Source organism: Nonomuraea guangzhouensis, assembly GCF_019396345.1.
GTDB lineage: Bacteria > Actinomycetota > Actinomycetes > Streptosporangiales > Streptosporangiaceae > Nonomuraea > Nonomuraea guangzhouensis.
In genome coordinates, this window is record NZ_JAHKRM010000042.1 from 1 (window position 1) to 56,879 (window position 56,879).

Annotated in this window: 52 protein-coding genes and 1 pseudogene; 30 read left to right on the forward strand and 23 right to left on the reverse strand. The window is 69.2% G+C overall.

Annotated elements, in window-relative coordinates; all coding sequences use genetic code 11:
• Positions 1–80: 80 nt before the first annotated feature.
• From KME78_RS54280 to KME78_RS54290, 3 genes are all read right to left on the reverse strand, one after another.
• Entirely contained in the window at positions 81–1,523 is a 1,443-nt protein-coding gene (locus tag KME78_RS54280; RefSeq protein ID WP_219537904.1) for an RICIN domain-containing protein, read from the reverse strand.
• Between the two features lie 16 nt (positions 1,524–1,539).
• Positions 1,540–2,949 (reverse strand): pectinesterase family protein, encoded by a 1,410-nt coding sequence (locus KME78_RS54285; protein WP_219537905.1) that lies wholly within the window; start codon positions 2,947–2,949, stop codon positions 1,540–1,542.
• A 118-nt stretch (positions 2,950–3,067) separates the two neighbouring features.
• The gene (locus KME78_RS54290) at positions 3,068–3,718 is read right to left on the reverse strand and encodes a TetR/AcrR family transcriptional regulator (RefSeq protein WP_219537906.1); all 651 of its coding nucleotides are present in this window, start codon (positions 3,716–3,718) and stop codon (positions 3,068–3,070) included.
• A 170-nt stretch (positions 3,719–3,888) separates the two neighbouring features.
• On the opposite strand from KME78_RS54290, the gene KME78_RS54295 reads away from it, so the two are divergent.
• Positions 3,889–4,419: a cysteine hydrolase family protein gene (locus tag KME78_RS54295; RefSeq protein ID WP_219537907.1), complete on the forward strand. Its 531-nt coding sequence runs from the start codon at positions 3,889–3,891 to the stop codon at positions 4,417–4,419.
• On the opposite strand, the gene KME78_RS54300 is transcribed toward KME78_RS54295, so the two are convergent.
• Positions 4,416–5,744 (reverse strand): M1 family metallopeptidase, encoded by a 1,329-nt coding sequence (locus tag KME78_RS54300; RefSeq protein WP_219537908.1) that lies wholly within the window; start codon positions 5,742–5,744, stop codon positions 4,416–4,418. The two genes, KME78_RS54295 and KME78_RS54300, sit on opposite strands and share 4 nt — an antisense overlap.
• Before the next feature lie 289 nt (positions 5,745–6,033).
• Here KME78_RS54300 and KME78_RS54305 point away from each other — a divergent pair.
• The 5 genes and pseudogenes from KME78_RS54305 to KME78_RS54325 form a co-directional block, all read left to right on the forward strand.
• Positions 6,034–6,645, forward strand: a pseudogene (locus KME78_RS54305) (neutral zinc metallopeptidase); the annotation flags it as partial.
• A 96-nt stretch (positions 6,646–6,741) separates the two neighbouring features.
• A complete protein-coding gene (locus KME78_RS54310; protein WP_246654523.1) occupies positions 6,742–7,845 on the forward strand; it encodes a hypothetical protein in 1,104 nt (367 codons plus the stop codon).
• A gap of 36 nt (positions 7,846–7,881) precedes the next feature.
• Positions 7,882–9,024, forward strand: coding sequence for a toxic anion resistance protein (locus tag KME78_RS54315; protein ID WP_219537909.1), 1,143 nt, complete (start codon positions 7,882–7,884; stop codon positions 9,022–9,024).
• Positions 9,021–10,577 (forward strand): VWA domain-containing protein, encoded by a 1,557-nt coding sequence (locus KME78_RS54320; RefSeq protein ID WP_219537910.1) that lies wholly within the window; start codon positions 9,021–9,023, stop codon positions 10,575–10,577. Before KME78_RS54315 ends, KME78_RS54320 begins: the two co-directional genes overlap by 4 nt.
• Positions 10,564–11,184, forward strand: coding sequence for a hypothetical protein (locus tag KME78_RS54325; RefSeq protein WP_219537911.1), 621 nt, complete (start codon positions 10,564–10,566; stop codon positions 11,182–11,184). The genes KME78_RS54320 and KME78_RS54325 overlap by 14 nt, the downstream gene beginning before the upstream one ends.
• 2 nt (positions 11,185–11,186) lie before the next feature.
• Here KME78_RS54325 and KME78_RS54330 read toward each other — a convergent pair whose 3' ends face one another.
• A complete protein-coding gene (locus KME78_RS54330; RefSeq protein ID WP_219537912.1) occupies positions 11,187–12,467 on the reverse strand; it encodes a glycosyltransferase in 1,281 nt (426 codons plus the stop codon).
• Between the two features lie 9 nt (positions 12,468–12,476).
• Positions 12,477–14,705, reverse strand: coding sequence for a glycoside hydrolase domain-containing protein (locus KME78_RS67695; RefSeq protein WP_308127498.1), 2,229 nt, complete (start codon positions 14,703–14,705; stop codon positions 12,477–12,479).
• A 110-nt stretch (positions 14,706–14,815) separates the two neighbouring features.
• Here KME78_RS67695 and KME78_RS54340 point away from each other — a divergent pair, with 110 nt between their 5' ends.
• Positions 14,816–15,337: a S26 family signal peptidase gene (locus KME78_RS54340; RefSeq protein WP_219537914.1), complete on the forward strand. Its 522-nt coding sequence runs from the start codon at positions 14,816–14,818 to the stop codon at positions 15,335–15,337.
• Here KME78_RS54340 and KME78_RS54345 read toward each other — a convergent pair.
• The 3 genes from KME78_RS54345 to KME78_RS54355 form a co-directional block, all read right to left on the reverse strand.
• Entirely contained in the window at positions 15,220–17,118 is a 1,899-nt protein-coding gene (locus KME78_RS54345; protein WP_219537915.1) for an ABC transporter ATP-binding protein, read from the reverse strand. The two genes, KME78_RS54340 and KME78_RS54345, sit on opposite strands and share 118 nt — an antisense overlap.
• Positions 17,119–17,355: 237 nt before the next feature.
• On the reverse strand, positions 17,356–17,502 hold the full coding sequence (locus KME78_RS54350; RefSeq protein WP_219537916.1) for a hypothetical protein: 147 nt from the start codon (positions 17,500–17,502) through the stop codon (positions 17,356–17,358).
• Positions 17,503–17,536: 34 nt separating this feature from the next.
• The gene (locus tag KME78_RS54355) at positions 17,537–17,680 is read right to left on the reverse strand and encodes a hypothetical protein (RefSeq protein WP_219537917.1); all 144 of its coding nucleotides are present in this window, start codon (positions 17,678–17,680) and stop codon (positions 17,537–17,539) included.
• Between the two features lie 217 nt (positions 17,681–17,897).
• Between KME78_RS54355 and KME78_RS54360 the strand changes: the two genes are divergently transcribed.
• The 3 genes from KME78_RS54360 (at position 17,898) to lexA (ending at position 19,924) form a co-directional block, all read left to right on the forward strand.
• A complete protein-coding gene (locus KME78_RS54360) occupies positions 17,898–18,830 on the forward strand; it encodes a helix-turn-helix transcriptional regulator (protein WP_219537918.1) in 933 nt (310 codons plus the stop codon).
• A 68-nt stretch (positions 18,831–18,898) separates the two neighbouring features.
• The gene (locus tag KME78_RS54365; RefSeq protein WP_219537919.1) at positions 18,899–19,222 is read left to right on the forward strand and encodes a hypothetical protein; all 324 of its coding nucleotides are present in this window, start codon (positions 18,899–18,901) and stop codon (positions 19,220–19,222) included.
• Between the two features lie 42 nt (positions 19,223–19,264).
• Complete coding sequence (lexA, locus tag KME78_RS54370) at positions 19,265–19,924, forward strand: transcriptional repressor LexA (protein ID WP_308127492.1); 660 nt, start codon at positions 19,265–19,267, stop codon at positions 19,922–19,924.
• A gap of 46 nt (positions 19,925–19,970) precedes the next feature.
• On the opposite strand, the gene KME78_RS54375 is transcribed toward lexA, so the two are convergent.
• From KME78_RS54375 to KME78_RS54415, 9 genes are all read right to left on the reverse strand, one after another.
• A complete protein-coding gene (locus tag KME78_RS54375; RefSeq protein WP_219537920.1) occupies positions 19,971–20,273 on the reverse strand; it encodes a hypothetical protein in 303 nt (100 codons plus the stop codon).
• An 85-nt stretch (positions 20,274–20,358) separates the two neighbouring features.
• Positions 20,359–21,450, reverse strand: coding sequence for an ABC transporter ATP-binding protein (locus tag KME78_RS54380; RefSeq protein ID WP_219537921.1), 1,092 nt, complete (start codon positions 21,448–21,450; stop codon positions 20,359–20,361).
• Positions 21,447–23,135 (reverse strand): ABC transporter permease, encoded by a 1,689-nt coding sequence (locus KME78_RS54385; protein WP_219537922.1) that lies wholly within the window; start codon positions 23,133–23,135, stop codon positions 21,447–21,449. Before KME78_RS54385 ends, KME78_RS54380 begins: the two co-directional genes overlap by 4 nt.
• Positions 23,132–24,178: an ABC transporter substrate-binding protein gene (locus KME78_RS54390; RefSeq protein WP_219537923.1), complete on the reverse strand. Its 1,047-nt coding sequence runs from the start codon at positions 24,176–24,178 to the stop codon at positions 23,132–23,134. Before KME78_RS54390 ends, KME78_RS54385 begins: the two co-directional genes overlap by 4 nt.
• A 105-nt stretch (positions 24,179–24,283) precedes the next feature.
• Positions 24,284–24,958 (reverse strand): response regulator transcription factor, encoded by a 675-nt coding sequence (locus KME78_RS54395; RefSeq protein WP_219537924.1) that lies wholly within the window; start codon positions 24,956–24,958, stop codon positions 24,284–24,286.
• Entirely contained in the window at positions 24,955–25,854 is a 900-nt protein-coding gene (locus KME78_RS54400; protein ID WP_219537925.1) for a sensor histidine kinase, read from the reverse strand. Before KME78_RS54400 ends, KME78_RS54395 begins: the two co-directional genes overlap by 4 nt.
• Before the next feature lie 24 nt (positions 25,855–25,878).
• Positions 25,879–26,493 (reverse strand): MSMEG_1061 family FMN-dependent PPOX-type flavoprotein, encoded by a 615-nt coding sequence (locus tag KME78_RS54405; RefSeq protein WP_219537926.1) that lies wholly within the window; start codon positions 26,491–26,493, stop codon positions 25,879–25,881.
• Positions 26,490–27,125 carry a TetR/AcrR family transcriptional regulator C-terminal domain-containing protein gene (locus KME78_RS54410; protein WP_219537927.1) on the reverse strand — a complete coding sequence of 212 codons (636 nt, stop codon included), beginning with the start codon at positions 27,123–27,125 and terminating at the stop codon, positions 26,490–26,492. Before KME78_RS54410 ends, KME78_RS54405 begins: the two co-directional genes overlap by 4 nt.
• 77 nt (positions 27,126–27,202) lie before the next feature.
• Positions 27,203–27,904, reverse strand: a complete 702-nt coding sequence (locus tag KME78_RS54415; RefSeq protein ID WP_219537928.1) for a GntR family transcriptional regulator — start codon at positions 27,902–27,904, stop codon at positions 27,203–27,205.
• Positions 27,905–27,959: 55 nt separating this feature from the next.
• Here KME78_RS54415 and glyA point away from each other — a divergent pair, with 55 nt between their 5' ends.
• The 5 genes from glyA to KME78_RS54440 are packed head-to-tail and all read left to right on the forward strand — an operon-like array spanning position 27,960 to position 34,166.
• On the forward strand, positions 27,960–29,264 hold the full coding sequence (glyA, locus tag KME78_RS54420; protein ID WP_219537929.1) for a serine hydroxymethyltransferase: 1,305 nt from the start codon (positions 27,960–27,962) through the stop codon (positions 29,262–29,264).
• Position 29,265: 1 nt separating this feature from the next.
• Positions 29,266–30,483 (forward strand): sarcosine oxidase subunit beta family protein, encoded by a 1,218-nt coding sequence (locus KME78_RS54425; RefSeq protein WP_219537930.1) that lies wholly within the window; start codon positions 29,266–29,268, stop codon positions 30,481–30,483.
• Between the two features lie 29 nt (positions 30,484–30,512).
• Entirely contained in the window at positions 30,513–30,776 is a 264-nt protein-coding gene (locus tag KME78_RS54430) for a sarcosine oxidase subunit delta (protein WP_219537931.1), read from the forward strand.
• The gene (locus tag KME78_RS54435) at positions 30,773–33,568 is read left to right on the forward strand and encodes a 2Fe-2S iron-sulfur cluster-binding protein (protein ID WP_219537932.1); all 2,796 of its coding nucleotides are present in this window, start codon (positions 30,773–30,775) and stop codon (positions 33,566–33,568) included. Before KME78_RS54430 ends, KME78_RS54435 begins: the two co-directional genes overlap by 4 nt.
• Complete coding sequence (locus KME78_RS54440) at positions 33,561–34,166, forward strand: sarcosine oxidase subunit gamma (RefSeq protein ID WP_219537933.1); 606 nt, start codon at positions 33,561–33,563, stop codon at positions 34,164–34,166. The genes KME78_RS54435 and KME78_RS54440 overlap by 8 nt, the downstream gene beginning before the upstream one ends.
• 2 nt (positions 34,167–34,168) lie before the next feature.
• On the opposite strand, the gene KME78_RS54445 is transcribed toward KME78_RS54440, so the two are convergent.
• The gene (locus KME78_RS54445; RefSeq protein ID WP_219537934.1) at positions 34,169–34,909 is read right to left on the reverse strand and encodes a GntR family transcriptional regulator; all 741 of its coding nucleotides are present in this window, start codon (positions 34,907–34,909) and stop codon (positions 34,169–34,171) included.
• Positions 34,910–35,263: 354 nt separating this feature from the next.
• On the opposite strand from KME78_RS54445, the gene KME78_RS54450 reads away from it, so the two are divergent.
• The 7 genes from KME78_RS54450 to KME78_RS54480 are packed head-to-tail and all read left to right on the forward strand — an operon-like array spanning position 35,264 to position 42,383.
• Positions 35,264–36,676, forward strand: a complete 1,413-nt coding sequence (locus KME78_RS54450) for a protoporphyrinogen/coproporphyrinogen oxidase (RefSeq protein ID WP_219537935.1) — start codon at positions 35,264–35,266, stop codon at positions 36,674–36,676.
• A gap of 38 nt (positions 36,677–36,714) precedes the next feature.
• Positions 36,715–37,626 (forward strand): dihydrodipicolinate synthase family protein, encoded by a 912-nt coding sequence (locus KME78_RS54455; protein WP_219537936.1) that lies wholly within the window; start codon positions 36,715–36,717, stop codon positions 37,624–37,626.
• Positions 37,623–39,158, forward strand: a complete 1,536-nt coding sequence (locus tag KME78_RS54460; RefSeq protein ID WP_219537937.1) for an aldehyde dehydrogenase family protein — start codon at positions 37,623–37,625, stop codon at positions 39,156–39,158. The genes KME78_RS54455 and KME78_RS54460 overlap by 4 nt, the downstream gene beginning before the upstream one ends.
• Positions 39,155–40,078 (forward strand): transporter substrate-binding domain-containing protein, encoded by a 924-nt coding sequence (locus KME78_RS54465; RefSeq protein ID WP_219537938.1) that lies wholly within the window; start codon positions 39,155–39,157, stop codon positions 40,076–40,078. Before KME78_RS54460 ends, KME78_RS54465 begins: the two co-directional genes overlap by 4 nt.
• A 30-nt stretch (positions 40,079–40,108) precedes the next feature.
• Positions 40,109–41,119 (forward strand): amino acid ABC transporter permease, encoded by a 1,011-nt coding sequence (locus KME78_RS54470; RefSeq protein ID WP_219537939.1) that lies wholly within the window; start codon positions 40,109–40,111, stop codon positions 41,117–41,119.
• Positions 41,116–41,916 (forward strand): amino acid ABC transporter ATP-binding protein, encoded by an 801-nt coding sequence (locus tag KME78_RS54475; protein ID WP_219537940.1) that lies wholly within the window; start codon positions 41,116–41,118, stop codon positions 41,914–41,916. The genes KME78_RS54470 and KME78_RS54475 overlap by 4 nt, the downstream gene beginning before the upstream one ends.
• A gap of 26 nt (positions 41,917–41,942) precedes the next feature.
• Entirely contained in the window at positions 41,943–42,383 is a 441-nt protein-coding gene (locus tag KME78_RS54480) for a DUF6924 domain-containing protein (protein ID WP_219537941.1), read from the forward strand.
• 25 nt (positions 42,384–42,408) lie between these two features.
• On the opposite strand, the gene KME78_RS54485 is transcribed toward KME78_RS54480, so the two are convergent.
• The gene (locus KME78_RS54485; protein ID WP_219537942.1) at positions 42,409–42,675 is read right to left on the reverse strand and encodes a hypothetical protein; all 267 of its coding nucleotides are present in this window, start codon (positions 42,673–42,675) and stop codon (positions 42,409–42,411) included.
• Positions 42,676–43,034: 359 nt separating this feature from the next.
• On the opposite strand from KME78_RS54485, the gene KME78_RS54490 reads away from it, so the two are divergent.
• The 3 genes from KME78_RS54490 to KME78_RS54500 all read left to right on the forward strand — a co-directional run bounded on the left by KME78_RS54490 (position 43,035) and on the right by KME78_RS54500 (position 46,723).
• Positions 43,035–43,424, forward strand: a complete 390-nt coding sequence (locus tag KME78_RS54490) for a peptidase inhibitor family I36 protein (protein ID WP_219537943.1) — start codon at positions 43,035–43,037, stop codon at positions 43,422–43,424.
• 65 nt (positions 43,425–43,489) lie between these two features.
• A complete protein-coding gene (locus tag KME78_RS54495; RefSeq protein WP_219537944.1) occupies positions 43,490–43,693 on the forward strand; it encodes a hypothetical protein in 204 nt (67 codons plus the stop codon).
• A 108-nt stretch (positions 43,694–43,801) separates the two neighbouring features.
• The gene (locus KME78_RS54500) at positions 43,802–46,723 is read left to right on the forward strand and encodes a glycoside hydrolase domain-containing protein (RefSeq protein WP_219537945.1); all 2,922 of its coding nucleotides are present in this window, start codon (positions 43,802–43,804) and stop codon (positions 46,721–46,723) included.
• Between the two features lie 60 nt (positions 46,724–46,783).
• On the opposite strand, the gene KME78_RS54505 is transcribed toward KME78_RS54500, so the two are convergent.
• A complete protein-coding gene (locus KME78_RS54505; RefSeq protein WP_219537946.1) occupies positions 46,784–47,935 on the reverse strand; it encodes an ROK family transcriptional regulator in 1,152 nt (383 codons plus the stop codon).
• Between the two features lie 79 nt (positions 47,936–48,014).
• Here KME78_RS54505 and KME78_RS54510 point away from each other — a divergent pair, with 79 nt between their 5' ends.
• The 5 genes from KME78_RS54510 to KME78_RS54530 are packed head-to-tail and all read left to right on the forward strand — an operon-like array spanning position 48,015 to position 54,012.
• Entirely contained in the window at positions 48,015–49,277 is a 1,263-nt protein-coding gene (locus tag KME78_RS54510) for a Gfo/Idh/MocA family protein (protein ID WP_308127493.1), read from the forward strand.
• Between the two features lies 1 nt (position 49,278).
• Positions 49,279–50,523, forward strand: coding sequence for an ABC transporter substrate-binding protein (locus KME78_RS54515; RefSeq protein ID WP_219537948.1), 1,245 nt, complete (start codon positions 49,279–49,281; stop codon positions 50,521–50,523).
• Positions 50,520–51,401 (forward strand): carbohydrate ABC transporter permease, encoded by an 882-nt coding sequence (locus KME78_RS54520; protein WP_219537949.1) that lies wholly within the window; start codon positions 50,520–50,522, stop codon positions 51,399–51,401. The genes KME78_RS54515 and KME78_RS54520 overlap by 4 nt, the downstream gene beginning before the upstream one ends.
• Entirely contained in the window at positions 51,398–52,264 is an 867-nt protein-coding gene (locus KME78_RS54525; RefSeq protein ID WP_219537950.1) for a carbohydrate ABC transporter permease, read from the forward strand. The genes KME78_RS54520 and KME78_RS54525 overlap by 4 nt, the downstream gene beginning before the upstream one ends.
• The gene (locus KME78_RS54530; RefSeq protein WP_219537951.1) at positions 52,261–54,012 is read left to right on the forward strand and encodes a glycoside hydrolase family 35 protein; all 1,752 of its coding nucleotides are present in this window, start codon (positions 52,261–52,263) and stop codon (positions 54,010–54,012) included. The genes KME78_RS54525 and KME78_RS54530 overlap by 4 nt, the downstream gene beginning before the upstream one ends.
• A 19-nt stretch (positions 54,013–54,031) precedes the next feature.
• On the opposite strand, the gene KME78_RS54535 is transcribed toward KME78_RS54530, so the two are convergent.
• Positions 54,032–55,918: a hypothetical protein gene (locus KME78_RS54535; protein ID WP_219537952.1), complete on the reverse strand. Its 1,887-nt coding sequence runs from the start codon at positions 55,916–55,918 to the stop codon at positions 54,032–54,034.
• Complete coding sequence (locus KME78_RS54540) at positions 55,915–56,838, reverse strand: TIGR02996 domain-containing protein (RefSeq protein WP_219537953.1); 924 nt, start codon at positions 56,836–56,838, stop codon at positions 55,915–55,917. The genes KME78_RS54535 and KME78_RS54540 overlap by 4 nt, the downstream gene beginning before the upstream one ends.
• Positions 56,839–56,879: the final 41 nt, after the last annotated feature.

A 56,879-nucleotide genomic window follows, 5' to 3' on the forward strand; every position in this document is an offset into this window, starting at 1 on the left:
CGATCAGGCAAGGGCCGGCCCGGAAATCGGCAACGAGCGCCCGCGCCCGTCGGCTCGACGGACGCGGGCGGTCGCCGGGGTCAGGTGCCGATGTTCGCCTGGGGCCCCGCGTACGTCCTGAGCAGGGACGGCACGTCGGCCGCCGGGTCGAGGACGTAGGAGTAGAACGAGCTCGGGGTGAAGGCGGAGCCGCTGGTGGTCTGCTTGCCGGTGCAGTTGACCAGGATGCTGCCGCTCTGCCGGAGCTGGGCGGTGGAGTCGGGGTAGTAGGGGTCCTTGACCTTGTCGTAGTAGCTGTTCTCGATCACCATCTTGGTGGCGCCACGCGAGTAGTTGCCGTACGAGGTGATGTTCTGCAGGTAGTTGTTGTAGAGGTGGGCGTAGGCGACGTTGTCGGTGCTGGGGTTGCGCTGGTTGGTGTCGTGGATCCAGTTGTGGTGGATCGTCATCCGGGCCGTGACGTTGTCGGTCCAGCCGATGCCGAAGGACTTGTTGTTCTCGGACAGGACGTTCCAGCTCACGGTGAGGTAGCTGGTGTCCTTGCGGCTGTCGATCAGGCCGTCGTTCATGCGGGTGATCGTGTTGTGGTCGATCCAGATGTGGTGGGCGGTGTCGAGCTGGATGCCGTCGTAGTCGTAGACCTTGTCGTCGGGGTCGTCGTCGGCCATGCGGGTGTCGCGGATGGTCAGGTTGCGGATGATGACGTTGCTGACGCCGGTGCCGAGGAAGAAGCCGCCGTTGACGATCTGGCCCCTGGTGCCGACGCCGACGATGGTCTTGTTGGCGGCGACCTTGATCTCGGTGCCGTACGGCGTGACGGTGATCGCGCCGTTGACCTTGATGACGTAGGGGGCGCTGGCGGTGGCGTACGTGACCAGGTCGGCGTAGGTGGAGACGGTGACCGTGGCGCCGGCCGCGCCGCCGGTGGTGGTCGTCAGGCCGTCGCCGCTGGTGGCGGCGAACCCGTCGGCGGTGTTCGGCCAGGTCCGGCCGGCGGAGACCGGGGCGAACAGCCATTGCTTGTTGCTGTTGGCGGTGCAGGCCTCCTGGATGATCGCGGCGCCGGAGGTGGTGGAGGCGCCCTGGTCGCTCACGCACAGGCCGCTGGCCACATTGACGATCTGGTACGTGCCGGTGCCGGACGCGGTCAGCCGCCACTGCTGGTTGGGCTTGGTGCCGTCGCCGCACCCCCACTGCTGCAGCCGCAGCCCGCTGGTCGCCTCCCCGTTCGGCACGTCGAGGCACCGGCCGCTGTTCACGTTGCGGATCGTGTAGACCTCGGACCCGGCGGAGGTGAGGGCGAACTGCTGCCAGGCGTCAGCCGTGCAGCCCCACTGCTGCAACAGCGCGCCGTTGTCCTTCGAGCCACCCACCACGTCCAGGCACATGCCGCTCTTGGTCACCTTGAGCTGGTAGACGCCGCCCGCCACGGGCGTGGCCGCCAGGGCGGGAGCGGGCGCGACTCCGAGCGAGGCCAGGACGGCGAGGATGGCGAAGGCGGCCGCGCGAGCGCGGATGTTCATGGTTCTCCTCCGGAGGTCAGCCAATGGGGTTCCAGCCGTCGGACCCGGCGAGGTACTTCTGCGGGGTGTAGTTCGGCGCTTGGGCGTCGGCGAGTTGCGGGCGGTTGGAGTTCGTCCCGGCTCCCGATCCGGTGTTCCGGTACTCGAGGAAGCGGGCGTTCTTCCAGGAATTGGAGGACATGTCGGTCCATGGTTGGCCGGTGTTGATCACCGAGCTGAGCGTGGACTCCCGGTAGAGGACCTGGGCGTCGGGGCGCCAGGGGCGGCCCAGGGTGGTGGTCCCGGCCGAGGCCGCTCCGGCGATCCTGGACTTGTAGAACAGGAAGCCGTAGGTCTTCCCGGCGTCGGTGCTCGCGGCGGTGACCGGGCCGCCGGTGCTCCGCTTCTCGTAGATGTCGCAGTTGTCGAAGACGATGGTGCCGCCGCCGAAGATGAAGTCGACGGTGCCCTCCACGTACGAGCCGGCGACGTAGGCGCGGGCCGAGTTGTTCACCAGGAACGTGTCCTGGTCGCCGAGCAGTCGCACGTTCGTCAGGCGGGCCCGGTCGGCGGTCAGGTTGAGCGCCACCGCCTGGTGACCGCTGACGTTCGGGTTCTCGTCGAAGTCGTTGGAGATCGTCAGGTTGGTGGCGACGAAGTCGTGGCCGTCGATGAACGCGGTCGCGCTGCCGGATGTCCCGTACTGGCCCGCGTAGTGGTTGTTAACGATAACAACACCGGCCGCCGAAGAACCGAGGCCCTGAAGCGTGATGTACGGCTTGGTCGAGGGGATCCGGACGATCTCCCGGTACGACCCGGGCGCGATGGTGATCGTGACCCGGCTCGCGTTCCCGGCAGGCACGGCGTCGATGGCCGCCTGCACGGTCCGGTAGGTGCCGGAGCCGTCAGCCGCCACCGTGGGTCTCGCCGCGGCGGTGAAGGCCCACTGCTTGTTGGTGTTGGCCGTGCAGGTCTCCTGGATGATCGCGGCGCCGGAGGTGGTGGAGGCGCCCTGGTCGCTCACGCACAGGGCGGTGGCGACGCTGACGATCTGGTACGTGCCGGTGCCGGACGCGGTCAGCCGCCAGTGCTGGTTGGGCTTGGTGCCGTCGCCGCAGCCCCACTGCTGCAGCCGCAGCCCGCTGGTCGTCGCTCCGTTCGGCACGTCGAGGCACCGGCCGCTGTTCACGTTGCGGATCGTGTAGACCTCCGACCCGGCGGAGGTGAGGGCGAACTGCTGCCAGGCATCAGAGGTGCAGCCCCACTGCTGCAACAGCGCGCCGTTGTCCTTCGAGCCACCCACCACGTCCAGGCACATGGCACTCTTGGTCACCTTGAGCTGGTAGACGCCGCCCGCCACAGGCACGTCCGCGGCCCGCGCCGGTGCTCCCCAGGCGATCGCGGTCGCCGTGAGCAGGGCGAGGCCCGCGAGTAACCGTACGAACATTCGCGTTCTCCTTCCTCGTCGCCACCGAGAAAGGAGCACCGCAATAGGTATGTCAAGTCAACAAACTAAATAAGCCCGGAAAGCGGAGGTCGGGGGTGAAACTTTCAGGTGGGAGCGGTCACACGGCGTCGCCCGGCCGAGGGGGCGCGAGCAGGCCGTCGACGACGTCGCGGAGCGGGCCGATCAGCTCGTCGGCGGTCGCGTCGGCCAAGGGCCGCAGGCCGACGGCGGATCGTACGACGGCGATGCCGACGCCCAGCGCGACCAGGAGTTCGGCCCTCAGCAGGCGTTCGTCGTCGTCCCCCGCCGCGCCCGAGGCTTCGAGCACCCGCCGGCTGAAGTCCCGCAGGGCCTGCCTGCGCAGGCTGTCCACCCGCTCGTCGCCGGAGACGCGCAGCAACAGCAGCACCGGGTGCTCGCCGAACTCCGGCCAGGCGCCGGCCGCCAACTGGCGGCTGAGGGCCTCGGCGAGGGCGGCGCGGTCTTGCGGGAACTCGCCCGCACCCCCCAGGAAGCGGGGCGTGCCGGCCAGCGCCGCCTTGAACAGGCCCTCCTTCGAGTCGAAGTACCGCTTGATGAGGGCGAGGTTGACCCCGACGTCGGCGGCGACGTCCCGCAGTGTCGTGCGGTCGTACCCCAGGCGGATGAACCGGTCGCGCGCGGCCTGGAGGAGCGCCTCACGGGTCGCGGCCGCGTCCCGCCGCCGGCGCCCTCCGGCGGGCTGTCCGGCGGCGACGTCCGCGGACCCGTCGGTCTTTCTCGCCGCCACCGGCGACCTCCCTCGCGACGTCATCGAGCCGGGAACTCCGGCATGTCACCGCAGCATAGCTCTGCGACGCCGGCAAGTAATCACCGGTTGACATGATGCTATGCTGCCAAGTAATCAGCCGATGACTTATTTCCGGAAGGGCAACAGTGGCCAAGCAGGCTCTCCTCGTCATGGATGTCCAACGCGCCGTCGTCGACCGTTACCCCGATCCCGCCTACCTGCCGCGCCTGGGCGAGGCGATCGGCGCCGCCCGCGCGGGCGGCGTGCCGGTGATCTATGTGGTCGTCGGGTTCCGCCCCGGGTGCCCGGAGATCAGCGTCCGCAACAAGATGTTCGGCAGGCTCGCGGGCGGCACGTCACCGGCCGGCGACGACGACCAGGCCACCCAGATCCATCCGGACGTGGCACCCGAACCGGGCGACATCCTGGTCACCAAGCGACGCGTCAGCGCCTTCGCCGGCAGCGACCTCGACATGGTGCTGCGGGCCGGCGGCATCGATCATCTCGTTCTCACCGGCATCGCCACCAGCGGCGTCGTGCTGTCCACCGTGCGCCAGGCGGCCGACCTGGACTTCGGCCTCACCGTCCTGGCCGACGGCTGCCTCGACGCCGACCCGGAGGTGCATCGCGTACTGACGGAGAAGGTGTTTCCCCATCAGGCGGATGTCACCACCGTGGCCGGCTGGGCGCTGACGGGTTAGATGCGGTGCGTGGTCCAGAACGAGGTCAGGTCGACCGTCGTGGCGGCCTGGGCGGCGGCCTTGAAGTCGGCCACGGTGGAGATGCCGTACCAGTGGGAGGCGGCGTAGTCGTGCAGGAGCGTCTGCATGGCCGACGTGCCGATCAGGCGGCGCAGGTCGTGCAGGGCGCACTTGCCGTAGGTGTAGACGACGGTGCCGTACCTGCTGGAATGGGCGTCCCAGTAGGCCATCGAGTTGCTGATCCGCTCGGCCGATGACTGCCAGGAGACGCTGTTCCAGCAGTTGGTGCCGGTGACGCCCCGGTACAGGTCGGTGGCGTAGTCGGCGAAGGACTCGTCCAGCCACGGGGTGTTGTACTCGTCGTCGCCGACGATGCCGTACCACCACTGGTGGGCCAGCTCGTGGGCGAGCGCGGTGGAGCTGACCAGGTCGAGCACGAACCCCGGATACTCCATGCCGCCGAACCAGAAGTTGTTGTCCAGGACGATGTCGACCTCGCCGTAGGGGTAGGCGCCGAAGCGGCCGGCGTGGGCGACCAGCGAGCCCGTGGCGGTGGTCATCATCGAGGCGGCGCTGGCCGCGCTGATGCCGCTGACGCGGTAGACGTTCACGGTGACGCCCGTGCTGGTCGTGCCGGTGGTCTTGGCGAACGCGCCCGCTCCCCAGGCGAACTCACGGACGTGCGTGGCCGTCGCGGTCGTGATCGTCCGGCCGGCGCTGCCGGGCGTGTCCACGGAGGTGCCGGTCGCGGGCACCAGCAGCGAGCTTGGGTGGTCCAGGGTGACGCGGTAGTCGCTGGCGAGCTGGTAGAAGGACTCGCCGTTGTTGGTGTAGGGGTCCAGGTGCCAGCCGGCGCCGTCTCGTACGGCCAGCACGGGCAGGGCGTTGCCGATGAAGTTGTACGCGCCGTCGTGGCCGAACCGGTCTGCGCCGCTGGGTACGACGATGCTCAGGTCGAAGCCGACCGAGCCGTTCTGTCCTTTGGCGAGCGGCGTCGGGAGGGTGATCTTCAGTGCCGTGCAGGCGACGGTCAGCGGGCTCGCCGTGCCACCGCTGACGTTCGTGACCGTGATCGGGGTGGACGGGCAGCTTCCGTGGTAGTTGTCCCACAGACGCAGGTAGACCTCGTTGAGGGGGTCGGCGGACAGGTTCGTGAAGCTGACGCTCTCGTGGCCGGTCCACGTGGTGCCCGAGGAGTTGCTGGTCAGAGTCACGGTGTAGGTGGGCGACCCTGGGGTGCGGGTGGCGTCGGCCGCCTGGGCGGCGGTGGGGAGTCCGATGAGTAACGCGGCGATCGCACAGAACGTCAGCGTTTTTCGGATCATGGGTTGGCTCCTTGTGTGACGCTAGGGCCCCCGATCTGCCGACGAAACGTAACTTCCTTCGCCACACCCGTCAATATCTGTGACAGGAAGGGTTACGCGCTGACATGACCGTAACTGCATGATCCACTAGGGTGCGTTCTCATGCGCATTCTCGCCGCCGCCCTGGTCACTTTCTTATCGCTGACCGGCACCGCCCACGCGGCCCCCACCCCCCTCCCCCTTCACGAAGAACCCGCTCTATCAGACGGGCAAACTCCCCGCCCAGACGTGCGAAGAGCCTGAGGTCAACCAGGATCACGACGCGATCCGCCTGTACGTCGAAGCCATTACCGCATGCCAGGAAAAGGCCTGGTCGACGCAGGTGAAGAAGGCCGGGTTCCGGTATCAGAAGGCCAAGGTGGTCGTGAAGTTCGGCGATCGGATCAAGACCGCCTGCGGCGTCTACCACCCGGATGACGTCTACAGCCTCTACTGCATCCCCAACAAGACCATCTACCTGATGCTCACCGATTACGGCCTGGCCGACGAGCTCGACAGCCCGGGAATTCTGGAAAGCCTCTCCATCGGCTACGGATATCACGCGCAGAACATGGTCGGCATCGTCGACCAGGAAGATCGAGCCGTCAAGAAACTGCCCAAGGCCAAAGCCCTCGCGCTCACCACCAAGGGCTCGCTCCAGAGCATCTGTTTGGCCGGCGCGTTCATCGGCAGTGTCTGGGATTCGCTGGGGCACTCCCGTGCGCACGGCTCCGAGTACTTCATCAACCGGCACGCGGTGGAGGGAAACTACAAGGGGTTCGGAACGGCGAAGAACCGCGTCTACTGGCAGCGACGCGGCTTCGACGCGGCCTCGCCGTCGGCGTGCAACACCTACACCGCTCCCGCCGCCAAGGTCAGCTGAACCAGCGGCGACGCTCCGTGAACGGCGGGTGAATTCTGCCGTAAGCTCGCCCTTCCACCGCGCACCGCCGACAATCGCCCTCCCATAATTCCAGTCATGGGGGGCCATTTCACGAAATGGGATGCGATGAAGCGGTGGATCGGCGTGGCTCTGGCCGCCGTTCTCGCCGGGGTGGTGGCGGTCGCGATCATCATCGGGAACCAGGGGCCCGGGGTCACCGTGGTGCGGGGGGTCATCGGCTCGGAGAAGCGGCCGTTCTTCGACGATCCCCGGGTCAAGGCGGCCTTCGCCAAGCACGGGTTACAGGTCGAGGTGGACACCGCGGGGTCGCGGCAGATCGTCACCGACGTGGATCTGAGCCGCTACGCCTTCGCCTTCCCCTCCAGCGTCCCGGCGGCGGAGAAGATCAAGCGCGATCGCCGGGCCACCACGACGTTCTCGCCGTTCTACTCGCCGATGGCGGTGGCCACCTTCGAGCCGATCGCCGGACTCCTGGCCAAGGTGGGGGTGCTCACTGATTCCGGCAAGGGCTACCAAACCCTAGATATAAAGAAATATCTGGAGTTAGTAGCCAAAGGCACTCGGTGGGATCAGATTCCCGGCAATTCACTTTATAAGGCGCGAAAGCGCGTACTGCTTACCACCACTGACATCCGTACCTCGAACAGCGCCGCGATGTACCTGTCGGCGCTCGGCTACGTCGCCAACGGCGAGGACGTGATCAGCTCCGACGCCCAGATCGCCAAGATCGCGCCCATCGTCGCGCCGGTCGTGCTCGACCAGGGCTTCTCCGAGACCACGAGCGAGGCCTCGTTCGACGACTACCTGGCGCTCGGCGCGGGCAAGACGCCGATGCTGGTCGTCTACGAGGCGCAGTACCTGTCACACGTCTTCGCCGCGGACGGGGCGATCAAGCCGGACATGCGGCTGGTCTATCCCTCGCCGACCGTGCTCAGCAAGCACACCCTGGTCCCGCTGGCCGAGCCGGGGACGCGGGTGGGCCGGCTGCTCACCGAAGACCCCGAACTGCTCGCGCTGGCCGCCGCGCACGGCTTCCGCACGACGAACCCCCGCGCCTTCGCCGACCAGGTCGCCAAGACCGGGGCGCGGGCGGCCGAGCTGGTGGACGTCGTCGAGCCGCCCACCTACGAGCGCCTGGACAAGCTGATCACCACGGTCGACGCCGCGTCCCGCCCGTAGCCAGACCTTCCGACCTTGAGCAAGGAGATCCCCCACGTGTCCGATCTGGTGCTCACGCCACCCGCGCCGGTCACGCCGGTACCGGTCGAGACGGCGGCCACCATGCTGCCGCTGTCCGGCGAGCGCGCGACCGAGTTGGCCGCCAAGGCCCAGGACTTCGCCGGTGAGCTGGACGGGCTCGACCCGCGCTCGCCGGAGTTCGCCCGCAAGGTGCACGACATCTCCTCGATGGGCGACACCGAGATCAGGTCCGCATCCCAGGTGGCCAACCGCATGCTCAAGCGGCCGGTCGCGGCGCTGAGCGCGTCGCGGGGCGAGGGCGCCGACGCCCAGGCCAGGGTGGCCGACCGGCTCGTCGCGCTGCGCCGCACCATCGTGGATCTGGACCCCAAGCAGGCCGCGAGCGGGACGCGCAGGTTACTCGGGCTGATCCCGTTCGGTGACCGGCTGCGCGACTACTTCGCCAAATACCACTCGGCGCAGAAGCACATCGACGACATCATCCGCGCGCTCAAGTCCGGCCAGGACGAGCTGCTGCGCGACAACGCCGCCATCGAGGGCGAGAAGGCGAACCTGTGGGAGGCGATGACGCGCCTGCAGGAGTACGCGGTCATGGCCAAGGCGATCGACACCGCCCTGGAGGAACGCATCGCGCTGGCCGACGAGCAGCGGGCCACGGCGCTGCGCTCCGACGCGCTGTTCGCCGTACGGCAGAAGCACCAGGACCTCCTCACCCAGCTGGCCGTCTCGGCCCAGGGCTACCTGGCGCTCGACCTGGTACGCAAGAACAACCTGGAGCTCAGCAAGGGCGTCGACCGGGCGACCACGACGACGGTCGCCGCACTGCGGACGGCGGTGACGGTGGCGCAGGCGCTGGCCAACCAGAAGCTGGTGCTCGACCAGATCACCGCGCTGAACGCGACCACCAGCGACCTGATCCTGGCCACCAGCGAGATGCTGCGCACCCAGGCCGGAGAGATCCAGAACCAGGCCGCCTCGACGACCGTCGACCTGGACACGCTGCGCAAGGCGTTCGACAACGTGTACGCGACCATGGACCAGATCGACACGTTCCGGGCCCAGGCCGTGGACAGCATGGCGGCCACCGTCGACAGCCTGGGCGCCGAGCTGGCGCACGCCAGGACATACCTGGAGCGGGCCCAGGAGTCCGCCCAATGAGAAGGACGCTCACGGCCGTCGCGCTGGCGGCGGCCCTGCTGGCCGGCGGCTGCTCGGCGGGAGATGACGACTCCGGCGACGGGCCCGACGTGCTGCGGGTGCTGGCGGGCAGCGAGATCAAGGACCTCGAACCGCTGCTCGGCCGGGCCGCCGACGAGATCGGGGTGCGGGTGCGGCTGACGTACACCGGCACGCTCGACGGCGCCGAGCAGGTCGCGAGCGGCCGCGCCGACAGCCGGTTCGACGCGATCTGGTTCTCCGCCAACCGCTACCTGTCGCTGATCGACGGCGCCCCGGCCAAGCTGTCCACCCAGACCAAGATCATGGCCTCCCCCGTCGTGCTGGGGCTCAAGCCGGCCAAGGCCAAGGAGCTGGGCTGGGACCGGGGGCCGGTCTCGTGGACGGACATCGCGACGGCGGCCAAGGGCGGGCGGTTCAGCTTCGGCATGACGAACCCGGCCTCCTCCAACTCCGGATTCTCCGCGCTGGTGGGGGTGGCGGCCGCCCTGTCCGACGCCGACGGGGCGCTCAGCGCCGAGCAGGTCAGCACGGTGACGCCCAAGCTGAAGGAGTTCTTCTCGGCGCAGCGGCTGACGGCGGGCTCGTCGGGCTGGCTGGCCGACGCCTACGCCCGCGACCCCCGCGTCGACGGCATGGTGAACTACGAGTCGGTCCTGCTCGGCCTGCGCGACCCGCTCACCCTCGTCTATCCCGATGACGGCGTGGTCAGCGCGGACTATCCGCTCACGCTGCTCGCCTCCGCTCTTGAGAAGAAGAAGGAGCTGTACGGCAAGCTGGCCGCCTGGCTGCGTACGCCGGCCGTGCAGAAGGAGATCATGACGGGCACGCACCGGCGGCCCATCGTGCCCGGCGTCGCGCTGGATCCGCGGTTCGGCTCGGCGCAGCTCATCGAGCTGCCGTTCCCGAACCAGCGCCGCACCGCGGACGAGCTGATCGCCACCTACCTCGACCAGGCGCGCGTACCCGCGGAGGCGCTGTTCGTGCTGGACACCTCCGGCTCGATGGACGGCGACCGCATCCAGGCACTGCGGCAGGCGCTGATCGCGCTGACCGGCGCGGACACCTCCGCCTCCGGAACGTTCTCCCGCTTCCGCAACCGGGAGACGGTGACGATGATCCCGTTCAACAGCCGAGCGGGCACACCGGTGCCGTTCACCGTCCCCGAACGCGACCCGGCGCCGGTGCTGGCGCGGATCAAGCAGTTCGCCGAGGGGCTGAACGCGTCCGGCGGCACCGCGATCTACGACAGCCTCACGGCCGCCTACGACCGGCCCGCCCTGCCCGGCCACTACTCCTCGATCGTGCTGATGACCGACGGCGAGAACTCCAACGGCTCCGGCTACGACGACTTCGCGACGCGCTACCGGCTGCTGCCCGAGGCCCGGCGGCACACGCCGACGTTCGTGGTGCTGTTCGGGGAGAGTGACGTCGAGGAGATGCGCAAGATCGCGACGCTGACCGGCGGGGCCGTGTTCGACGCGCGGTCCAGCTCGCTGAGCGGCGCCTTCAAGGAGATCCGTGGGTATCAGTGACCGGGTGCTGCGGTACCTGGGCTCGACCAGGAACATCGTCGGCTCCGTGCTGGCGCTGCTCGGCCTCGCCGCGCACTTCCTGGGGCTGGCGGGGGCGTTCTGGCCGGTGGTCGTGGCGGCGTTGTACGGGGTGGGCGCCCTGCTCGCGCCGCCGGACCGGGTGCGGCTGACGATCTCGCACGCGGAGGTGGAGACGGCGGGGTTGCGGGCCGACCTCGACGCGCTGCTGCGCCGGATCGACCGTCGCTTCCCCGCCGACGTGCACACGGCCGTGGACGCGCTGGCCGAGGTCATCAGGGGCGTGCTGGGGCGGGCCGAGCAACTGGCCTCCTCGCCGGACCAGCTGCACGTCGTGTCGCAGACGATCCGCAGCTACCTGCCCGCCAGCCTGGAGGCGTACGCGAACCTGCCCCGGGGGTACGCGCTGACGCGGCGGGCGGACCGCGAGCGGAGCGCGCACGAGGAGTTGCTGGCCCAGCTCGCCCTCCTCGACACGCAGCTACGCAGGGTCTCCGACGCCATTCACCGCGGGGACGAGCAGGCGCTGCGTGACCAGGGCCGCTTCCTGCGGGACCGGTTCGGCGGCTCGGACCTGGACCTGGACTAGCGTCAGGCGGTGTGACGGTAGATGGTGGGCGCCGTCTCCGGGAACAGGCCGTCGAACACCGCGGCCCGGTCGAAGGCCATCGCGCGGGTGCGGGCGCGCAGCTCCAGGTCCTGCCGCTCGGCGGCGGACATGTCCAGCACCACCCGGTCCACGGCCGCGGCCAGACCGGTGATGTCCCCGGGCTCGACGATGACGGCGGTGTCGCCGACCGCCTCAAGGGTGCCGCCCGTGTCGGTGGTGATGATCGGTCCGCCGCCGGCCAGCATCTTCTCGGCCAGCGCGATGCCGAACGTCTCGACGAAGTCGGGCTCGGGCTTGGTGGGCAGGGTGTAGGCCGCGCAGCCGCGCATGAGCAGCGACTTCTCGTCATCGTCGACATCGGTGAGGAAGACCACCCGGTCGTCCTCCTTGGCCATCGCCCGCACCTCCTCCAGCGAAGGCCCGGTGCCGGCGACCACCAGTTTCACCCGCGACCGGCAGCGCGTCCGGCCGAAGGCGGTCACCAGGTCGTGGATCCCCTTGGCCCGCGTCACCCGGGACAGGAACAGGATGTACCCGTCACGCTCCAGGCCGCGTCGCGTGAGTGCGGCGTCCACGCGCGCCGGATCCCGGTCGAGGAAGGCGGCGGAGTCGATCGGCGGGTAGCTGACGGTCACCCGGCGCCGGCATTCTTCGGCGAACCTGGTGCCGCAGTAGGCGTCCACCTGCTCGGCCGAGGCGATGATCTCGTCCCGGGTGTACTCGGAGACCGCGACGACCTCGTCGTTGGCCAGGAACGTGGTGAACAGCACGGTCGCCGCGCCGAACCGGCCGTCCCGCAGGCACGACCGGATCACGTTGGTCACGTCGGAGCCGACCGCTTTCGCCACGGTACGCACGTCGGGCGCGAACCCGGCCGCGCGCGCCGCCGCGACCGCGTCGATGACCACCGCGGTGTGCGGCACGAGGTACATGGACAGGCAGGTCGTGGCCACCGGCTCGGCGAGCAGCTCGACGAGGCGGCCGGTGAGGCCGGCCAGGTGCCGGCCGTCCGGCACCCGGTAGTCCCCCACCGGCTCCGGCCGCTCCACGGTGATCCCGGCGCTGTACGGCAGCAGCCGGTCCAGCGGCTTGAGCGGCAGCCCGGCCGCCCGCAGCGCCGGAATGGGCCAGGTCAGCAGCCGTACCTCGTCGAACCCACGGGTCAGCGCCACCTCGGCGAGGTTACGGGCCTCGCCGGAGTGACCGCAGATGACCGGGTCGGCCCGGACCACGATGACGAGACGGCGACGGGGGTGGATCATCGTGCTTCCTCAGGTGTCGCGGGAGGGATTTGACAGGGACGGCGGGCGGATCCCCCGTCCCCAGGCCGACGGCTCCGGGCCCAGCCGCAGGTGCAGCAGGCCGCCGCGGTGCACGGTGACGGCACTCAGGTGTGTCGCGTGCAGTGGCTTGCCGTTGAGGGTCGCGGACTGGACGTACTGGGCCGGTGGGTCACGATCGATGCCGTCGACCCCGATCGGCGTCTCACGGTGCCCACTGGTCTCGATGACGAACTCGTTGCCGCCGGCCCGGAGCACGGCCCGGGGGAAGGCGGGCGCGTTGACCAGGAACAGGTTCTGGCCGGCGATCGGGAACAGCCCCAGCGACGCCCAGACGTACCACGAGCTCAGTCCGCCGGAGTCGTCGTTACCGGGCAGCCCGCCGGGTCCGGTGCCGAACTGCCAGGTCAGCGCCGCGTGCACCACCTGGGCGGTGCGGTCGGGGCGGCCCGCGTAGTGGTAGGCCCACGGCGTCTCCATGTCGGGCTCGTTGTTCAACCCCTCGAACCGGTTCAGGGCGTATCCGGCCCTGATCTCCGCCGCCCGCGGGCGGCGGCCGGGCTGCGTCACCGGCACGGCCCCGAAACCGAAGAACCTGTCCAGCTTGTCGATGAAGGCCCCGTCGCCGCCGGCCAGGGCGATCCTCGCGGCCATGTCGTGCAGCAGCCGGAACGAGTAGTTCCACTTGCCGCCCTCGTAGAACTCCGAGTCGCGCAGCAGCCCCGTGCCCGGGTCGAAGGCGTTGGACCACTGTCGGCCGCGCTCCTCGAGATCGTCGGCCAGACCCCGGTCGTTCAGCGCCCGGGCGACCTGGGCCGTGCAGTGGTGGGCGTAGGCGAGGTCGAGGGTGTGCGTGATCGGGTGCACGACTCCGTGCTCGAAGAAGTCTTCGCCGTACAGACGGTGCAGGTCGCCGACCATGTGCACGAGCGCCCAGTTCCAGTCCAGGCCGGTCCGGCCGAGCGCGTGGGCGTCCGCCAGCGCGGTGTGGACGAGCGCGCTGGCCTGGCGGAAGAACCGGTCGGCGCCGCGGGCCATCCGGTAGCCGATGGGGAAGTTGCCCTCCTCCTCGCAGACCCGGATCAGCGACTCCAGCAGGTCCGCGGCCCGGTCCGGGGCGATGGCCGCGAGCAGCGGCAGCTGTGTCTTGTAGATGTCCCACATGGTGCACACGTCGAACGCGAACGGTCCGGGCGTCGGCCAGAACGGGCTTTCGTCGTCGGCGAAGCAGGGCTTGATCAGCGCGTGGTAGAGCGCCGTCGCGAGCACGGTGCGGCGGGCCGGCGTGCCGCCCTCGACCTGGACGTGGTCGAGGTGCTCGTGCCAGCGGGCCCGGGTCCGGGAACGTACCGCGTCGAACGCCGGCTGGGCATAGCCGCACTCGCGCTCGAGGTTCTGGCGCGCCTGGTCGCAGCCGCGCAGCGAGAACCCGAGCCGCACCTCGATGGTCTGCCCCGGCGCGGCCGGGCCCATGAAGAGCAGGCCGAACGGGCGCAGCGTGGTGTGCCGGATGCTGTCGAAGTCCAGGCGGGTGCCGCCGTCGATGAGACGCCGGTCGTACCAGAGCATCTGCCGCCAGCCTGGGCTGTCGACCTCCACGTACACCGACAGCGGGACGCCTTCCATCACCACCGTGCCCTGGGCCCGGCCGTGACCCATGCTCTCCACCTGTGCCCGCAACGGCACGGTCCGGCCGAGCTCGATGGCCAGGCCACCGCAGGACAGGTCGATCACCACACGGGCGCTGCTGTGCTGCGGGAACGTGTAGCGATGCACCGCGACCTTGGGGCCCACGGTGAGCTCACAGCGGACCCCGGTGTCCAGGGTGGCCGCGTAGTAGCCCGCCTCCGCCACCTCGTCGTGCAGCGGCCACGCCTCCCCCAGCATGTCCAGCGGCTGCACCATCGGGGTGACGCGCACGTAGTTGTAGTACTTGCGGATCGCGCCCGTGCCGGACTGCTGGAAATGGGTGAACCCGGACGCCTGCAGCCGCTCGAACATCTCCTCGGGCACGCCCTCGGTGTTCTTCGTGTAGCGCCCGTAGCCGGTGGGGTAGGCGCCCGAGTAGGCACAGGCCGACACCATGCCCAGCGGCGAGGTGGCACCCGGGTGGGTGTTGCCGACCTGGGGTTTCGGCCACCACCAAGTGGCGGCCAGACCGCGTGCCCTGGGCAGGTCGGTCGCCGCTGTGCCGATGAATGGGTCAACGTTGTCAAGGATGGCGGGACTCTACCCAGCGGGCGCTCACCTTGGGTTTCGAGGAGGTGAACTGCTTGGTTCGACGGTATTAAGCCGACGGGTATTGATCGTTTTCGCCTAGAGTGAGGCTCGTGTGGTACGCGTTCATCCTCGTGGCGGTGCTCGTCGCCGTCCTGGTCGCGGCGGTGGTCGTCGCCCGGCGCCGGTTCGTGGTCGTGCGGGTGAGCGGGATGAGCATGTGGCCGACGTACCGGCCGGGTGACCGGGTGCTGGTCCGCCGTGCCGCCGCGCGTGAGGTGGGGCGCGGTGAGGTGGTGGTGTTCGAGCCGGCGGGACGCACAGGGTGGAGGACGGGTCCGCTGCCCGCGCCACAGGCCGCGGCCTGGGTCATCAAGCGGGTGACCGCGCTGGCGGGCGACCCGGTGCCGGCGGACGTGGTGGCGGCTGTGCGGGCGGAGCCGGGGGCGGCCGTTCCCGAGGGCGCGCTCGTCGTCGTGGGAGACGGCACGTCGAGCGCCGACTCCCGGATTTGGGGCTACCTGCCGGCCGACCGAGTGCTGGGCGTGGCCGTGCGGAGGCTGTCCTCGGGCCCGCCGTCGCCGGGCCCGCCGTCCCCGGGCGCATCGTCCTCGGGCGCGGGGCCGCGTTCGTAGCCGCTGGACTGCAGGGTGAACAGGCGGGCGTACTCGCCGCCCGCCGCCATGAGCTCGTCGTGCGTGCCGCGTTCGACGATCCGCCCGTCGCTGAGCACCACGATGAGGTCGGCGTCCCGTACGGTGCCGAGCCGGTGCGAGATGAGCACGCTCGTCCTGTCGCCGCGGTAGCGCCGCAGGCTGCTGTGCACCTCGTGCTCCGCCTCGGCGTCCAGGCCGGAGCTGGGCTCGTCCAGGATGAGCAGGTCCTGGCGCCACCGCATGAAGGCGCGGGCCAGGGCCAGGCGCTGCCACTGCCCGCCGGACAGGGCGACCCCGGCCTGGTCGTCCCGGTCGCCGAAGACGCGGCTGAGCATGGTGTCGTACCCGCGCGGCAGTGCGGTGATCACCTCGTGGACGCCCGCCTGGCGGGCCGAGTCGTGGACGCGGTCATGGTCGGCGGCGGCGGTCAGGTCGCCCAGCATGATGTTCTCGGCGGCGGTGAGGTCGTAGTCCATGTAGTCCTGGAACACCGCGCCGATCCGGCCGCGCAGCTCGTCCGGGCTCGCGTCGCGCAGGTCCACCCCGTCCCAGCTGATCTGCCCTTTGACCGGGTCGTACAGCCGGCACAGCAGTTTGACCAGCGTGCTCTTGCCCGCGCCGTTCACCCCGACGAGGGCGACCGTGCGCCCGGACGGGATGAACAGGTCCACCCCGCGCAGGATCCAGGGATGCTCCTCGCTGTAGCGGAACCACACGTCGCGTAGTTCGATCCCGTCGCGCAACCCGGGCAGCGGGGTGGGTTCGGCCGGAACGGGCAGGTCGGGCTCGGCGTCGGTCACGGCCGTGTAGTGGCCGAACATGAGCAGGGCGTTGTGCGCGTCCGCCCACTGGCTGACGATCGCCGTCAGGGCCATCTGCACCCCGGCCACGGCCGCGACGAACACCGTCACGTCGCCCACGCTGATGCCTCCGGAGGCGGCGCTGAGGATGGCCCACAGCAACCCGCCGGCCGCCACGACGCTGCCGAGCAGCGCCATCATGCCCTGGCTGCGCAGCGTGCGGCGATCGACGTCCCGTTCGGCGCGGTTGACGCCGCTCACCTCGTCGAGCATCCGCGTGCGCAGGTAGTCGCCCAGGCCGAACAGCCGCACCTCCTTGGCTGCCTCCGGCCTGGTGAGCAGGTCGCCGAAGAACACTTGGCGGCGCATGGCCGGGGTGATCTGCCACATCACCTCGGCCCGCTCCCGGCTGAGCATGAGCTGGACGCGGAGCGAGGGCAGCGCGGCGACGACGATGACGGCCACCATGACCGGGCTGACGGCGAACAGCGTGACGACGAAACCCGACAAGGTGATGAGTGCCTGGCCGATCGTCAGCGCGCCGACGACCAGCCGGTCCGGTGCGTTGTGACTCGACTCGTACGCCAGCCGCAGGGTGTCGTGGAAGGCCGGGTTCTCGAAGCGGCTGAGCCCTGGATGGCGGTTGACGGCCCGGAACAGCCGGTCGTAGATGAGCAGGCGCAGCGATCTACGCAGCTGCGCCTGCGCGTACACCGACACGTGCGGCAGCACGATGACCGCCAGGCCCGCCAGGCCGAGGCCGACCCCCAGCGGCACCAGGGCGGCGGCACCCTCGCCCATGGCCAGCGCGTCGAGCACGAGTTTCGTCAGCCAGGCGGTCGCGACCGGCGCCGCGCCGGCGAGGACGCCGAGGACCGCCGCGGCGACGGTCGCCGCCGGATGGGCCGCCCAGGCGAGGGCCGCGGCGACCCGGACCCGCCCGAGCGTGGAGTCCGCCATGCCGGTCAGACCTTCGCGGGAATCGACAGCGTCGGTCCGTCGCCTACGACGGCGGCCACGAGGTAGGGCATCGGCGTCCCTTACGGTTCAGCGGAGCGGGGTGTGTACGGGCACGAGGTGGCGAAAGGAGCGCATGTGGGATCCCGCTGGAGAATGCGAGGAGCACGGCACCGGCGAAGGACCCGTCCGGTCGGCGCCGTGCTCCTTTGTCATCAGCGATGCTCAGGGCTCACATCATCACAGGTGGCAGTACTTGGTGCCGGAGTAGAGGCAGCACGTCATCCGGAGGATGGGGTCCCACCAGCAGGGTTCGGCTCTGGCGGTGGTGGAGGGCAGGAGCCTGTCGAGTAGACGGTCGCTCATCCTGTTGAGAGCACGGAACATACGGATTCTCCTCTTGGTGCGGACCGGCTCTGGCTTAGACGCCGCAGTACGTCCTGCCGGCGATGATGCAGCACCTGAAGCCGGAGGGGTGCCAGTAGCACACATCGGCCTCGGCGGTGGTGGAGGGCAGGAGCCTGCCGAGCAGACGGTCGCTCATCCTGTTGAGAGCACGGAACATAGGGATCCTCCTCGTGGTGCGGACCGGCGGCTGGGGATGCCGGTGACAGCCGACATAGGCGATATGGGTGATCATCTATGCCGACAGCAGGACAATAACGACTGACGATCAACGGGCGTAAGCATGCGGGACTGGCATCAAACTGCACGACTGCGCAGTTTGCTGCCAATCCGCAGGCTTACCGCGTCGGCCCCTGTCGCACTGTTCGGAGCCACACATGAGCCTCAGTAGTCTCGGATTGACCGCGCTCGACGAGACCGTGTACCACGCCCTCTTATGCGGCGGTGAGGCGACGGCGGGCGACCCGGACCTGGTGGACGTAGGCGCGGCGCTGGAGCGGCTGGTGGCGCTGGAACTCGTGCGGCTGGATCCGGACGGCCGGCCCGTCGCCATTGATCCGGAGATCGGGATCAGCCGCCTGATCAGGCGGCGCCTGCTGGAGACGAGCGCGGAGCAGCGCCGCATCGCGGACGCCTGGAAGGCGCTGCACCAGCTGAGCGCGGAACGCCGCGGGCCCGACCGTACGGTCGCGATCGAGCGGATCGACGGCATCGACCTGATCAACGAGCGGATCTGGTCCCTGGCGCTCGACGCGCGAGAGGTGCTGACCGTACGGTCCGATCGGCGGCGTCCCCGCCCGGACCTGCTGCCCGCCTACCTTCACCGGCTCGGCGAGGGCGTCCGCTGGCGCACCATCATCCCCCGGAAGAGCCTGGCCGACCCGGCCCTGATGGAGTACAGCCTCACGCTGCACCGGGCCGGCGACCACCACCGGCTCGTCGACGACGCCGGGCAGCAGATGGTGATCGTGGACCGTTCGGTGGCCTTCGTCCCCGCCACGCCGGACGACGACTCCCAGAGCGTCCTGATGATCTCCCAGGCGGGGGCCGTCGCGACGATGGTGGACCTGTTCGAGCGGGTATGGACGCACGCGGCGGACCTCGAACCCCACCCCGCCGCCAGCCTCACCCCCAGGGAGCGGCAGGTGCTGCACCTGCTGTCCAGCGTCGACAAGGATGAGATCGCGGCCAGGGAGATGGGCGTGAGCCTGCGGACGTACCGGCGGCACGTGGCCGACCTGTTCGACCGGCTCGGCGCCGCGAACCGCTTCCAGGCCGCCCTGCTCGCCAAGCAGCAGGGCTGGCTCTGATCGACGGAGAGACAAAATCACGCTCGCCACTTGTGAAAAGCGGCATCCACCGACGATCATGAACGTCCATGACGAAGAAGATCCTTTCCGGCGTCGCCGGCCTCGTTCTCGGCACCGCCGTCCTCGTCGGTGGCACCGCCTCCCCCGCCGCAGCGGTGGGCGGCTGCTCCAAGACCGCGAGCACCGACCACTCTGTGAGCGTCCGTTGCACCACCGGGCTTGAGACCTATTTCCGGGTCTACGGCTACTTCTGCTCCACTTCGTCCTGTTCCTACCTACCGGGCGGCATTGCCGTCAAGGGTGGCGTAAGCAAGGCCAGCAGCGGCGGCGCCTACTACAGCGGCAAGTGGAAGGTGAAGGGCTGCTACGACAGCGGCCCCGACGACTGCTGAGTCGCCGGGCCTGGACCTCCGCCTGACGTTAGCATTTCGTACGTGACCACCTACGACGATCCCGACGCGTTCGAGTACCTGGACTTCTCGGCCCTGCCGCAGCGCCAGCAGCGGATCCTGGCCACGATCCGGGACTGGGTGGTCAGGCACGGGTATCCACCGAGCACCCGCGAGATCGGCCGCGCGGTCGGGCTGCGGTCGTCCTCGTCGGTGTCGAAACATCTGAAGAGCCTGGAGGAGCAGGGCTTCCTCCGCCGGAGCACGACGATGACCCGGCCGATCGACGTGCGGCTGTTCCTGCGAGCCGCCGCACCGGAACCGGCCGGCGACGTGGTGACCGTGCCCGTGGTCGGCGACATCGCCGCGGGCAGCCCCATCCCGGCCGACGAGCACCTGGACGACAGGCTGACCCTGCCCCGCGATCTCACCGGCCGCGGCAATCTGTTCGGCCTGCGCGTACGGGGCGATTCGATGATCGACGCCGCGATCTGCGACGGCGACATCGTCGTGGTGCGGCAGCAGCCCGAGGCACACTCGGGCCAGATCGTCGCCGCGATGATCGACGGCGAGGCCACCGTCAAGGTGTACCGCCGACGCGACGGGCACGTCCACCTCGAACCACGCAATCCCGCCTACGACATCATCGACGGCGACGACGCCGCGGTGCTGGGCATCGTCGTCTCGGTCCTGCGCAGCGTCTGACCACCACGCCGGCCCATCGCCGAGGGCCGATGGGCCGGCGGGCGCCCTACTTGGACACGTCCTCGCAGCGGACCGTGACCAGCGCGAAGAACACATGCGTCTTCGCGTCCTGGGAAACCACCGACTCGAACACCGAGCAATCCGTGAACCCATGGTTGAGCGCGTTCTGCCTGGCGGCGGTCTCGGCGTCGGCGAGCGCGATGTTCTCGTCGAGGTTTCTGGCGAATCCGTCGAACAGCGCGCCGATCTGGGCATTGGCGAAGGCGGGCAGCGCGGTGACGGCGGCGCCGGCGACGACGCCGGAACCGGCCAGCGTCGCGGCAGCCAGCGCGACCAGCAGTTTCTTCATGGGATCTCCCCGTGGTTCGATTGATGGGCTACGCCCGATAGGCGTTCCATCCCGTTCCATCGGTCACCGGACGCCCCGCCGAAGATCAGGACTTGACCAGCGCGTACGCCCGCGCCGGATCGATCCCCACGGTCACGTTCGTGCCCTCGGCCAGCAGGCACCGCGGGTCGGGTCCCGGTACGGTCACCGCCAGCGTGCCCGCGCCGGTCTCGACCTCGTAGTCCACGCTGTGCCCGTGGAACGTGGCCCGCAGCACGGAGCCGATGCCGCCCTCCGGAGCCGCGGTGAGCGAGAGGGTCTCCGGCCGGAGCATGAGGTAGGTGGCGGCGTTCGCCCGCACCTCGGGGTGGGCCGCGACCGTCAGGTCCCGCCCCAGCGCGGTGACCGCCGCGCTGCCCGCCTCGACGCGCGCCGGGACGACCTCGATGAAGTTGGCCCGGCCGATGAAGTCCGCCACGAACACGGTCGCCGGCCGGAAATAGATGTCGGCCGGACTGGCGGCCTGCTCGATCCGGCCCTTGTTCATGACCACGACGCGGTCGGACATGGTCATCGCCTCGTCCTGGTCGTGCGTGACGTACAGGCTGGTGATGCCGAGCCGGCGCTGGATGCGGCGGATCTCGGCGCGCATGGCGCCGCGCAGCTTGGCGTCCAGGTTCGACAGCGGCTCGTCGAACAGCAGCACCTCGGGCTGGACGACGAGCGCGCGGGCGAGCGCCACGCGCTGTTGCTGGCCGCCGGACAGCTCGTGCGGGCTGCGGTGCTCAAGGCCGACGAGGTTCATGCTGATGAGCGCGATGTGGAGTGCGGAGTCCAGCTCGTCCTTGTCTTGGCGCCGGGTCCGCAGGCCGTACGCGATGTTCTCGCTGACGCTCAGATGGGGGAACAGGGCGTAGCTCTGGAACACCATGGCCATCGGGCGGCGCTGCGGCGGCAGGTGGTCGATGGTGTCGCCGTCGAGCCGTACGTGCCCGCTCGACGCCTCCTCCAGGCCGGCCACGATCCGCAACGTCGTGGTCTTGCCGCAGCCGGAGGGCCCGAGCAGCGTGATGAACTCGCCGGGCGCCACCTCGAGCGAGACCGAGTCGACCGCGACGACCGGCTCCCTCCCTTGGGGAGTGAACGCCTTGGTCAGGCTGTCGAGGCAGAGGCGGCCGCGCCGGGTGTCGTCCGTCATCGTTCGTACCTTCCTGAGACACGGTGAAGGGTGGCGGTGCGGCCGACGAGCAGCCGGATGATCCCGAACCCGGCCAGGACGAGCGCCGTCAGCACCGTGCAGTAGGCGAAGGCGACGCCGTAGCGGCCGGTGTTCGCGGCGCTGAGGATCTGTGACGTGATGATGTGCGTGCCGGGGGTGACGAGCAGGATGATCGTCGAGAGGGAGGTCATGCAGCGCGCGAAGCCGTAGCCGAGCCCGGTCAGCAGGGCCGGCCGGACCAGTGGCAGCGTGATCGTGCGGAACGTCCGCAGCGGCCCGGCGCCGAGGCCCTTCGACGCCTCCTCCAGGCTCGGGTGCAGCTGCGACAGCGCCGCCGTGCCCGTACGCAGCCCGGCCGGGACCGACCGGACGACGTACGCGAGCACGATCGCGACCGCTCCGCCGGCCACCGCGCTCCCGCCCACGAGGCCCGGCAGCACCTCCAGGTCCCCGACGTAGCGGCTGGGCCGGTAGGCCAGCAGGTAGCCGATGCCGAGCACGGTCCCCGGCACCGCGACGCCCAGCGTGCCGGCGAAGTCCAGCCAGCCGCCGGACCGCGGCAGGTGCCGGACCGCGAGCCAGGCGATGAGCAGGCCGAAGACGCCCGCGATCGGGGTGGCGATCGCGGCCAGCAGGGTCGTGTCCTTCAGCGCCTCCTGGCCCACGCCGAGCAGCACCTCGCGCAGGTGGGTGAAGGTGAGCGCGTAGTCCACGCCGAACACCCGCGTGACACCGCCCGCGATCACCGTCCCGTAGAGGGCCACGATGACCAGGGAGACGAGCACGGCCAGCGCCAGCACGGGCCAGCGGGCCCAGCCCGTGATCAGGTGCACGGCGCCGGACGGCCTGCCGGTGACCGTGGTGCGGACCTTGCGGCTCAGCCAGTACCGCTGTGCGACGAACACCCCGATGGAGGGCACCAGCAGGATCAGGCTGTAGACGGCGGCGCTGGTGGTGTCGTACTCGCCGGTGACGGCCAGGTAGGCGCGGCTGGCCAGCACCGTGTAGTCGCCGCTCACGACGAGCGGGTTGGCCAGGTCGGCGATGGCCTCCACGAACAGCAGCAGGAACGGGCCCGCGAGCCCCGGCGCCAGCAGCGGCAGCAGCACCGTGCGGAAGACCCGCCACCGCGCGGCGCCGAGGGTCATGGCGGCCTCCTCCATGGCCGGATCCAGGCTGCGCATCATGCCGAGCAGGCCCAGGTAGGCGACGGGGAACAGCGACAGCGACAGGACGAACACCAGCCCGTCGAGTCCGTAGATGTCGTACTCGAGGCCGAACAGCTCGTGCGTCACCAGCCCGCGCCGGCCGAACAGCACGATGGCGGCCGTCGCCACCGCGAAGGGCGGGCTCACCACCGGCATGAGCGCGATGAGGTGCAGCACCTTCTTGCCCGGCACGTCCAGCCGGGCCTGTACGAAGGCGAACAGGAAGCCGATCGCGGTGCCGGCCAGGCCGACCAGCACGCCCAGGACCAGCGTGTTCCACAGGATCCGCAGGTCGGTCGAGGAGGTGAAGAACGCCACGTAGCGCGGCCAGGCCTCCGGCGACAGCGCGGTCCCCAGCACCGCGCCGATCGGGAACACGCTGCCGACCAGGACCAGCGCGACGCAGGCGATGATCGCGACCAGCACGCTCGTCTCGCGACGACGCCGACGCGTCACGACTTCGGCGCCTTCGCGATCTCGGAGTCGAACCGCCGGGTGAGCTCCAGCTTGTGCTCCCCCGCGGCGGTGGTGTCGTAGTCGATCAGCTTCAGCGCCGCCAGGTCGGCGCTCTTGTCCGACCGCTTGGCCCTCGGGTTGGTCGGCACCTGGTACGACCGCACACTCGGCCCGATCTCCTGGGCCGCCGGGGTGAGCGCCCAGTCGATGTACTTCTTCGCGCTGACGGGATCGTGCGCCCCCTTGATCAGCGCGACCCCGCCCACCTCATAGCCCGTACCTTCGGCCGGGAAGGTGACCCGCAGATCGGGGAATCCCTGCTCCCTGGTCGCCACGCAGTCATGGGAGAAGACGACGCTCACGCCGACCTCGCCCCTGGCGACCTGCTGCGCGGGAGAGACGCCGGACTTGCTGTACTGCAGGACGTTCGGGTGCAGCCGCTTCATGTACGCCAGCGCCTGGTCGACGTTCCCGCCGTGGAGCGTGACCTGCGTCCACAGCGTCGTGTACGCGGTGCCCGAGGTGGACGGATGCGCCATGCCGACGTCCTGCTTGAGCGCCGGATCCAGCAGGCCCTGCCACGACTCGGGGGCCTGCAGCCGCTTCTCCGCGAGCACCTTGGTGTTGGAACAGAAGCCCAGGACGCCGACGTACACGCCGGTCCAGGTGCCGTCGGCGGCCTTGTACCTGCCGGGGATGGCGGCCGCGTTCGGCGAGACGTACTTGTCCAGGAGGCCGCGCGCGGCCGCGGCGGCGTAGCCGTCTGCGGGGCCGCCGTGCCAGACGTCGAACTCCGGATCGGACCTGGCGGCCTGGATCCTGGCCAGCGTCTCGCCGCTGGACAGGCGGACGAACTCGGACTTGATGCCGGTGGCGGCGGTGAACGCGCTCGTCATCGCCGCGCACCACTCCTCCGTGGCGCCGCAGGCGACCACGACCTTGCCGGCGTCGGCGGTGGTCGCGGTGCCGGCCGCGCGGGCGCACCCTGGCAGCACGAGCGCGCCGGCGAGGAGCAGGGATGGGGAAAGGTACCGAGGAACCATGGTCGACCACCTCTTGTGGGCCGAGAGCTACCGTGCACCGAACCTAAGCCGCGCGGCGGGAGGCCCCGGTAACGCGTTCGTGAGCGTTGGTGACGACGTCGTCACCTACGGATCGGGCATCAGATAACCGACGCTGCGCACGGTCTGTATGTAATGCTCGGCGTCGAGCGTGGCCAGCCGCGACCGCAGCCGGTACACCCCGGACTTCACCACGTCGCTGCCGCCCCGCACGTCGGAGGAGCCCCACACCGTGCGGAGGAGTGCCGGCCACGGTTGCGGGGTGCCCCGATGCTCCGCGAGATGGGCGAGCAGCTTGAACTCGGTGAACGGCAACTCCAGCCGCCGCCCGGAGATCGTGACAGTGTGCTGGTCCAGGTTGATGACCAGGTCGCCGACCCGAAGCACCGTCTCCTCACCGCCCCGGCGGCGGCGGACCAGCGCCTTCGCCCGCAGCGCCAGCTCACGGGGGTGGAACGGCTTGGTCACGTAGTCGTCCGCGCCCCGCTCCAGCCCGGCGATGACGTCCTCCTGCTGGCCGAGTGCGCTGAGCAGCATGATCGGGACGTCGGACCTGGCGCGGATCCGCTCACAGAGCGTGAGCCCGTCGAGCGCGGGCATGAGCACGTCGAGCACCACCACGTCGACCTCGTACTTGCGCAGGATGCTCAGAGCGGTCGCGCCGTCGTGCGCGATGTGGACGGTGAAGCCCTGGGTGGTCAGGGCGAATCCCACGATGTTGGTCATCTGCAGTTCGTCGTCCACGACGAGCGCTGTGCTCAACGCGACTCCTCCCGCCCCGGCAGGGTGAACAGGAACGTGGTGCCGAGCATCGAGGTGGTGTCCACCATGATGGACCCGCCGTGCAGCTCGACGATCGTCTTGGTGATGACCAGCCCCAGCCCGGTCCCGTCGGCCAGCGGACGGCCCGTGGCGAACCGGTGGAACAACCGTTGCCGCTGGTCCTTGGTCATTCCCGCGCCGTCGTCGGTGACGTACACCGCGATCCCCGTGTCGATGGCCATCACTCGTACGTCGATGCTGCCACCCATGCTGGTGAACCGGCTGGCGTTCGACAGCAAATTGGTCAGCGCCTGAGCGGTCAGCATCGGATCGGCGGGGATGGGCCGCGTGACCTGAGGGGTGTCCAGGCTGATGCGCTGCCGCTGCTCCGCGCACAGCGGCCGCATGGCGGTGACCACATCACGGGCGATCACCGAGACGTCCACCTGCTCCAGGCGCGGGGTGAAGAGACCCGCCTCGATCTTGGCCTGGGTGAGCAGGCTCTCGCACAGGTTGATGACCTGCTCACACTGCCGGTCCACGATCGTGATGAACCGCTTCTGCTCCAACGTCAGCGGCCCCGGGCTCTCCTCGCCGAGCAGGTACACGGAGCCCTTGATCATGGTGAGCGGGGTACGCAGCTCATGGCTGAGCGCCGTCACCTGCTCGGCCCGCCGCTCGACCAGCTCGCCGAGCCGGTCCAGCTCGGCCTGCTGCGTCGCCACCATGCGGCGCAGCCCGGCCACGGCCAGCCCCGCACCACCGACCAGCCCGGCCACCGCCGCCACCGCCGGCCAGGCCCCCGCCATCACCGCGCCGACCGCCCCCGAAACACCGAGCAGGCCGCACAGCAGGGGCAGCCGCGGCGACCGCACCGCCTTCCCGACGAGTCCCATCGGGAACCACCCCTCCCCGTTGCGTCAGTACGGGTCGCGGCCCGCGCGGTTGAGTACGGCGTCGAACATCGCGGCCGGGAGTTTCAATCCGGATTGGCTGCGGGCGATTTTCCCCGCGCTCGGCACCTCTCCGCGTTCCGGCCAGCTTTCCGTATCCCACAGCGACGAGCGGACAAAGGCCCGGCTGCAATGCAGGAACAATTCCTCGACCTCTACCTCCACCGCCAGTTGGGGCGTCACGCCTTGTCTGGTCATCCTTTCCAGATAAGGAGCCTCGGCGACTATTCGAGCGCGGCCGTTGACCCGTACGGTATCCCCTGATCCGGGCACGAGGAACAGCATTCCGACATGCGGACGCTGGAGAATGTTCTCCAGGCTGTCCAGGCGGCGGTTGCCTTTTCGGTCGGCGAATGCCAGGGTGCGGTCGTCGAGCACCAGGACGCTTCCCGGTGGGTCGCCGCGGGGTGAGACGTCGCTGGTTCCGTCGTCTGCCGAGGTCGCCAGCAGGAAGAACGGGCTCAGTTCGATGAAGCGGCGCGACTCGGCGTCGATGTGGTCGATGCCTTTCTCCGCGATGACGCGCAGCGGCCGTTTCACATATTCGCGTAATTCCGCGGTCGTGCCGATTATCTTCGTCATGCTTTCTCCTGGTCCTGGTCCTGGTCCTGGGCCGCCGCGAGCCGCAGGCGTACGCCGTCGAGAAAGAGCTCCAGGCCGTACGCGAAACGCTCCTCGGGGTCGGCCTTGATCACGCCGTCCATCGCGCGGTGCAGCTCTGTGTCGGCCAGTCCCGTTCCGCGCTGCTCCCAGTCACCGGCGGCGAGCTGGGCCTGCTCCTCGATCGTGTGACCGAGCACGTAATACATGGCCGTGAAGATCACCCAACCGGCCCGGTCGAGCGGGAAGCCCGCGTCGGTGAGGATGCGCGCGGCTCGCTGGCCGCCGCGCACGGTGTTCGGCTCCACGACGTACGTGCCGGCGACCACGCGGGCGCCGTCACGGTGGGCGAGCAGGGCGCGGCGCGTGCGGTGAGCGATCTCCGCCAGTTGCGCGTCCCAGGGGCCGGGGGTGAGCGGGGTATCGGTGATCTCGCCGACGATCCGGTCGGCCATGGCGCCGAGCAGCGCTTCTTTGTTCTTGAAGTGCCAGTAGATGCCACCGGCCTGCACTCCGAGCCGCGCGCCCAGCTTGCGCATGGTCAGCCCGTCGAGGCCGTCGGTGTCGAGAAGGGCCAGGGCCCCGGTCACCACGTCCGCACGCTTCAACTGCATGCGTCGAGTGTCGCAGCGAACCTGAACAACGTTCAAGCCTGAACGTCGTTCAAGTGAGCGGAATCACACAGCGGCCGCTACAGCAAGGTGCGCACCTGGCGCTCGAAGCCCTCGACGTGGTCCCGGGCGTGCGATGCCGCGCCGTCGGCGTCGCCGGCGACGATGGCTCGCAGCAAGGGTCCGTGCTCCTGGACATGCGAAGCGACCTCGGGGATCTGGTCGAGCAGCAGGCACCAGATGCGGGTGACGAGATTGTCGTAGCGGAGCAGAGTGTCCCGCAGGTGGGGATTGTGGGTTGAGTCGTAGACCGCGCGGTGGATCCTCATATCCGTACGTATGAGCTCCCTGGAGGGGATCGCGGCCGTGTCCAGCTCGGCCACGCCGTCCGCCAGGGCGGTCAAGATCTCGCGCTCGGCGGGGCGGGCCCGTCTCGCCGCGTGAGCCGCGGCGGCCGGCTCCAGGAGCAGCCGGACCTCCGACAGATGGGCGAGGTCGGTGATGTGCACCTCGGTGGCGAAGGTCCCCCGACGCGGGTAAGCGACCACCAGCTTGTCCGTCTCGAGCCGCTTCAGTGCCTCGCGGACCGGCGTTCGGCCAAGGCCGAGCTCTTGGGCGAGGTGCTGCTCATTGATCGGCGCGCCTGGCCGGATGTCCAGCATCACCAGGCGGTCGCGGATGTCCAGGTAGGCCTGGTCGGACATCGACGATGAGCTCGCGGCGGGTCCCGGACCCCCTCCCGGGCCGGGGGTCTGTGCCTGGTGGTTGACAGTGAACGTCATGGTGTCTAGCGTAACAGACGATTGATATATCAGCTGTATGTCACGGAGGCTGTCCATGAACGGTGCCGAACGCGTCCTCAGCTCACCGGTCGCCGATGTGGACCCTGAGATCGCGAAGGCCATCGACGACGAGCTGGTTCGCCAGCAGTCGACGCTGGAGATGATCGCCTCGGAGAACTTCGCGCCGGTCGCCGTGATGCAGGCGCAGGGCTCGGTCCTGACCAACAAGTACGCCGAGGGCTATCCGGGCCGGCGCTACTACGGAGGCTGCGAGCACGTAGACGTGATCGAGCGGCTCGCGATCGACCGGGTCAAGGCGCTGTTCGGGGCGGAGGCGGCCAACGTGCAGCCTCATTCGGGCGCACAGGCCAACGCGGCCGCGATGGTCGCCCTGCTCGAGCCTGGTGACACCATCCTCGGCCTCGACCTGGCGCACGGTGGCCACCTCACCCACGGGATGAGGCTCAACTTCTCCGGCAAGCTGTACAACGTCGTGTCCTACCACGTGCGCGAATCCGACCACCGGGTCGACATGGCGGAGGTGGAGCGGCTGGCCGTGGAGCACCGCCCGCGCATGATCGTCGCCGGTTGGTCGGCGTACCCTCGCCAGCTGGACTTCGCCGAGTTCCGGCGGATCGCCGACCTCGTGGGCGCCTACCTGATGGTGGACATGGCGCACTTCGCCGGGCTGGTCGCCGCGGGTCTCCATCCGAGCCCGGTGCCGTACGCGGACGTCGTCACGACCACGACCCACAAGACCCTCGGCGGGCCGCGCGGCGGGGTGATCCTCAGCAAGGCCGAGCTGGCCAAGAAGATCAACAGCGCCGTCTTCCCCGGTCAGCAGGGCGGACCGCTCGAGCACGTCATCGCCGCCAAGGCGGTGGCCTTCGGGATCGCCGCGTCCGCCGAGTTCCGTGAGCGTCAGGAGCGCACCCTGGCCGGTGCCCGGATCCTCGCCGAGCGGCTGCTCGGCGCGGACGTCGCCGCGGCCGGCGCCACCGTGCTCACCGGCGGCACGGACGTCCACCTCGTGCTCGTCGACCTGCGCCACTCAGCCTTGGACGGTCAGCAGGGCGAGGACCGCCTCCACCGGGTCGGCATCACCGTCAACCGCAACGCCGTCCCCTTCGACCCGCGTCCGCCGATGGTCTCGTCGGGCCTGCGGATCGGCACGCCCGCGCTGGCCACCCGTGGCTTCGACGAGACCTCGTTCGCCGAGGTGGCCGACGTCATCGCCGCGGCGCTGGCCCCCGAGCTGCCGGATGCCGACGTCGTGGCGCTCCGGGGCCGCGTGGAGAAGCTGGCGGCGGCGTACCCGCTCTACCCGCACCTGGCCGCCCTGGCCGGATCGGGGGCCTGAGATGGCCGACCTGCTCCCGGAGCACCCGGACTTCCTCTGGCGCAACCCCGACCCGAAGCCGTCCTATGACGCCGTCGTGGTGGGTGGCGGCGGGCACGGGCTCGCCACGGCGTACTACCTGGCCAAGAACCACGGCCTCACCAACATCGCCGTGCTCGAGAAGGGGTGGCTGGCCGGCGGCAACATGGCGCGCAACACCACGATCATCCGCTCCAACTACCTCTGGGACGAGAGCGCGGCGATCTACGAGCGCGCGCTCAAGCTCTGGGAGGTGCTGCCGGAAGAGCTCGACTACGACTTCCTGTTCAGTCAGCGCGGCGTCCTCAACCTCGCCCACACCCTCTCCGACGTCCGCGAGAGCGTGCGCCGGGTCGAGGCCAACAAGCTCAACGGCGTCGACGCGGAGTGGCTCTCCCCCGAGGACGTCGCCAAGGTCTGCCCGATCGTCAACGTGTCCCAGAACGTGCGCTACCCCGTGCTCGGCGCCACCTACCAGCCGCGCGCCGGCATCGCCAAGCACGACCACGTCGCCTGGGCCCTCGCCCGCGCCTGTGACCGCATGGGCGTCGACCTGATCCAGAACTGCCAGGTCACCGGCTTCGTCAAGGACGGTGACCGCGTGGTCGGCGTCGAGACCACCCGCGGCCGGATCGCCACCGGCACCGTCGGCCTCGCCGCCGCCGGCCACAGCAGCGTGCTCGCCGAACTCGCCGGCTTCCGCCTGCCGATCCAGTCGCACCCGCTGCAGGCGCTGGTCTCCGAACTCTACGAGCCGGTCCATCCCACCGTGGTCATGTCCAACCACGTGCACGTGTACGTCTCGCAGGCGCACAAGGGTGAGCTGGTGATGGGCGCCGGGGTCGACTCCTACAACGGCTACGGCCGGCGCGGCTCGTTCCACGTGATCGAGCACCAGATGGCCGCCGCGGTGGAGCTCTTCCCGATCTTCGCCCGCGCCCACGTGCTCCGCACCTGGGGCGGCATCGTCGACGTCACCATGGACGCCTCGCCCATCATCGGCCGCACCCCGGTCGAGGGCCTGTACGTCAACTGTGGCTGGGGAACCGGCGGCTTCAAGGCCACGCCCGCCGCCGGATGGGCCTTCGCCCACACCATGGCCACCGGCGAGCCGCACGAGCTCAACCGTCCGTTCGCGCTGGACCGTTTCGTCACCGGCGCCCTCATCGACGAGCACGGCGCCGCCGCCGTCGCCCACTGACCCTCCAGCCACGCAGACCAGGAATCGCCATGCTGCTGATCACGTGCCCGTGGTGCGGGCCCCGCGACGAGACCGAGTTCCAGTACGGCGGACAGGCCCACGTCGCCTACCCCGAGGACCCGTCGGCGCTGTCGGACGAGGAGTGGGCGTCGTACCTCTTCTACCGCGACAATCCCGAGGGCCGCTTCCGCGAGCGGTGGGTGCACGGCGTCGGCTGCCGCAAGTGGTTCAACGCCGTCCGCGACACCCGCAGCTACGAGATCATCGAGACCTACACGGGAGCGTCGCGATGAGCGGGCCCAACCGTCTCCCCTCCGGCGGCCGGATCGACCGCGGCCGGGTGCTCACCTTCACCGTCGACGGGCAGGACTACACCGGCCACCCCGGCGACACCGTCGCGTCGGCGCTCCTCGCGGCCGGCCGGATCAGGGTCGGCGACTCCATCTACCGAGGCCGCCCACGGGGCATCTTCTCGGCCGGGGTGGAGGAGCCGAACGCGCTGCTGCAGATCGGCGGCGAGAACCCCGAGCCGATGGTGCCCGCCACTGTCCGGCCGCTCGTCGACGGGCTCTCGGCCCGCACCCTCTCCGGGCTCGGCGTGCTCGACCCGACGCCCGACACCGCGGGCTACGACAAGCGCTTCATCCACGCCGACGTGCTCGTCGTCGGCGCCGGCCCGGCCGGTCTCTGCGCCGCGCTGGCCGCCGGCCGCTCCGGGGCCCGGGTGGTGCTCATCGACGACCAGCCCGAGCCGGGCGGCTCGCTGCTCTCCGCGAGCGGCGAGACCGTCGACGGGCGGCCCGCGCTCGCATGGGTGGCCGAGGTCGCCGAGGAGCTGGCGTCGCTGCCAGAAGTCAGCGTGCTCACGCGTACCAGCGCCTTCGGCTCCTACGACGACAACTACCTGCTCGCCGTCGAGCAGCGCACCGACCACCTCGGGCGGGCGGCTCCCGACGGGGTGTCGCGGCAGCGGCTGCACCACGTACGGGCCCGGCAGGTCGTGCTCGCCACCGGCGCTCACGAACGTCCGATCGTCTTCGCCGGCAACGACCGCCCCGGCGTGATGCTGGCCGGGGCGGTGCGTACCTACCTCAACCGGTACGCCGTCCGCCCGGGGGCGCGAGTCGTGGTGGCGACCACCAACGACTCCACCGCCCCGCTCGTCGAGGACCTCCGCTCCGCCGGGGTCGAGGTCGCCGCCGTGCTCGACGCCCGCACCGGCCCGTTCCTCAGCCACACTGTCGGCGAGGACGGGCTCACCGCCGTCGTCACCGACGCCGGCGAGACCATCGAGTGCGACGTGCTCGCCGTCTCCGGCGGCTGGTCCCCGGTGGTCCACCTCCACAGCCAGCGCCAGGGCGCGACACGCTGGGACGACGCGCTCGCGGCCTTCGTACCCGCCGCCTTCGTCAAGAATCAGCAGGTCGCCGGCGCGGCCAACGGCACCTTCGGGCTGGCCGGAGCCCTGCGCGAGGGCGGCGAGGCCGGTGCGCGCGCGGCCACCGCGGCCGGTTTCACCGCCTCGCCGGTCACGCCCGCGGGCGCCGAGGGAGCCGCCTACGGCGAGGTGAAGCAGGTCTGGCTGGTGCCCGGCCCCACAGAGACCTGGGCGGAGCACTTCGTCGACCTGCAGCGCGACCAGACCGTCGCGGACGTCCTGCGGGCGACCGGAGCCGGGCTGCGCAGCGCCGAGCACATCAAGCGCTACACCTCCGTCGGCACCGCCGCGGACCAGGGCAAGACCTCGGGCGTGAACACCCTCGGCGTCATCGCCGCGGCCCTGGGCGGCCCCGACGGCTCGGGCCCGGGCGTCGGCGAGATCGGCACGACCACCTACCGGGCGCCGTACGCACCCGTCTCCTTCGCCGCCCTCGCCGGGCGCGAAAGGGGCGACCTCTTCGACCCGGAACGCACCACGCCCGTGCACTCCTGGCACGTCGCCCACGGCGCGGAGTTCGAGATCGTGGGGCAGTGGCTGCGCCCGTGGTACTACCCGCAGAACGGCGAGAGCATGGACGACGCCGTCGCCCGCGAATGCCGCGCCGCGCGCACCGGCGTCGCCATGATGGACGCCTCCACCCTCGGTAAGATCGAGGTGCGGGGCACGGACGCCGGCGAGTTCCTCAACCGGGTCTACACCAACGCCTTCAAGAAGCTCCCCGTCGGCTCGGCCCGCTACGGGGTCATGTGCAAGCCCGACGGTATGATCTTCGACGACGGCGTCACCGTACGACTGGCCGACGACCGCTACTTCATGACCACCACCACCGGCAACGCCGCGGCGGTGCTGGACCACCTGGAGGACTTCCTCCAGACCGAATGGCCCGACCTCGACGTCACCGTGACCTCGGTCACCGAGCAGTGGACCACCGTCGCCGTCGTCGGGCCGAGGTCCCGCGAGGTCATCGGCCGGATCGCGCCCGACCTCGACGCCTCCAACGAGGCGTTCCCGTTCATGACCTTCCGCGAGACCGTGCTGGCCTCGGGTGTCCCGGCCCGCGTCTGCCGGATCTCGTTCTCCGGCGAGCTCGCCTTCGAGGTCAACGTGTCCGGATGGTACGGCCGGGCCGTCTGGGAGGAGATCCACGCCGCCGGCGAGGACCTGGGCATCACCCCGTACGGCACCGAGACCATGCACGTGCTCCGCGCCGAGAAGGGCTATCCGATCATCGGCCAGGACACCGACGGCACGGTCACGCCGCAGGACGCCGGCATGGAATGGGTCGTGTCGAAGGTCAAGGACTTCATCGGCAAGCGGTCATTCCTCCGGCCCGACACAGCCCGCCCAGATCGTAAGCACCTGGTGGGCGTGCTGCCCGTCGACCGTGAGACGCGGCTGCCGGAGGGCACCCAGCTGGTCGCCCTCGGCACCCCGCTCGAGGACGTGCCGGTGCCGATGCTCGGCCACGTCACCTCCAGCTACCACAGCCAGGCGCTCGGACGGCCCTTCGGGCTGGCGCTGATCGCCGACGGCCGCAACCGGATCGGCGAGGTGCTGCTCGCTCCGGTCGGTGACCGGACCGTTGAGGTTGAGGTGACCTCTTCCGTACTTTTCGACCCCGAAGGGAGCCGGCGCGATGGTTGACCCCATCCCCCACCTCGAGGCGCTGCGCCGCAGCCCGCTCGCCCAGCTGACCGACGCCCTCGCCGCCGGCTCGGGCGAGGCGGTGGCGCTGGCCGAGGAGCCGTTCCTCACCATGGTCTCCGTCCGGGTCGAGCCCAGCTCGGCCGCGGCCGGCCGGATCGGCCAGGTACTGGGCTTCGAGCTGCCACAGCGCTGCGGCGAGGTCGCGGCCGTGGGCCACCACGCCGCACTGTGGCTGAGCCCCGACGAATGGCTCGTCGTCTCCACCGCGGCCCCCGCGGCGCTCGCCGACCAGCTCGCGGCGGCGCTCGGCGCCGACCGGGGCCAGGTGGTCGACGTCTCGGCGAACCGCACCACCCTCGCGCTGACGGGCGAGCGGGCCCGGGAGGTGCTGGAGAAGGGCTGCCCTGCCGACCTCCACCCGCGGGCCTTCGGCCCCGGCTCAGCCGTGACGACGACCCTGGCCAGGATCCCGGTGCTGCTGTGGCAGACCGGTCCGGCGGAGTATCGGATCCTCCCGCGCTCCTCCTTCGCCGACTATGTCGCACGCTGGCTCCTCGACGCGATGCGTGAGTGGGCCGGCGCGCAGGCCCGCTGACGTCATTCCGCGCTGAGTGGCCGGCCGTCGGCAGCGACCACGTCCGCGATGGGAGTCAGGCCCGTGGAGGAGGACCCACGGAGCGGGACGCCCTTGCCGGCTTCGGTCTCCACCGCGAGCTGGTCACGTATTCGAGCGGTGGCGTTGAGCAGCGACTCGTTGTTGACCTTGGCCGCTAACCCCGGCTCGTTGCTCCGCGCGGCCTCCAGGAGCCGTGCCTGGAACGACCACAGGGGCGTCTTGTCGTCCGCCATCAGCGTCGCCTGAGCACCGACGATCTTGTACGACCGGCACCGCTCCCAGAGAGTCTGGATCGTGCTGACCAGGACGGGGTTGCCCGACGCCTGGTAGAGGATGGTGAGCAGCGCCTCGTCGTGGTCCAGCACGGCGATCGTCTGCTCCGCGTCGATCGCGGCGCGCATCTGGTCATACTCCTGCTGCATCCTGTCGACGTCGGCCGGCTCGATTCGCTCCGCGCCGAGCCGCGCCGCCTCGACTTCCATGAGCCGGCGCACGTCGTACAGATGGGCCAGCTCCGTAAGACCCAGGCCTTTGACCACGGCGCCCTTGTGTGGCACCCGCTCGGCCAGGCCGGCCTCTTCGAGTCGCCGAATCGCCTCGCGCACCGGCATGACGCTGGTGCCGACCTGCGCGGCGATGTCACGGATCCGCAGCCGATAACCCGCCGGCATCTCACCGTTCATGATCGCCGCGCGGATGGCTTTGAATACCTGATCGGTCATCAGGGATGGTTCTTCAACCTTCGGTAGAGACATGGCGTGCGAGGGGCCGATCCGTCAAGGCTCGCTCCTCCATCCCCTTCCACTCGTCATTTGCGGGCGTCCACAGCATACGACCGGCGGTTGCCCGGCGCCTGACCCCGTGTCATCGCTGATCAAGGAGCCCCGACGCCCTTCGAAACTTTGACATGAGGGCTTGTGTGATCTGTGATCACATCCTAATGTAAGCCAAGTCACGTCTCAATGGACCTCGGGCTTCTCCGGCGCGATGGGCAACAGGAGACACATCCGCTGAGCCAGACAGCTCGCGGTCTCGCGCGACGCTCGCGCATCCCCGCGGCAGCAGAAGGAGCCAAAGTGAGAGATGCCGTCATCGTGGGAGGCGGTCTCGCCGGCCTGACCGCCGGCTGGAGGCTTCGGCACCACGATGTGGTCCTGCTCGAGTCGGGCGGCCGAATCGGCGGCAGGATCCGCTCCGAGCGGCGTGGCCGGTACTACTTGAACTGGGGCGGGCACGTTTTCGCCGGCGACAGATCCGGCACCGACACGCTGCTCCAAGAGACCGGAGTCGGCGCGCTGGCCATCCCCGGCGCTCTGACCGGGCTCGCCATGAACGGCCGGCTGCTGCTCGGTGGGCGGGTGGAGACCTATCCGTTCCGCATCCCGATGCCGTGGTCCGCACGTGTCGCCCTCCTCAAGGCCGGCGGCAAGGTAGGGCTCGCGGTCCTGCGCTACGCCAGGATCGTCGGACTCCGTCCGGGGGAGGACGAAGCCACGCGTCAGCAGCGGGTCTACGACTTCCTCAACGACCGTACGTTCGCCGACTTCGTCGGGGACCTGCCCGCGGACGCCGAGGCGCTCTTCAAGCCCACGGTGTCGCGTTCCGCGGCCGACCCCGACGAGATCTCGGCCGGTGCCGGGGTCGGTTACTTCAGCCTGGTGTGGAACATCGGAGACGGGCTCGGCCGGAACATCGCCGGCGGCCCTTCCACCCTCACCGAGACCATCGCGGCCGCCCTCGGAGACAAGGTGCGGCTCGGCGCCGACGTCGTCGAGGTGGTGAACAAGAAGTCCTCTGTCGTCGTCCGCTACTCCCAGGGTGGCGTGGATCGGGAGGTCGAGGCGCGCTGTGTCGTGCTCGCGACCCCGGCGACCGTGAGTCACCGCGTCGCCGTCGACCTCGAGCGGGAGACTCGGGAAGCGCTCTCGAAGGTGATCTACGGGCCCTACGTCAGCGCCGCCTTCCGTACCAACGAGACGACGCCGCAGCGGTGGGACGACGCGTACGCGATCGCCACGCCCAAGCGCGCGTTCAACGTCCTGCTCAACATGTCCAACGTCGTACGCGGAGCCGAGTCCGAACGCCAGCCCGGCAGCAGCCTGATGGTCTTCTCCCCGGCCGGCCTGGCGCGGACGCTGCTCGACCAGAGCGACGAGGAAGTCCTCCGCCGCTACCTCGACGATCTCGACCAGATCCTGCCGGGTCTGGGCGACTCGGTCGCCGAGGCCGAGGTCCAGCGTTGGCCCGAAGGCGCGCCGTACTGCTTCCCGGGCCGCGGAGCCATCCAGCCGGCCCTCACCCGGCCGACCGGACGGGTGTTCCTGGCCGGCGACTACCTCGGCACTCTCTACACGGAGACCGCCATCCAGTCGGGCTTCACGGCGGCCCGTCACGCCCAGGCCCTCCTCACCGACCGTGCCAACAGCCCGATCGCGGCCGGCCCGGGCACTCGGCTCAGCCACGTCGACCCCGAGGGCGGAACCCGATGACCCAGACAGTCGTGCCGAACCCAGGCCAGGAAGGAACCATGTCCACACAACTCAGCGGAGTCGTGTCCGCCCTCGCCACCCCGTTCACCCCCGACGGCCGGCTCGATGAGGCCCGGCTGCGCCAACTGGTCGACCGCAACATCGACGGCGGTGTCGGCGGTGTCGTGGCGGGCGGATCGACCGGCGAGTTCGCCTCGATGACGGGTGACGAGCGGCGCCTGCTCGTCGAGACGGTCGTCGACCAGACGGCCGGCCGGGTGCCGGTCGTGGCGCAGACCGGTGCCATGAGCGCGGTCGAGGCCATCGAGCTGTCGAAGCACGCGCAGCGTGCCGGGGCCGACGTGCTGATGGTGGTCGCCCCCTACTACGAAGCGTTGACCGTCCCCGAAACGCTTGCCTACCTGCGGCGCGTCGCCGACTCGGTGCAGGTCCCGGTGATGCTCTACAACCTCCCGATGGCCACGGGCGTGAACCTGACCCCCAGCCTGGTCCGGCAGTTGGCGACCGAGGTCGACAACATCGCCTACATCAAGGACACCAGCGGCGACATGAGCCAGGCGGCGCAGTTGATCCATCACCACGGTGACGTGATCTCCACGTTCGTGGGCTGGGACAGCCTCTGCCTGGCCGCCTTCGTCGAAGGCGCCGCCGGGGCGGTCGCGGGTACGGCCAACGTGATCCCCGCCGAGCTGGTGTCGGTCTACACGTCGGTTCGCTCGGGGGATCTGGCCGGCGCGCGGGCGCGGTGGGATCGGATCTACCCCCTGATCGACGCCCTGCTCTCCGCGCCGTTCATCGCGGCCGTCAAGGCGGCGCTACGCGAGTTCGGCTTCCCGGTCGGCACCCCTCGGGAGCCGGTCCACGACGTCGACCCGGCCACACTCGCCGCAATCTCGACCCTCGCCAAGTCCCTGCGCGAGGCACCCGTCTCGGAGGAGATGACGCGATGAGCACGACCGCCCGCACCCCCGCCGTGACGGTACGCCGCGGCGAGTCCACGGCCGTTGGCGACCTCCCCGCCCGGGGCGTGTTCATCGGCGGCAGGTTCCGGGCCACCCGCTCCGACGAGGTTCTCGAGGTCGTCGATCCCTGCTCCGAGCAGGTCCTCGCGAGCATTCCGGCGGGCTCCGCCGAGGATGTCGACCTGGCGGTCGCCGCGGCCCGCGAGGCCGCGCCGGGCTGGGCCGCGTTGCTCCCCAAGGAGCGGTCCCAGATTCTGCACCGGGTGGCCGACCGCATCGGCGAGCACGCCGGGGTGCTCGCCGAGCTGGAGTCGGCCAACACCGGCAAGCCCGTCATGGTCGCCCGCGACGATGTCGACAACACGGTCGACACGTTCCGGTTCATGGCCGGGGCCCTGCGCGCCCCGACCTCGCAGGCGGCCGGGACCTACGCCGAGAGCCACCTGTCCGTCATCCTGCGCGAGCCCCTGGGCGTCGTCGGCGTGGTGACACCGTGGAACTATCCGCTGCTCATGGCCGCGTGGAAGATCGCGCCGATCCTCGCCGCCGGGAACACCATGGTGGTCAAGCCGTCGGAGCAGACGCCCCTGACGACCCTGAAACTCGCCGAGCTGCTGGCCGACGTGCTGCCTCCCGGCGTGCTCAACGTGGTCGCCGGCCTCGGTCCCGTGGTGGGTGCGCGCTTGGCCGAGCATCCGGACATCGCCATGATCGCCCTGACCGGCTCGGTCCGCAGCGGGCGAGCGGTCGCCCGCGGCGCCGCCGAGTCGCTCAAGCGGGTCCACCTGGAGCTCGGCGGCAAGGCCCCGGTCGTCATCCTGCCCGACGCCGACCTCGCGGCAGCCGCCGCGAGCCTGCGTACGGCGGCGTTCTGGAACTCGGGACAGGAGTGCGGCGCCGCATGCCGCGTCCTGGTGCATGAGTCGGTCGCCGAGACGTTCGTCGCCCTGCTGGTGGACGAGGTGTCGACGCTGGTCATCGGCGAGCCCGGGGCCGGTGAGGACGTCGAGATCGGCCCGATGATCTCGCGTGACCACTACGACCGGGTCACCGGCTACCTCGAGCGTGCCCACGCCGCCGGTGTCCGGGCCGTCATCGGGGGCGGGCCGCTGGAGGAGCGGGGATATTTCATCGCACCGACCGTCTTGGTGGACGTCCCCGAGGGCGCGGAGTGCGCGCGCGAGGAGATCTTCGGGCCGGTGGTGACGGTGGAGACGTTCCTCGACGAGGAAGAGGCCATCAGGCGGGCCAACGACGTGCCCTATGGCCTGTCCGCCTCGGTCTGGACCAACGACGCCCGGCGCAGCCACGGCCTCGCCGCGCGGCTCGACTCGGGCACGGTGTGGGTGAACTGCCACCTCGTGCTCGCCAACGAGGTCCCGTGGGGCGGTTTCAAGGGTTCCGGCTATGGCCGCGACCTGTCCATCTACGCACTCGACGACTACTCGCGGACCAAGCATGTCATGCACAACGTGGTCAGCACTTCCCACCGGAACCCGGTCTCAGGAGAAGCACCATGAACATTCGTACCTCGATTCCGCTCAGGAAGACCACCGCGGCCGTGGCACTGCTCGGCACGGTGCTGGGAGCGTCAGCCTGCGGCGAGTCACTCAATGAGGCCAAAACCGCCGGCAGCGTGCAGAGCAAGGACGATGGGCTGGCCATGCTGCTGCCCAAGGCCGTCCGGGACAAAGGCACGATCACGGTGGCCGCGGCCGTCTACGCGCCGGCCGTGATGGTGCCGCCGGGCGGTGGCGAACCCACCGGCTGGGACATCCAGATCACCCGCGAGACCGCCGCGCTGCTCGGCCTGAAGGTGAAGTTCACCATCATCCCGTTCGACGGCGTGATCCCAGGCCTCCAGGCAGGGCGCTACGACGCGGCCACGGGCGAGATCAATGTGACGGATGATCGGACCAAGATCGTGAGGTTCGTGGTCAATCACGTCTCACGTGACGCGTTCATGGTGAAGGCGGACTCCAAATACGCGAAGTTCCAGGACCCGCTCGACGCTTGCGGCCTGATCGTCGGCGCGTCACTGGGGTCGTCCGAGGCGGCCTTGGCCAACAAACTGGCCGCCGGTTGCGACACGGCCGGGAAGGCCCCGCTGACCGTGAAGACCTTCGCCGATCAGGCCACGGTGAACCTGGCGCTCAGTCAGGGGCGAATCGCCGCCAACATCGCCAGCGGCAGCCAGGTCGCCTACTCCGTCAAGCAGTCGAAGGGCAAGTTCAAGGTCGCGGAGATGGGCTTCGGCCCTGAGATCAAGACCGGTTTCGTCCTCCCGAACAACGCGAACACGGCGGAGATGGCCAAAGCCTTCGAGGCCGCCACCAACAAGCTCATCGAGACGGGAGGCCTGCAGCGCATCCTCAACGAGCAGAACCTGGGCCTGGGCGCGGTCAAGAAGTCCGAGGTCATCCCCCCGGTAGAGAACTGAACGCGGCCCGCGCTAGAGGAGTGATCCGGCATGGACAGATCAGCAGCGGATTCGAGCAACTCGCGGGCGTCAGGCGGAACCACTTCTACGCTGACGCCGGACGAGGAAACGCTGGCGAAGGAGACGGTGCCGCTTCGGCACCATGGTCGCACCGTCGCGGCAGGCGTTCTCGTGCTCCTGGTGGCGATGCTCTGCCATTCGCTCATCACCAACAAGAACTACGAGTGGCCAGTGGTCTGGCACTACCTGTTCCACCCGCAGATCATGGCCGGCCTCGGCCGTACTCTGCTGTTGACAGCGGTGGCCATGTCCATCGCCATCGTGCTCGGCATCGTCCTGGCGGCGTGCCGGCTCTCCGAGAACAAGATCCTCTCCTCGGTCGCCGGTGCCTACCTCTGGTTCTTCCGCGGTACGCCGCTGCTCATCCAGCTGGTGTTCTGGTACAACCTCTCCGCGCTCTACCCGCGGCTGAGCATCGGCATCCCCTTCGTGGGGCCGGAGTTCTTCGGAGCGGAGACCAACTCGGTGCTCACTCTCTGGACCGTCGCGCTGCTCGGTCTGGCATTGCACGAGTCGGCGTACATGGCGGAAATCGTCCGGGGAGGACTGCTCTCCGTGCCCAAGCACCAGACCGAGGCCGCACTGGCCCTGGGCATGAACCCCTTCACGACCTTTCGCCGGATCGTCCTGCCGCAGGCGCTGCGCGTCATCATCCCCCCGACCGGGAACCAGGTCATCGGGATGTTGAAGTACAGCTCCCTGGTGAGCGTGATCGCGCTGCCTGATCTGCTCTACTCCGCCCAGATGATCTACACCCAGACTTTCGAGACCATCCCCCTCCTCATCGTCGTCTCGCTCTGGTACCTGCTGTGCACCAGCGTGCTCTCGTTCGTCCAGCGCTACGTCGAGCGCTACTACGGCCGGGGCGTGGCCGGCATGGGCGACCGATCGACCCGGCGAGGACCGCGCTTCAGCGCATTGCGGAAGCGTCCCCAGACCACCCTTGGAGCAACCGCGGTCAGGCAGGAGGCCAAGTCATGAACCAGGACCAGTCCGACCCCATCGTGAAGATCATCGACCTGCGCAAGAGCTTCGGGCACCTCGAGATCCTCAAGTCGGTGAACCTGGAGGTGCGCCGGGGACAGGTGGTCTGCGTCCTGGGCCGGTCCGGCTCCGGTAAGTCGACCATGCTGCGCTGCATCAACCATCTCGAGCGACCGACCAGCGGGGCCGTGATCGTCAACGGCGAGGTTGTGGGTTATCGCGTCAAGGGCGACAAACTCCACGAGCTACGACCCAACGAGATCGCCCGGCAACGGGCCCAGACGGGGATGGTGTTCCAGTCCTACAACCTGTTCCCGCACCTGACCGTGATGGAGAACCTGATGGAGGCCCCGTGCCGAGTCCTGGGCCGACCCCCGGCCGAGACCCGCGAGGAAGCGCAGCGCCTGCTGAACAGCGTGGGACTGTCCGACAAGGCCGACGCGTACCCGAGCACCTTGTCCGGAGGCCAGCAGCAACGCGTCGCCATCGCCCGGGCACTGGTCATGAAGCCCTCCATCATGCTCTTCGACGAACCGACCTCCGCGCTCGACCCCGAGCTGGTCGGTGAGGTGCTCGAGGTCATGAAGTCACTCGCCCGTAGCGGGATGACGATGATCATCGTGACCCATGAAATCGGCTTCGCCCGCCAAGTAGCCGATGAAGTCGTCTTCATGGCCGACGGATGCGTGGCCGAGCAGGGACCGCCGTCTCAGGTCATCGACAACCCCCAGGTCGAGGCCACGCAGATCTTCCTGCGCAGCATGACCGAACGCCGCGACGCCCCCATCTCATAAGCCCGGGAACGGCAGAATGTGTGGCTATGCCGGACATTCTGTCGTCGAGTGATGAACTGCTGGTGATCCGCACGGACTTCTCCGCCCCGCCGGCGTGGGCGGCCATCCGCGCGACGCTCGGACCGGTGGTGGACAACGAATGGATTCTGGAGGACGACGAGGGCGAATTCATCGCGCCGGTGCAATACCTTGACGATCCGGCCTACGAGGGCGCCACAGCGGAGGAACTCCTCGCTCTGCTGCCGGAGGAATACGACCTCGCGTTCTTCGTCGTGGTGGACGAAGTCGCCGTCCGCTCGCCGGAGATGCCGCTGCTCCTCGTCGACCTGAGAGAGGAGCGGGGGCGCCAGATGCGGGTCGTCGCGACCGAGCTGTACTCGATCGAGGCCAACCTCTCGATCGGCAACATGGACTTCGCCGAATTCGCCGACGCCATGGACGAAGACGGTGTCTTCCGCGGATTCTGACGCCACCGGCTCGAAGGGCCACCGCTCAGGACCGTCGCTCAGGGTCGGGGATGGCGACGGCTGTGTACGGGGTGGTGGGGGTCGGTTTGGTGTCGAAGCGGGCGTTGGGGAGGTACAGGCGGGCACCGTAGGCTGCCACGGTCGCCGGTACGTCGAAGCGGCGATCACTCACCCGCCGTACGACACGGCCGTCGGTTCCCGCCGCGTTCAGCCGCAGGACGGTCACGGCGTTGAGCCGGTTCTGCACCGCGAACAACGTCCGGCCGCGCAGCAACAGGCCGTCGCCGTACACCAGATCCCCGGTGAGCGGGATCCGCTGTGGGAGTCGAGGACGCGCGCGTCACCACCTGTGCCGCCTGCCACGAACAGCCGTCCGCGTGCGTCGATCTTCATCCCGAGGGCCGGTGTGCCGGGCCCGCGGCTGATGATCGCGCCGCGTCCGGTACGCAGGTCGGCGCGGTAGATGGAGCCGTCGGCCATGGAGCCGATGAAGGCGTTCAGCGCTGGACGATCAATGAGTCCAACGCATGTTCGTCATCGACAACGATCGTGCATCACGATTGATCCATGGAGCTCCAACCTGGTGGCGCATTTTTGGATCACCTGTCATGATCTTTGGCGAATTACACTCAGCCGAAAATGAGGTCATCCATGAAAAGAACGACGGTGCGCAGGGCCGGGGTCGTGGCGCTGGCCCTGACCAGCCTGATGGGCGTGGGCGCCACCGCACAGGCCGACGCCCAGCGGCTCGCCAACTGCGGCGATGGCGCCAGCTTCTGCCTGTTCGAGCACGACGACTACGCCGGTGCCCGACAGGATTTCCTCTTCACCGGCCCCTCCGGTGGATGCGCCAATGCTGGACCGCTGAACAACAAGGCCAGCTCCATGAGGAATCCTTCGGGCCGCCGGATCCAGTTCTACAACAGCGCCAACTGCGCGGGTTCCTACGGCTACGCGGCCGCCCCGAGGTCGTCGGACAGCGACCTGACGAACAACAACTTCGACAACCTGACGAGCTCCGTGAAGAGCGTCAATCCGTAGCGTCTCCTGATCACGGGCGATCTGGTGCGGCCGATCCCGCCCTTTCCGTGACTTGTCGGAGCCAGTTGTCCCTGTCGGCAGCTGGCTACGACCTTGGTCGGTTTCGGCCGTCCCGCCTGGTCGCGACGGCGGAACGATTCGCGATCACCTTCGCCAGGAAGGGCATCCTGGTCGACGCCGTCGCCGTGAACGCGCCGAAGGGCCTCATCCGCGTCAAGCGCGCCATCACCGCCGGAGACCACCTGGACGCACTCACCCCTACCACTTGACCAGACTTACACAAGAACCCATGATAAGTGGGCATGCGACACCGAGCACTCCCCTTACTCTGCGTCACCTTGCTGCTCGCATCCTTCGGACCATTCACGCCGGCTGCCATGGCCGGTCCGAAGGCTGTCGAGCTATGGGTCGAGAGTCCGCAAAAGACCGTCTATCGCACAACGACGGTCCCGCAGAGTCCGAGCACCTCCATCAACCTCGTAGCCGCCCGCGGTGAATACGAGAGCGCGCAGATCGCCGTGCGCGCGAAAGAGCGGCTGCGCATCGAGCGTGTCCGATTCGGCGACCTCACCGCCGGCGGCCGGAGCCGGATCGCGGGCGCCAACCTGCGCTACCACTTCGTCGCCTACAAGGACGACAGCACGGTCGCGGCGAACCCGTTCTTCCCCGACCGTGCGGGCAACCTGCTCTATCCCGAGTCGGTCATGCCGGACCCGCTGTCCAACGACCGGGCGACCTGGGTCGAGGGCGGCCGGACTCAGCCCATCTACGTGACCGGCTTCGTGCCACGCGGCACGGCGCCCGGCACCTATCGCGGCACGGCCAAGGTCGAGACGACGCGGGGCGACTATTCGGTCCCGATCCAGTTCAGCGTCAGCAACGTCGAGGTCCCCACGATCGACAAGTCACCGTTCACCAACTACCACTGGACGATGACGAACGGCTTCACCTGGGACGGCCTCAGCTGGAACGGTACGGCCAGCCAGGCCTACGACGTCGGCAAGTACTACTACGGCGTCGACACCTACAGCGACGCGTGGTTCGGCCTCATGGACGAGTTCGCCCGCAAGCTCGCCGAATATCGCACCAACATGGTCTGGCTCCGTACCGACCTGTTCCTGCAGTCCACCGGCACGGAGCTGTCGGAATTCGTCAAGGGGATCCCGGGCGACATCGACTGGACGAACTTCGACCGCTACGTCGAGACGTTCAAGCGGCACGGGATCACCAAGTTCGCCAACCAGCATCTCATTCACGCGCTGATCAAGATGCCGGACAGCGAAAAGCCCAACGACAGCTGGAACACCAAGCTGCCGGACAGCCTGCCGGTCACCGACGCCTACCTGACGAACTATCTGACCGCGCTGTACAAGCACCTGAAGAGCAAGGGCTGGACGAACGGCCTGACGTGGTATCAGCACATCAGTGACGAGCCCATCACCGCCGACCAGCGCAACCTCTGGACCTATGTCGCGCGCAAGATCCAGCAGATCAACGCCGACCTCGGCGCCGATTTCCGCACCATGGACGCCGACCCCGACGGCATCCTGCTCGACGACAAGACCAAGCCCTATGTCGACACCTGGGTGCCGCTGACGCCGGCATTCGAGCGCAAGAAGGCCGGCTACAAGGCACAGCAGGCCACGGGCCAGGACCTGTGGGTCTACACGTGTGAGGTCAACACTCCCCCGTGGCTCAACCGGTTCTGGACGCAGCCGACGATGACCGGCCGCATGCTGTTCTGGGACCTCGAGCGCGAGGGCGTGCAGGGTCATCTGCACTGGGCGTGGAACGCGTGGTACGTGGGCCCCTGGAAGGGCGACTCCTACATCGTCTATCCCGACAAGGCCAACAGGACGGTGAAGAGCAGCCTGCGTCTGGAGGCACAGCGCGATGGCCTCGAGGACTACGAGCTCCTCTACATCCTGAAGAAGCGCAACCCGGCTCTGGCGAAGCAGATCGTCGACAGCGCGATCAGCCCGGAGGACCCGCGGCGCTACACACTCGACCCGGCCTATCTCGACACTCTGCACAGCTACATCGTGCGGGCGGCGGCGGGCGAGACCGTCGGCGCGATTCCCCAGCCGACCAGCCCCTATGAAGATCAGGATGTCCCCCGTACGTTCCTGCTCGACGGCACCGACGACAGCATCGGCTACTCCACCGGCTGGGCACCGCGGCAGCGGCAGTCCGCGTACCTCGGCAGCGTCCACATCAGCAAGACCGCCGGCAACAAGGCGACCTACGAGTTCGAGGGCACCGGCATCGACGCGTTCTTCGAGAAGAACACGACGACCGGAAAGGTGTCCGTGTCGGTCGACGGCGGACCGGCGACGGTGATCGACCTGTTCGAGGCGGTCCAGTACGACCGCTTCACCGCATTTCGAAAGACCGGCCTGACACCGGGCAAGCACCGGATCGAGATCACCAACGTCGAGAACAAGGAGGTGCGGTTCGACGGATTCCGCGTGCGACTCGCACCTGGGCAGCAGCACTTCGACGCGACGTTGACGGACCTGAAGCTGACCAACGTCGCGGAATTCACCTTCGAGGGGCATCGCGGTGACTACGCGCTGCTCGTCGACCAGGGGGCGAGCACCGTCGGCCTGACCCCGACGCTGACCGACGCCGGCGGCACGATCACCGTCGACGGCGGTGCCGTCGCCAACGGTGCGACCGTCAACGTCAACGTGGCGAACGGCAAGAACAAGGTCGAGATCCGTACGCTGGCCAGCGATGGCAAGACCGCGAAGACCTATGAGCTCACGCTCGTGAAGGGCGCGGTGAACACGGCGGACGCCAACATCGCCCGCAGCTATTCGGCGGTGTCGGCCTCGGCGGCCCGTGATGGCGATGGCGGCGTGCAATACGGCCCGCAGAAGATGGTCGACGGCGAATACGGCACGATGTTCGCCGCCAAGCAGGGCTACACCGACGCGAACCCGTTCCCGCACGAGATCGTGCTGGGCTGGACCGACCCGAAGGCGTTCAACACGCTCGTGGTCGCCACCCGTGGTGGCATTCCGCAGGGTCTGACCGACGTCGACGTCGAGGTCTCGGCCAACGGCACCGACTGGACGAGCGCCGCGCAGGGCGTCTCGTTCCGGTGGACGCACGACGATGACGACGGCGTCATGGAGTATTCGGTCGCCGATCTTCCCGACCTGCAAGGCGTCAGGAAGCTGCGCCTGAAGATCAACGATGCGAACTACACCCGCTGGAGCATGTACGCCGTCTATGAGCTGGAGCTCTACAACCTGCCGGCTCAGCGTACGGCGACGAGCGGCCAGACCCACTGACAGATTCGTGCCCGTCGCCTAGACCAGGCGACGGGCACAATCTGCGATGCCCCCCAAGCGTCACATGAATGGCTTCGGGAGGGGAGCGTCGAAGTCGTAGAGGCGGGCGTCGACGTGATCGAGCGCGCGCCGTACCGCGCCCAGGGCCACGGCCTGCTCCCCCAGATCGGAGATCACCACCACCGGAGGTTCGAGGCAGAACGGGACCACATACCGGCGCACCGGCTCGAGCAGCACGTCGCCCGCACGCGAGACGCCGCCGCCCAGCACCACCAGCTCGGGATCCACGGTCAGCACCAAGGCGGCGATGCCTTCCGCCAGGTCGCGCGCGTATTGCTCGACCGCCCACTGCGCGGCCGGGTCGCCGGACCTGGCCGCGGCGAAGACCTGGGCGGCGGCGTCCCGTGGTGCCGTGCCGGGCGGCAGGCCCTGGAAACCGGTCAGATGGACGGGTGCGCGGTGCCAGCCGACCAGCGGCAGCGCGCCGATCTCGCCCGCGCCACCCCTGGCGCCTTTGAGGAGGTTGCCGCCCACCACGATGCCCGCGCCCGTGCGCACGCCGGACAGCACGAACACCAGGTCATCGATGCCGCGGGCCTGGCCGCGCCACCGCTCGGCGACCGCGGCCAGGTTGCAGTCGTTCTCCACCAGTACGGGGCAGTCGAAGCTCGCGCGCAGCTCGCCCGCCAGATCGAGGCCGGTCCACTCGGGCAGGCCGACGGACAGCTTCACCACACCTTCGGCGCTCACCACGCCAGTGGTGCCCGCGCAGACGGCGGCGATGCGGTCGGCGGTCAGCCCCGCGGCCTTCAGCGCGGCCGTGATCGCCGTCCTGATGCCCGCAAGTCGCTCGGCGCGGCCGGCGGTGGCGGCGGTCGGCTCGTCATGCGCGGCCACGACCGTGCCGTCCAGGTCGGCGACGCTGGCTCTGATCGTGTAGGAGCCTATGTCGATCCCGAGCACGTGGCCGCCCGTCGCGTGGAAGGCGAACAACCTGGCCGGCCGCCCCATCTGGCCGCTCTCCGGTGGCAGCTCCCGGAGCCAGCCCGCCGCCAGCAACTCATCGACCAAGCCCTCCACGGTCGGCCTGGACAGCGCGGCCCCCTTGGCGAGGTCGGTCAGTCCGAGCGGCCCCTGCGACCGGACCGTCTGGAGCGCCGTCACGAGATTGATCCGACGAAGCCGCGAGGTGTCGCCGCCACGAATTGTCACGCATGCCCCCTTGACAGATAGTACATCGGAGAAATAAAAACAGCCTTCATTAGTAATGTACAACTCGTAGGAGATGCGGATGGTCACTCTTGCCGTGATTGGGGCGGGCCTGCGCGGCACCGGCTACGCCAGGCTGGCCCGCGAAGGCGGGTTCGCCGAGGTCGTGGCCGTCGCCGAGCCCGACCAGGACAGGCGGGCGGACTTCGCGGCCGAGCACGGGATCCCGGCCGAGCGCGTCTTCGCCGACTGGCGGGACCTGCTGGCCGGCGAGCGGCTGGCCGACGCGGTGATCGTGGCCACGCAGGACCGCCTGCACCTCCAGCCCGCCGTACGCGCGGCCGAGCTGGGTTACCACATCCTGCTGGAGAAGCCGATGGCGCCGACGGAGGAGGACGCCGCGGCCATCGCCGAAGCCGCCGACCGCAACGGCGTGATCCTGGCGGTCTGCCATGTGCTGCGCTACGCGCCCTACACCACCAAGCTCAAGGAGCTCCTGGACGAGGGCAGGATCGGCCAGATCATGAACATCCAGCACCTGGAGCAGGTCGGCTGGTGGCACCAGGCACACTCCTTCGTGCGAGGCAACTGGCGGAACGAGGCCGAGTCGGCCCCGATGCTGCTCGCCAAAGCCTGCCATGATCTTGATTGGCTCGTGCACATCAAGGGCGAGGTGCCCGAGCGGGTCTCCTCCTTCGGCAAGCTCGTCCACTTCACCAAGGAGAGCAAGCCCGCGGGGGCCGCCGACCGCTGCCTGGACTGCTCGATCGAGCCCACCTGTCCCTACTCGGCCCGGCGGTTGTACATGGACGGCCTCGCCGATCCGGCCCGGCACGTCTGGCCGCTCGGTGCGATCACCCGCGACTTCACCGAGGAGGGCGTGCTCGCGGCCCTGCGCGAGGGTCCGTACGGCAGATGCGTCTACGCCTGCGACAACGACGTGGTCGACAGCCAGGTGGTGATCATGGAGTTCGCCGACGGCACGAGCGCCACCTGCACCGTCACCGCGTTCGGCGCACTCGAGCACCGGAAGACCAGGATCTTCGGCACACGCGGCTCGATCGAGTGCGACGGCGAGACGCTCCGCGTCCACGACTTCCTCACCGATGAGGTGTCGGTGATCGACGCCCTCGCCGGAGCGGACGCCTCGGCCGCCTCCGGGCACGGAGGGGGTGACGGAGCGCTGATGCGGGCGTTCCTCGCCGCCGTCCGCGACAACAATCCGGCCTTGGTCTCGACCAACGCGCAGGCCAGCCTCGCCACGCACCGGGTGGTCTGGGCCGCGGAGCAGGCCAGGCACACCCGAACCGTCGTCTCGATCGGAAAGGCCCCCCACCATGCGTAAAATGACGGCTCTCCTCCTGATCGGTGCCCTCGGCCTGACCGCCTGTGGCAAGAAGAACAGCACCGAACCCGCCCAGCAGTCCCTGTCCTACCGCTCCTCCTGGGGCGCGGCGGAACCCCAGGCGAAGATCATCAAGACGATCATGGACGACTTCGCCAAGGAGACGGGCACCAAGGTCGACCTGAAGTTCGTCGGCCGCACCGGCAACGAGAACCTCAACGCCGAGATGGCCTCCGGCCAGGGCCCCGACCTGTTCGACACCACCACCGGCGACATCGACACCCTGACCGCCCAGAACATCATCGGCCCGCTGGACGACCTGGAGAACACCCAGATCCCCGGCGAGGGCAAGACGGTCAAGGAAGTGCTTCCCGAGCCGGTACGGCGGGCCTCCTCCGGCAAGAACGGCCTGGCCTTCGTTCCGCACACGATCATCTCCACCGCCATCTGGTACGACGCGGCCAAGCACCCCGGACTGAACCCACAGACCTGGGACGAGTTCATCGCCTTCCTCGATGAGTCCAAGAAGGCCGGCCGTACCCCGATCGGCCAGGACGGCACCATCGCCTTCTACAACGTCTACTGGTTCTACGCCCTCCTGGTGGGCGCCAACGGCGCGGGAAGCCTCGCCGAGCTGGGCAAGGACTCCGCCAACTGGGACAAGCCCCAGGTGCTCGACGCGGCGAAGAAGGTCGAGCAGCTCGCCAAGGGCGGGTACTTCCAGCGGGACTTCATGGCGACCAAGTTCCCCGCCGCACAGAACGCCTGGGCGGCGGGCACGTACGACCTGAACCTCAACGGCACCTGGCTGGCCAGCGAGGTCCAGAGCCAGCTCACTCCCGGCTTCAAGGTCGCCTCGTTCCAGATGCCCGCAGGCGGCAAGAAGTCCATCGAGGTGGGCACCCTCGGCTGGGGCGTGAACGCCAAGGGCAAGAACGTCGCGACGGCCAAGAAGTTCCTGGCTTTCGCGCTGCGGAAGAAGTACATGGAGCAGTTCTCCACCGTGGCGCTGAACATCTCCTCGCGCGGTGACGTGCCCGCGCCCGCGAACATGGCGGACCTGCAGAAGGCGGTGCTGGAGGCCAAGGAGACGCACCTGAGCTACGACTACGCGGGTGCCGACAAGACCTGGTGGGGCGACATGTTCCTGCCGCTGAGCGACAAGCTCCTCTCCGGCAAGATCGACGCGGCCACGTTCGTCCGCGAGGGCAAGAAGCAGACAGCCGACCATCTGGCGAACGGGTGAAAACCTACGAACGGGCCTTCTGGCCTTTCCTCCTGCCCGCGCTCCTGGTCTACACCCTGCTGTTCGTCGCGCCATCGCTGTTCGGAATCTGGATCAGCCTCACCCAATGGTCAGGCCCCGGCTCGGAGATGACCTGGCGCGGGCTGGACAACTACGTGGCGCTGCTGCACAACCAGGTCTTCGCCACGGCCTTCACCAACACCTTCGTGATGGCGATCGTCGGCGGCGCCCTGATCTTCGGCTTCACCTTCCTCGCCATGGTCGTGCTCAGGCAGCTCAAAGGGCGGGCCTTCATCCGGGCCGTCGTCTTCCTGCCGCTGATCATCTCGCTCATCGCGATCGGCGCGGCGGTGGGCTTCCTGCTCAACCCCGAAGGCGCGATCAACACCGTGCTCGGCTGGGTCGGCCTGGACCCGCAACCCTGGCTCGGCCCCGAGATGGTGTTCCGCTGCGTCGTGGGCGGGCTGGTCTGGTCGAGCACCGGCTTCTACGTCGCGCTGATGATGTCGGCCGCCGACGCCATCCCGGCGCACGTGTACGAGGACGCCCTGCTCATCGGGGCCACCAAATGGGAGCAGTTCCGGCACATCACGCTGCCGTTGACCTGGGACGTCTTCGCCGTCGCCGCCGTCCTCTGGGTGGTCGGCAGCCTGAAGATCTTCGACATCGTGCTGGCCTTCACCACCGCGGGCACCACTGCCGCACCGCCGATCCCCGCCCGGACGATCGCGGTGCAGCAGTTCATCGTGGTGAAGGGCGCCGGCCTGCCAGAGCTCGGCAGCGCGGCGGCCATGGGCGTGATGACGCTCCTGGTGACGGCCGTACTCATCGTGCTGACCCGGCGCATCACCCGGCGTGATCGAGTGGAGCTGTCATGAGGCGTCTGATCGGGGACATCCTGCTCCCCAGGGCCACGGCCATCGCGCTCTGGGCCTGGGTGGCCTTCAACCTCGCCCTGATCGGCTGGGTGGGCATCCAGTCGCTGAAGGACTCGCGGGACGTGTGGCTGCATCCGTTCGCGCTGCCGGCGACCCCGCGATGGGACAACTTCTTCTCGGCGTGGCAGGCGGCCGAATTCTCCGCCGCGGCCCTGAACAGCGTGGTGCTGACCGTGTTCGGCGCCGTGTTGATCGTGGCGATCTCCGCTCCCGCCGCCTACGTGCTGGCTCGCTCGAGCCGGCGCGTCGCCGGCCCGACGATCAGCTATTTCGCAATGGGGCTGAGCATCCCGATCCAGACCATCCTGGTGCCGATCGTGGTGATCAAGCTGTCGGTCTACACGTTCATGGAGGACTGGGTCACCGGCTGGTGGGACAACCGCATCACCCTGCTGGTCTTCCAGGTGGCGCTGTCGGTGCCCTTCGCGGTGTTCGTGCTCACCGGGTACATGCGCTCGCTGCCGCACGAGATCGAGGAGGCGGCCGAGATCGACGGCGCCGGCCCGCTCCGCGCGTTCGTCCTGGTTATCATGCCCGTGGCCAGGCCGGGCCTGACCACCGTGCTGGTGCTCAATGTCATGGGCCTGTGGAACGAGACCCTGCTCGCCCTGCTGATCGCCCCCCTCCCCGAGGAACGCAACCTGCCCGCCGCCCTCCTCGGTCTGTACAGCAGCATGCAGTACAGCTCCGACTGGGGCGGCATGTTCGCGGGCATCGTGATCCTGGTCTACCCCATGATCGTGCTCTACCTCTGGCTGGGCCGCCGCATCGTCGACGGCATGACCGCCGGAATCAGCAGATGACCCGCCGATCCGGGCGTGTCTTCTCCGTCGATGACCGTGCGTTCCGGCTGGACGGCACGGAGTTCAGGGTGCTGTCGGGCGCACTGCACTACTTCCGCGTGCATCCCGGGCAATGGCAGCACCGGCTCGCGATGGTCCGCGCCATGGGCCTCAACACGGTCGAGACCTACGTGCCGTGGAACCTGCACGAGCCACGGCCGGGAGACTTCCGCCGCCTGGACGACCTGGGCGCGTTCCTCGACACTGCGGCGGCCGAAGGGCTCCTGGCGATCGTGCGGCCCGGGCCGTACATCTGCGCCGAATGGGACAACGGTGGGCTGCCCACCTGGCTGACCGGCGCCGTTCGCACCAGCGACCCCGGCTACCTGGCCCACGTCGACCGCTACTTCGACCGGCTGATCTCCCGGGTGGCCGAGCGCCAGGTCACCCGGGGCGGCAATGTGATCATGCTCCAGGTGGAGAACGAGTACGGCTCCTACGGCAGCGACCACGCCTACCTGCGCCACCTGGCGGACGGCCTGATCAGCCGGGGCATCGAGGTGCCCCTGTTCACCTCCGACGGGCCGGACGACCACCACCTGACCGGTGGCACGATCGACGGCGTGCTGGCCACGGTGAACTTCGGCACCGAGCCGGAGCAGGCCTTCGCCGCGTTGCGCGCCCACCGGCCGGACGACCCGCTGTTCTGCATGGAGTTCTGGTGCGGGTGGTTCGACCATTGGGGGAACGAACACGCCACCCGCGATCCGCAGGACGCCGCGGACACCCTGGAGCGGGTCCTGGCCACGGGGGCGTCGGTGAACCTGTACCTGGCACACGGCGGCACCAACTTCGGCACGTGGGCGGGCGCCAACCGCACCGGGGACGACAGCGCGGGCCCATGGCGGCCCACGGTGACCTCCTATGACTACGACGCGCCCATCGACGAGCGCGGCGCACCCACCGAGAAGTACTGGCGCTTCCGCGACGTGCTCTCCCGTTACGGCGGCAAGCCCACCGACGTGCCCCCCGTACCCGCCACGCTGCCTCCCGCCACGCTGCGCCCTACGCGATCGGTACGGCTGCACGAGGCACTGGATGCCATCGCGCGGCCGGCGGCCACCGCGCCGGTGCCACCGACATTCGAGGACCTGGGGCTGGACCACGGCCTGGTCCTGTATCGGACGACCGTTCCAGGACCGCGCGGGTCGTACCCGCTCACCCTGCGCGGCGTGCACGACCGCGCGCACGTCTTCGTCGACGGCCGCCTCGCGGGCGTCGTCGAGCGGGACGCCGATCCTCCCGTACTGCTCGCAGCCGGGCACGCCGCCGTGGAGATCCTCGTGGAATCGATGGGACGGACCAACTACGGTCCCCTGCTCGGCGAGCGCAAGGGCATCCTCGGCGGCGTCCTGCACCGCCACCAATACCTGCACGGATACACGGCGCGGCCGATCCCGCTGGAGGACGTGTCGCGGCTGAGATTCCAGCCGGGAACGACGAGCGAGCCGCTCTCGTTCTTCCGCACCACACTCGAGGTGGCCGAGCCCGCGGACGCCTTCCTGGCCCTTCCCGGCTGGGGCAAGGGGTACGTCTGGATCAACGGCGTCCTGCTGGGCCGCTACTGGAAGCAAGGACCTCAGCGGACCCTGTACATCCCGTCACCCCTGCTCGAAACGGGTGTCAACGAGATCGTCCACTTGGAGTTGGACCAGGTGGGCTCCCTGCTGGAGATCCGCGCCCGGCCCTCGCACGACGGCGCGTCGTGACGGTGTGATTTGCGACCGTTCATGCCGCGTCCTCGTCATCCCAGTCGTCCTCCTCGTCGTCCCACAGGTCGCTGGGCGGCAGCGGATGCTCGTCGTCGATGAGCGAGTCGTCCACCGAGCGCCGCCAGGCGTGGCTCTCGTCCGGGTCGGCCCAGTCCTCCTCGGTGATCCTCGGGACGGGGATGGTGGCTCGCCGGTGGTCGACCATCCAGGAGTTGCGGAAGAAGTCGAACGTGAGGTGGTAGCAGCCGGCGGACTCGGTGTAGATGATGGGCGGGACGAGGAACTGCGCCACGCCGACCTTGGCCGCGACGACCACATAGTCCTCGGGGATGGATTCGTCGTTCCAGCAGGCGGCGAAGTTCACCGGCTGGAGTGCGCCCCTGCCGAGCACGTGGATGAGGTTGTCCTGGATGACGAACCGGTCCGGGTCGAGGGCCACGTCCTCGCCGAGCATGAGGATCGGCGCGGGCAGGATGTGCGCCTTCGCGAAGGACTGCGCGTCGGTGTAGAGCTCGATGATCTCGTCGTGGCGTGTGGGGTCGTAGCCTCCGGAGGAGTGGAACGGGCAGCAGATCCTGCGGTCAGGCTGCTCCGGCTCGGGGAAGAACGCGGACTTGTCCACCCGCGTCATGGCGGACCCGTTCTGCCTGGCCCGCAGGAACTCGGGGATCCAGTCGGCGTTGTCGGACTCGATCACCTCTGTCTGGCAGAGCGCCCGGAACGCAGTGTCGCCGACCTTGCAGTTGAAGTAGTCGAGAAGGGTGAGCGCGGCGCACTCCGCCAGCGACAACCCGTCGGTCTTGGCGAACCAGAAGTCGTAGCCGTTGGCCACGAAGCGCACCCCGCGGAACTCCTTGTGCACGAAGGTCTCGCGGGTGGGGCCCCTCCCCCAGCCGTTCCAGTGGGCGGCCGCCACCTGGTTGTAGTAGGCGTCGGCGTGCCGGGCCAGCTCCGGCGCGAACACACTCTCACCGGTCAGGTAGCAGGCCTTGCTGAACAGCTCACCGATCTCCGGCGCCTCGGTGACCTCGTCGGCGGTGAAGATGAGTTCGCTACGCAGGAACACCTTGCGCCCGTCACGGTAGGGGGCGCCCTCGTGCTCGTACCGCTGATCGAAGAGCACGCACGTGAAGTCGCCGATCTCGCTGAGCGCGGCGCCGCCGACCAGGTCCAGCGCGGGCGACCCCGTACCGCCGGTCAGGTACAGCAGCAGCGTGTACCGGGAGATGTGCCGCCGCGACGCGTCGTAGTACGGCGTGTCCCGATGCCGGTGGAAGTTCTCGTCACCGGGCTCGAACCGGTTGCACCGGAACACCGGGTTCACATGCGAGAACCCCTCCGCCACCGTCGGTGGCAGCGCGTCGGCCACCGCCGCGGTCAACGCCTCGGCCAGCAGCGCCGAGTGGAAGATGAATCGTTCACCGCCCCGGGACACGGCGTTCAGCGGCGGCACGTACAGGTTCAACTCGTCCAGCTGCGCCAACCGTGCCTGGGCGGCCGCCGGCAACTGCGGTGAGAACGAGAACACCCCCTCCGCGTGCTCCGCCCACTCGGCCGGCTCCGCCTCCAACGGCACGCCCTCGAACAGGCGGTCCAGCGGGACGATGTTCTCGAACGTGCGGAACGACAACTCGTGCGGATCCACGAACACCGCCGCCAGATACGGCGCGTCCGCGCTGGGCCGGGCGAACAGATCCCGCACCCGCTCGTCGATTCGCTCGGCGTCGATGAACCGCACCGCCTTGAACCGAGCCGACGGATGCCATGAGATGTCCAGTCCGTCCACCGTCGCGGCCGGCTCGGCATCGGTCGCGTCCACCTCCGCCCGGTACCGGGCGGCCTCCTCGGCGGGTGCCTCCCGGGTCGACAGGATGAAGAAACGATCCCGAAGTTCGATGCTCACTTGGCCCTCCACAAGCTGCGCAGACCTGACGGAAGATTCGTGGCGTGCGCCAGTTTCCGCACGCCGTCCTGGCCGACGTCGGAGTCGTACAACCACAGCCGCTCGAGGGAGCCGGCGAACGGGGCGGCGATCAGGGCCTCCGCACCCGCCTCGCCGAGGTTGTTGTACCGCAGGTCGAGCTCGGTCAGCTGCGGAAACCGATGCAGGGAACGCACGCCCTCGGCGGTCACCCTGTTGCGTTGCAGGTGCAGGCGGCGCAGTCCGCCCAGGTGCGGGGACGCCGCGAAGGCCGCCAGACCGGCGTCGCCGATCCGGCAGTACCGCAGTTGCAGCGCCCGCAACCGATCCGTGCGGAGCGAGGTGGCGAGGATTTCGGCGCCGTCGGGGCCGAGCCCCAGATAGGAGAGGTCGAGTTCGACGAGTCGCCCGGCATCCAGTCCGTCGAATGCCTTCATGTCCAGACGCCCAGGACGCACCTCGGCCCCCTCGTCGTCTTCCCCCTCGTCGTCGTCCTCCTCCCAGTCCTCATCGTCCTCCCAGTCCTCGTCGTCGGTCGTCGCCTTCGACGTGATTCTCAGCGTGGTGACGAACCGGCCGCGCAGCACCAACTCCAGAACATCGCGGACGTCAGCCGACCACTCGACGGCCACCTCCGAGGCGAAACCGTACCGGCGCGCCAGCACCCGCGCCGTCGCCGGCAACCCGTCGTCCCATCCGCCCTCGTGCTCCGCGACGAAGTCCGCGATCTCACGCTCCACGGCCGGGCGATCGGCGGGGCGGGTGCGTGCCAGGCGCTGCTCGAGACGGATCAGCGTGCCTCTGGCATCGCCCTGCTCCAGCAGCCGGTCGCTGTAGGCAAGCCACGAGGCCAGATCGTCGGGATGAGCCCGTAACGCGTCTTCGACTTCGGTCCCCTGCATCCGTACGAATGTACGGAGATCGGCTGACGTGTCAAGCCAAA

What these genes read in the sequence shown, in the direction of transcription:
- KME78_RS54280 (WP_219537904.1), bottom strand. Translation starts at nt 1,523, where the DNA reads ATGAACATCCGCGCTCGCGCGGCCGCCTTCGCCATCCTCGCCGTCCTG.
- KME78_RS54285 (WP_219537905.1), bottom strand. Translation starts at nt 2,949, where the DNA reads ATGTTCGTACGGTTACTCGCGGGCCTCGCCCTGCTCACGGCGACCGCG.
- KME78_RS54295 (WP_219537907.1), top strand. Translation starts at nt 3,889, where the DNA reads ATGGATGTCCAACGCGCCGTCGTCGACCGTTACCCCGATCCCGCCTAC.
- KME78_RS54300 (WP_219537908.1), bottom strand. Translation starts at nt 5,744, where the DNA reads ATGATCCGAAAAACGCTGACGTTCTGTGCGATCGCCGCGTTACTCATC.
- KME78_RS54310 (WP_246654523.1), top strand. Translation starts at nt 6,742, where the DNA reads ATGGGGGGCCATTTCACGAAATGGGATGCGATGAAGCGGTGGATCGGC.
- KME78_RS54320 (WP_219537910.1), top strand. Translation starts at nt 9,021, where the DNA reads ATGAGAAGGACGCTCACGGCCGTCGCGCTGGCGGCGGCCCTGCTGGCC.
- KME78_RS54330 (WP_219537912.1), bottom strand. Translation starts at nt 12,467, where the DNA reads ATGATCCACCCCCGTCGCCGTCTCGTCATCGTGGTCCGGGCCGACCCG.
- KME78_RS54345 (WP_219537915.1), bottom strand. Translation starts at nt 17,118, where the DNA reads ATGGCGGACTCCACGCTCGGGCGGGTCCGGGTCGCCGCGGCCCTCGCC.
- KME78_RS54350 (WP_219537916.1), bottom strand. Translation starts at nt 17,502, where the DNA reads ATGTTCCGTGCTCTCAACAGGATGAGCGACCGTCTACTCGACAGGCTC.
- KME78_RS54355 (WP_219537917.1), bottom strand. Translation starts at nt 17,680, where the DNA reads ATGTTCCGTGCTCTCAACAGGATGAGCGACCGTCTGCTCGGCAGGCTC.
- KME78_RS54360 (WP_219537918.1), top strand. Translation starts at nt 17,898, where the DNA reads ATGAGCCTCAGTAGTCTCGGATTGACCGCGCTCGACGAGACCGTGTAC.
- KME78_RS54365 (WP_219537919.1), top strand. Translation starts at nt 18,899, where the DNA reads ATGACGAAGAAGATCCTTTCCGGCGTCGCCGGCCTCGTTCTCGGCACC.
- KME78_RS54375 (WP_219537920.1), bottom strand. Translation starts at nt 20,273, where the DNA reads ATGAAGAAACTGCTGGTCGCGCTGGCTGCCGCGACGCTGGCCGGTTCC.
- KME78_RS54380 (WP_219537921.1), bottom strand. Translation starts at nt 21,450, where the DNA reads ATGACGGACGACACCCGGCGCGGCCGCCTCTGCCTCGACAGCCTGACC.
- KME78_RS54390 (WP_219537923.1), bottom strand. Translation starts at nt 24,178, where the DNA reads ATGGTTCCTCGGTACCTTTCCCCATCCCTGCTCCTCGCCGGCGCGCTC.
- KME78_RS54400 (WP_219537925.1), bottom strand. Translation starts at nt 25,854, where the DNA reads ATGGGACTCGTCGGGAAGGCGGTGCGGTCGCCGCGGCTGCCCCTGCTG.
- KME78_RS54405 (WP_219537926.1), bottom strand. Translation starts at nt 26,493, where the DNA reads ATGACGAAGATAATCGGCACGACCGCGGAATTACGCGAATATGTGAAA.
- KME78_RS54410 (WP_219537927.1), bottom strand. Translation starts at nt 27,125, where the DNA reads ATGCAGTTGAAGCGTGCGGACGTGGTGACCGGGGCCCTGGCCCTTCTC.
- KME78_RS54415 (WP_219537928.1), bottom strand. Translation starts at nt 27,904, where the DNA reads ATGACGTTCACTGTCAACCACCAGGCACAGACCCCCGGCCCGGGAGGG.
- glyA (WP_219537929.1), top strand. Translation starts at nt 27,960, where the DNA reads ATGAACGGTGCCGAACGCGTCCTCAGCTCACCGGTCGCCGATGTGGAC.
- KME78_RS54425 (WP_219537930.1), top strand. Translation starts at nt 29,266, where the DNA reads ATGGCCGACCTGCTCCCGGAGCACCCGGACTTCCTCTGGCGCAACCCC.
- KME78_RS54430 (WP_219537931.1), top strand. Translation starts at nt 30,513, where the DNA reads ATGCTGCTGATCACGTGCCCGTGGTGCGGGCCCCGCGACGAGACCGAG.
- KME78_RS54435 (WP_219537932.1), top strand. Translation starts at nt 30,773, where the DNA reads ATGAGCGGGCCCAACCGTCTCCCCTCCGGCGGCCGGATCGACCGCGGC.
- KME78_RS54440 (WP_219537933.1), top strand. Translation starts at nt 33,561, where the DNA reads ATGGTTGACCCCATCCCCCACCTCGAGGCGCTGCGCCGCAGCCCGCTC.
- KME78_RS54445 (WP_219537934.1), bottom strand. Translation starts at nt 34,909, where the DNA reads ATGACCGATCAGGTATTCAAAGCCATCCGCGCGGCGATCATGAACGGT.
- KME78_RS54455 (WP_219537936.1), top strand. Translation starts at nt 36,715, where the DNA reads ATGTCCACACAACTCAGCGGAGTCGTGTCCGCCCTCGCCACCCCGTTC.
- KME78_RS54460 (WP_219537937.1), top strand. Translation starts at nt 37,623, where the DNA reads ATGAGCACGACCGCCCGCACCCCCGCCGTGACGGTACGCCGCGGCGAG.
- KME78_RS54465 (WP_219537938.1), top strand. Translation starts at nt 39,155, where the DNA reads ATGAACATTCGTACCTCGATTCCGCTCAGGAAGACCACCGCGGCCGTG.
- KME78_RS54470 (WP_219537939.1), top strand. Translation starts at nt 40,109, where the DNA reads ATGGACAGATCAGCAGCGGATTCGAGCAACTCGCGGGCGTCAGGCGGA.
- KME78_RS54475 (WP_219537940.1), top strand. Translation starts at nt 41,116, where the DNA reads ATGAACCAGGACCAGTCCGACCCCATCGTGAAGATCATCGACCTGCGC.
- KME78_RS54480 (WP_219537941.1), top strand. Translation starts at nt 41,943, where the DNA reads ATGCCGGACATTCTGTCGTCGAGTGATGAACTGCTGGTGATCCGCACG.
- KME78_RS54490 (WP_219537943.1), top strand. Translation starts at nt 43,035, where the DNA reads ATGAAAAGAACGACGGTGCGCAGGGCCGGGGTCGTGGCGCTGGCCCTG.
- KME78_RS54500 (WP_219537945.1), top strand. Translation starts at nt 43,802, where the DNA reads ATGGCCGGTCCGAAGGCTGTCGAGCTATGGGTCGAGAGTCCGCAAAAG.
- KME78_RS54510 (WP_308127493.1), top strand. Translation starts at nt 48,015, where the DNA reads ATGGTCACTCTTGCCGTGATTGGGGCGGGCCTGCGCGGCACCGGCTAC.
- KME78_RS54515 (WP_219537948.1), top strand. Translation starts at nt 49,279, where the DNA reads ATGACGGCTCTCCTCCTGATCGGTGCCCTCGGCCTGACCGCCTGTGGC.
- KME78_RS54525 (WP_219537950.1), top strand. Translation starts at nt 51,398, where the DNA reads ATGAGGCGTCTGATCGGGGACATCCTGCTCCCCAGGGCCACGGCCATC.
- KME78_RS54530 (WP_219537951.1), top strand. Translation starts at nt 52,261, where the DNA reads ATGACCCGCCGATCCGGGCGTGTCTTCTCCGTCGATGACCGTGCGTTC.
- KME78_RS54540 (WP_219537953.1), bottom strand. Translation starts at nt 56,838, where the DNA reads ATGCAGGGGACCGAAGTCGAAGACGCGTTACGGGCTCATCCCGACGAT.